The 56,087-nt window shown below is 50.6% G+C and carries 56 protein-coding genes and 1 other RNA gene; 20 read left to right on the top strand and 37 right to left on the bottom strand.

Features of this window, described 5'->3' with window-relative positions; translation table 11 throughout:
• The 7 genes from A3849_RS23740 to A3849_RS23710 form a co-directional block, all read right to left on the bottom strand.
• Positions 1-1,244: prolipoprotein diacylglyceryl transferase (locus tag A3849_RS23740; RefSeq protein WP_483874380.1), on the bottom strand; the 1,244-nt coding region annotated here is incomplete at its 3' end.
• A 242-nt stretch (positions 1,245-1,486) separates the two neighbouring features.
• Positions 1,487-2,287 carry a Cof-type HAD-IIB family hydrolase gene (locus tag A3849_RS23735; RefSeq protein ID WP_074113604.1) on the bottom strand — a complete coding sequence of 267 codons (801 nt, stop codon included), beginning with the start codon at positions 2,285-2,287 and terminating at the stop codon, positions 1,487-1,489.
• Positions 2,288-2,394: 107 nt separating this feature from the next.
• Positions 2,395-3,159: a pseudouridine synthase gene (locus A3849_RS23730; protein WP_074113603.1), complete on the bottom strand. Its 765-nt coding sequence runs from the start codon at positions 3,157-3,159 to the stop codon at positions 2,395-2,397.
• 3 nt (positions 3,160-3,162) lie between these two features.
• Positions 3,163-4,710, bottom strand: coding sequence for an RsmB/NOP family class I SAM-dependent RNA methyltransferase (locus A3849_RS23725; protein WP_074113602.1), 1,548 nt, complete (start codon positions 4,708-4,710; stop codon positions 3,163-3,165).
• Positions 4,711-4,781: 71 nt separating this feature from the next.
• On the bottom strand, positions 4,782-5,234 hold the full coding sequence (locus A3849_RS23720; protein ID WP_074113601.1) for a DUF309 domain-containing protein: 453 nt from the start codon (positions 5,232-5,234) through the stop codon (positions 4,782-4,784).
• Complete coding sequence (gene yjbM / locus A3849_RS23715; RefSeq protein WP_074113600.1) at positions 5,224-6,036, bottom strand: GTP diphosphokinase; 813 nt, start codon at positions 6,034-6,036, stop codon at positions 5,224-5,226. Before yjbM ends, A3849_RS23720 begins: the two co-directional genes overlap by 11 nt.
• A 28-nt stretch (positions 6,037-6,064) precedes the next feature.
• A complete protein-coding gene (locus tag A3849_RS23710) occupies positions 6,065-7,159 on the bottom strand; it encodes a quinone-dependent dihydroorotate dehydrogenase (RefSeq protein WP_074113611.1) in 1,095 nt (364 codons plus the stop codon).
• A 211-nt stretch (positions 7,160-7,370) separates the two neighbouring features.
• On the opposite strand from A3849_RS23710, the gene A3849_RS33080 reads away from it, so the two are divergent.
• Positions 7,371-7,508, top strand: a complete 138-nt coding sequence (locus tag A3849_RS33080) for a hypothetical protein (protein ID WP_167374753.1) — start codon at positions 7,371-7,373, stop codon at positions 7,506-7,508.
• On the opposite strand, the gene A3849_RS23705 is transcribed toward A3849_RS33080, so the two are convergent.
• The 3 genes from A3849_RS23705 to A3849_RS23695 form a co-directional block, all read right to left on the bottom strand.
• A complete protein-coding gene (locus A3849_RS23705) occupies positions 7,505-8,941 on the bottom strand; it encodes a L,D-transpeptidase (protein ID WP_074113599.1) in 1,437 nt (478 codons plus the stop codon). The two genes, A3849_RS33080 and A3849_RS23705, sit on opposite strands and share 4 nt — an antisense overlap.
• 194 nt (positions 8,942-9,135) lie before the next feature.
• Positions 9,136-9,378 (bottom strand): ferredoxin, encoded by a 243-nt coding sequence (locus tag A3849_RS23700; RefSeq protein ID WP_074086114.1) that lies wholly within the window; start codon positions 9,376-9,378, stop codon positions 9,136-9,138.
• A 159-nt stretch (positions 9,379-9,537) separates the two neighbouring features.
• Entirely contained in the window at positions 9,538-10,830 is a 1,293-nt protein-coding gene (locus tag A3849_RS23695) for a DNA polymerase IV (RefSeq protein ID WP_074113610.1), read from the bottom strand.
• A 275-nt stretch (positions 10,831-11,105) separates the two neighbouring features.
• Between A3849_RS23695 and cimA the strand changes: the two genes are divergently transcribed.
• On the top strand, positions 11,106-12,725 hold the full coding sequence (cimA, locus tag A3849_RS23690; protein ID WP_074113598.1) for a citramalate synthase: 1,620 nt from the start codon (positions 11,106-11,108) through the stop codon (positions 12,723-12,725).
• A gap of 102 nt (positions 12,726-12,827) precedes the next feature.
• Here cimA and A3849_RS23685 read toward each other — a convergent pair whose 3' ends face one another.
• Entirely contained in the window at positions 12,828-13,388 is a 561-nt protein-coding gene (locus tag A3849_RS23685; protein WP_074113597.1) for a TlpA family protein disulfide reductase, read from the bottom strand.
• 148 nt (positions 13,389-13,536) lie between these two features.
• Here A3849_RS23685 and A3849_RS23680 point away from each other — a divergent pair, with 148 nt between their 5' ends.
• The gene (locus A3849_RS23680; RefSeq protein WP_074113596.1) at positions 13,537-14,007 is read left to right on the top strand and encodes a M67 family metallopeptidase; all 471 of its coding nucleotides are present in this window, start codon (positions 13,537-13,539) and stop codon (positions 14,005-14,007) included.
• On the opposite strand, the gene A3849_RS23675 is transcribed toward A3849_RS23680, so the two are convergent.
• The 3 genes from A3849_RS23675 to A3849_RS23665 are packed head-to-tail and all read right to left on the bottom strand — an operon-like array spanning position 13,994 to position 17,253.
• Positions 13,994-14,743: an exonuclease domain-containing protein gene (locus A3849_RS23675; protein ID WP_074113595.1), complete on the bottom strand. Its 750-nt coding sequence runs from the start codon at positions 14,741-14,743 to the stop codon at positions 13,994-13,996. The genes A3849_RS23680 and A3849_RS23675 overlap by 14 nt on opposite strands.
• Positions 14,740-15,813 (bottom strand): DUF294 nucleotidyltransferase-like domain-containing protein, encoded by a 1,074-nt coding sequence (locus A3849_RS23670; RefSeq protein WP_074113609.1) that lies wholly within the window; start codon positions 15,811-15,813, stop codon positions 14,740-14,742. The genes A3849_RS23675 and A3849_RS23670 overlap by 4 nt, the downstream gene beginning before the upstream one ends.
• Before the next feature lie 45 nt (positions 15,814-15,858).
• Positions 15,859-17,253 (bottom strand): ammonium transporter, encoded by a 1,395-nt coding sequence (locus A3849_RS23665; protein WP_074113594.1) that lies wholly within the window; start codon positions 17,251-17,253, stop codon positions 15,859-15,861.
• 574 nt (positions 17,254-17,827) lie between these two features.
• Between A3849_RS23665 and A3849_RS23660 the strand changes: the two genes are divergently transcribed.
• Together A3849_RS23660 and A3849_RS23655 are read left to right on the top strand one after the other, a co-directional pair.
• Positions 17,828-18,259, top strand: coding sequence for a MerR family transcriptional regulator (locus A3849_RS23660; protein WP_074113593.1), 432 nt, complete (start codon positions 17,828-17,830; stop codon positions 18,257-18,259).
• Between the two features lie 37 nt (positions 18,260-18,296).
• Entirely contained in the window at positions 18,297-18,974 is a 678-nt protein-coding gene (locus A3849_RS23655) for a zinc metallopeptidase (RefSeq protein ID WP_074086107.1), read from the top strand.
• A gap of 37 nt (positions 18,975-19,011) precedes the next feature.
• On the opposite strand, the gene gltC is transcribed toward A3849_RS23655, so the two are convergent.
• Entirely contained in the window at positions 19,012-19,926 is a 915-nt protein-coding gene (gene gltC, locus A3849_RS23650) for a glutamate biosynthesis transcriptional regulator GltC (protein ID WP_074113592.1), read from the bottom strand.
• Positions 19,927-19,940: 14 nt separating this feature from the next.
• Positions 19,941-20,567, bottom strand: coding sequence for a rhomboid family intramembrane serine protease (locus A3849_RS23645; RefSeq protein ID WP_074113591.1), 627 nt, complete (start codon positions 20,565-20,567; stop codon positions 19,941-19,943).
• Positions 20,568-20,683: 116 nt separating this feature from the next.
• On the opposite strand from A3849_RS23645, the gene tpx reads away from it, so the two are divergent.
• A complete protein-coding gene (gene tpx, locus A3849_RS23640; RefSeq protein WP_074113590.1) occupies positions 20,684-21,202 on the top strand; it encodes a thiol peroxidase in 519 nt (172 codons plus the stop codon).
• Between the two features lie 164 nt (positions 21,203-21,366).
• Here tpx and A3849_RS23635 read toward each other — a convergent pair whose 3' ends face one another.
• From A3849_RS23635 to A3849_RS23625, 3 genes are all read right to left on the bottom strand, one after another.
• Positions 21,367-21,756 carry a DUF1499 domain-containing protein gene (locus tag A3849_RS23635; protein WP_074113589.1) on the bottom strand — a complete coding sequence of 130 codons (390 nt, stop codon included), beginning with the start codon at positions 21,754-21,756 and terminating at the stop codon, positions 21,367-21,369.
• A 164-nt stretch (positions 21,757-21,920) separates the two neighbouring features.
• Positions 21,921-22,112: non-coding RNA, 6S RNA (gene ssrS, locus A3849_RS23630), on the bottom strand.
• Positions 22,113-22,205: 93 nt separating this feature from the next.
• Positions 22,206-23,042 carry a YesL family protein gene (locus A3849_RS23625; protein WP_074113588.1) on the bottom strand — a complete coding sequence of 279 codons (837 nt, stop codon included), beginning with the start codon at positions 23,040-23,042 and terminating at the stop codon, positions 22,206-22,208.
• Between the two features lie 179 nt (positions 23,043-23,221).
• On the opposite strand from A3849_RS23625, the gene A3849_RS33680 reads away from it, so the two are divergent.
• The gene (locus A3849_RS33680; RefSeq protein ID WP_074086101.1) at positions 23,222-23,317 is read left to right on the top strand and encodes a dihydroorotate dehydrogenase; all 96 of its coding nucleotides are present in this window, start codon (positions 23,222-23,224) and stop codon (positions 23,315-23,317) included.
• Between the two features lie 83 nt (positions 23,318-23,400).
• Here A3849_RS33680 and cshA read toward each other — a convergent pair whose 3' ends face one another.
• A complete protein-coding gene (gene cshA, locus A3849_RS23620) occupies positions 23,401-25,056 on the bottom strand; it encodes a degradosome RNA helicase CshA (protein ID WP_074113587.1) in 1,656 nt (551 codons plus the stop codon).
• A 317-nt stretch (positions 25,057-25,373) separates the two neighbouring features.
• On the opposite strand from cshA, the gene A3849_RS23615 reads away from it, so the two are divergent.
• From A3849_RS23615 to A3849_RS23600, 4 genes are all read left to right on the top strand, one after another.
• A complete protein-coding gene (locus tag A3849_RS23615) occupies positions 25,374-26,201 on the top strand; it encodes a YitT family protein (protein ID WP_074113586.1) in 828 nt (275 codons plus the stop codon).
• Positions 26,202-26,373: 172 nt separating this feature from the next.
• Positions 26,374-26,562, top strand: coding sequence for a hypothetical protein (locus A3849_RS23610; RefSeq protein ID WP_178382026.1), 189 nt, complete (start codon positions 26,374-26,376; stop codon positions 26,560-26,562).
• 282 nt (positions 26,563-26,844) lie between these two features.
• Complete coding sequence (locus tag A3849_RS23605) at positions 26,845-28,095, top strand: putative glycoside hydrolase (protein WP_074113585.1); 1,251 nt, start codon at positions 26,845-26,847, stop codon at positions 28,093-28,095.
• Positions 28,096-28,220: 125 nt separating this feature from the next.
• A complete protein-coding gene (locus A3849_RS23600) occupies positions 28,221-29,591 on the top strand; it encodes an MATE family efflux transporter (protein ID WP_074113584.1) in 1,371 nt (456 codons plus the stop codon).
• 45 nt (positions 29,592-29,636) lie between these two features.
• Here A3849_RS23600 and A3849_RS23595 read toward each other — a convergent pair whose 3' ends face one another.
• The 4 genes from A3849_RS23595 to A3849_RS23580 all read right to left on the bottom strand — a co-directional run bounded on the left by A3849_RS23595 (position 29,637) and on the right by A3849_RS23580 (position 34,607).
• Positions 29,637-29,897, bottom strand: a complete 261-nt coding sequence (locus A3849_RS23595; RefSeq protein ID WP_074113583.1) for a metal-sensitive transcriptional regulator — start codon at positions 29,895-29,897, stop codon at positions 29,637-29,639.
• A gap of 15 nt (positions 29,898-29,912) precedes the next feature.
• Positions 29,913-32,369: a CoA-disulfide reductase gene (locus tag A3849_RS23590; RefSeq protein WP_074113582.1), complete on the bottom strand. Its 2,457-nt coding sequence runs from the start codon at positions 32,367-32,369 to the stop codon at positions 29,913-29,915.
• 119 nt (positions 32,370-32,488) lie between these two features.
• Complete coding sequence (gene pfkA / locus A3849_RS23585; RefSeq protein ID WP_074086093.1) at positions 32,489-33,460, bottom strand: 6-phosphofructokinase; 972 nt, start codon at positions 33,458-33,460, stop codon at positions 32,489-32,491.
• A 64-nt stretch (positions 33,461-33,524) separates the two neighbouring features.
• Positions 33,525-34,607 carry a tetraprenyl-beta-curcumene synthase family protein gene (locus tag A3849_RS23580; protein ID WP_074113608.1) on the bottom strand — a complete coding sequence of 361 codons (1,083 nt, stop codon included), beginning with the start codon at positions 34,605-34,607 and terminating at the stop codon, positions 33,525-33,527.
• Between the two features lie 225 nt (positions 34,608-34,832).
• Between A3849_RS23580 and A3849_RS23575 the strand changes: the two genes are divergently transcribed.
• Entirely contained in the window at positions 34,833-36,068 is a 1,236-nt protein-coding gene (locus tag A3849_RS23575; RefSeq protein WP_074113581.1) for an MFS transporter, read from the top strand.
• Between the two features lie 175 nt (positions 36,069-36,243).
• Here the strand turns inward: A3849_RS23575 and A3849_RS23570 are convergent, their stop codons facing one another.
• Complete coding sequence (locus A3849_RS23570; RefSeq protein ID WP_019911834.1) at positions 36,244-36,441, bottom strand: cold shock domain-containing protein; 198 nt, start codon at positions 36,439-36,441, stop codon at positions 36,244-36,246.
• A 172-nt stretch (positions 36,442-36,613) separates the two neighbouring features.
• On the opposite strand from A3849_RS23570, the gene A3849_RS23565 reads away from it, so the two are divergent.
• The 6 genes from A3849_RS23565 (at position 36,614) to A3849_RS23545 (ending at position 41,463) form a co-directional block, all read left to right on the top strand.
• Positions 36,614-36,847, top strand: a complete 234-nt coding sequence (locus A3849_RS23565) for a hypothetical protein (RefSeq protein WP_074086091.1) — start codon at positions 36,614-36,616, stop codon at positions 36,845-36,847.
• A 6-nt stretch (positions 36,848-36,853) separates the two neighbouring features.
• Positions 36,854-37,024 (top strand): hypothetical protein, encoded by a 171-nt coding sequence (locus A3849_RS33075; protein WP_167374752.1) that lies wholly within the window; start codon positions 36,854-36,856, stop codon positions 37,022-37,024.
• Positions 37,025-37,230: 206 nt separating this feature from the next.
• A complete protein-coding gene (gene pepF, locus A3849_RS23560) occupies positions 37,231-39,021 on the top strand; it encodes an oligoendopeptidase F (RefSeq protein ID WP_074113607.1) in 1,791 nt (596 codons plus the stop codon).
• Positions 39,022-39,107: 86 nt separating this feature from the next.
• Complete coding sequence (locus A3849_RS23555) at positions 39,108-39,428, top strand: LapA family protein (protein WP_074113580.1); 321 nt, start codon at positions 39,108-39,110, stop codon at positions 39,426-39,428.
• A gap of 177 nt (positions 39,429-39,605) precedes the next feature.
• Positions 39,606-40,649: a M42 family metallopeptidase gene (locus A3849_RS23550; RefSeq protein WP_256700892.1), complete on the top strand. Its 1,044-nt coding sequence runs from the start codon at positions 39,606-39,608 to the stop codon at positions 40,647-40,649.
• Positions 40,633-41,463, top strand: a complete 831-nt coding sequence (locus tag A3849_RS23545) for a hypothetical protein (RefSeq protein WP_083613640.1) — start codon at positions 40,633-40,635, stop codon at positions 41,461-41,463. The genes A3849_RS23550 and A3849_RS23545 overlap by 17 nt, the downstream gene beginning before the upstream one ends.
• Positions 41,464-41,657: 194 nt before the next feature.
• On the opposite strand, the gene A3849_RS23540 is transcribed toward A3849_RS23545, so the two are convergent.
• From A3849_RS23540 to hemE, 10 genes are all read right to left on the bottom strand, one after another.
• Positions 41,658-42,143 carry a tetratricopeptide repeat protein gene (locus A3849_RS23540; protein ID WP_074113578.1) on the bottom strand — a complete coding sequence of 162 codons (486 nt, stop codon included), beginning with the start codon at positions 42,141-42,143 and terminating at the stop codon, positions 41,658-41,660.
• Between the two features lie 188 nt (positions 42,144-42,331).
• A complete protein-coding gene (locus tag A3849_RS23535) occupies positions 42,332-44,257 on the bottom strand; it encodes an ABC-F family ATP-binding cassette domain-containing protein (protein ID WP_074113577.1) in 1,926 nt (641 codons plus the stop codon).
• Positions 44,258-44,302: 45 nt separating this feature from the next.
• Positions 44,303-44,908: a TetR/AcrR family transcriptional regulator gene (locus A3849_RS23530; RefSeq protein WP_074113576.1), complete on the bottom strand. Its 606-nt coding sequence runs from the start codon at positions 44,906-44,908 to the stop codon at positions 44,303-44,305.
• Between the two features lie 73 nt (positions 44,909-44,981).
• Positions 44,982-45,782 (bottom strand): DUF92 domain-containing protein, encoded by an 801-nt coding sequence (locus tag A3849_RS23525; RefSeq protein ID WP_074113605.1) that lies wholly within the window; start codon positions 45,780-45,782, stop codon positions 44,982-44,984.
• A gap of 24 nt (positions 45,783-45,806) precedes the next feature.
• Positions 45,807-46,430 carry a fumarylacetoacetate hydrolase family protein gene (locus A3849_RS23520; RefSeq protein WP_074113575.1) on the bottom strand — a complete coding sequence of 208 codons (624 nt, stop codon included), beginning with the start codon at positions 46,428-46,430 and terminating at the stop codon, positions 45,807-45,809.
• A gap of 40 nt (positions 46,431-46,470) precedes the next feature.
• Positions 46,471-47,202: a glycerophosphodiester phosphodiesterase gene (locus A3849_RS23515; RefSeq protein WP_074113574.1), complete on the bottom strand. Its 732-nt coding sequence runs from the start codon at positions 47,200-47,202 to the stop codon at positions 46,471-46,473.
• Positions 47,203-47,241: 39 nt separating this feature from the next.
• Complete coding sequence (locus A3849_RS23510; protein WP_074113573.1) at positions 47,242-48,627, bottom strand: CapA family protein; 1,386 nt, start codon at positions 48,625-48,627, stop codon at positions 47,242-47,244.
• Between the two features lie 141 nt (positions 48,628-48,768).
• Complete coding sequence (gene hemG / locus A3849_RS23505) at positions 48,769-50,259, bottom strand: protoporphyrinogen oxidase (RefSeq protein WP_074113572.1); 1,491 nt, start codon at positions 50,257-50,259, stop codon at positions 48,769-48,771.
• Positions 50,256-51,212 (bottom strand): ferrochelatase, encoded by a 957-nt coding sequence (gene hemH, locus A3849_RS23500; protein WP_074113571.1) that lies wholly within the window; start codon positions 51,210-51,212, stop codon positions 50,256-50,258. The genes hemG and hemH overlap by 4 nt, the downstream gene beginning before the upstream one ends.
• A 46-nt stretch (positions 51,213-51,258) precedes the next feature.
• Positions 51,259-52,326 (bottom strand): uroporphyrinogen decarboxylase, encoded by a 1,068-nt coding sequence (gene hemE / locus A3849_RS23495; RefSeq protein WP_074113570.1) that lies wholly within the window; start codon positions 52,324-52,326, stop codon positions 51,259-51,261.
• A 223-nt stretch (positions 52,327-52,549) separates the two neighbouring features.
• Between hemE and A3849_RS23490 the strand changes: the two genes are divergently transcribed.
• Entirely contained in the window at positions 52,550-53,767 is a 1,218-nt protein-coding gene (locus tag A3849_RS23490; RefSeq protein ID WP_074113569.1) for an MFS transporter, read from the top strand.
• 19 nt (positions 53,768-53,786) lie between these two features.
• Here the strand turns inward: A3849_RS23490 and A3849_RS23485 are convergent, their stop codons facing one another.
• Positions 53,787-54,416: an O-methyltransferase gene (locus A3849_RS23485; RefSeq protein WP_074113568.1), complete on the bottom strand. Its 630-nt coding sequence runs from the start codon at positions 54,414-54,416 to the stop codon at positions 53,787-53,789.
• A 193-nt stretch (positions 54,417-54,609) separates the two neighbouring features.
• Here A3849_RS23485 and A3849_RS23480 point away from each other — a divergent pair, with 193 nt between their 5' ends.
• Positions 54,610-55,749, top strand: coding sequence for a THUMP domain-containing class I SAM-dependent RNA methyltransferase (locus tag A3849_RS23480; protein WP_074113567.1), 1,140 nt, complete (start codon positions 54,610-54,612; stop codon positions 55,747-55,749).
• Positions 55,750-55,882: 133 nt separating this feature from the next.
• Here A3849_RS23480 and A3849_RS23475 read toward each other — a convergent pair.
• The coding region (locus A3849_RS23475) for a transposase (RefSeq protein ID WP_178382651.1) at positions 55,883-56,087 on the bottom strand (205 nt) is incomplete at its 5' end.

Raw genomic sequence — 56,087 nt, 5'->3', positions numbered from 1 at the left:
CTGATGCCCGGAGGCTGCGCCGCAGCGGACCGGATTTCACCCAACATGGCTTCGGGATTACCTTCCGAGCCGGAAGATCCGATGTTCATTCGCTCCAGGTTCCCCGTTGTCGCAGTCCCGCCGGTGCGCTCGCTTCTGTACCCCTCCGGTGCGGAGTGTTTCAGTGGCGCTGGCTTTTTCCGGGCTTGAAAGACTTTGCCTTTCAGCCCTGTCGGGGCTGGAATGGCCGGCAACCCCTGCCGGGTCTTCTGCTTCTGCTTCGCGAAAGCCCCAGCAGAAACATCCACCGCCTGGGCGTAGGCGTCCCCCATCTCTGTCGGCTGAACCCGGGTCAGCTGATCGAGGATCTGTCCGGGATCCTCTCCGTGGATGTTCACCTTCTTGGCCTTGGCCGGCTCTTCCTTTCCGTCTCCGGCCAAAGCGCCCAACGCATCTCCGAGCGAAGGCTCCTTCGCGGCTACATTGGGTGCGGGTCCCCCCGAAGCTACCTTACCCGGCTTCGATTCCTTTTCCGCCTTGGCCTCTTTGCCTTCCTTAGCTTCTTTAGGATCCTTTGCATCCTTACCTTCCACCGGCTGTTCTTTTCCCATCTGCCTATTTAAACCCGTTGCCTCTTCTTCAGCTGACTGAGGAGCTTCTACCTTCTCTTTACCGGCCAGTTGCCCTACATCTGCTTTCCCCTTGCTACCTTCTTTGCTGGAAGGAGAAGTTCCTGCCAAGGATTTCACCCACGTTTTGAGTGTAGTGGCAGTCTTTGCTCGAATGCCGGACTTTTCATTCTGCTCGGCCTTCGGCTCAGTCTGAGCACTGACTGGTTGTGCCGTTAGTGCAGGTTCTTGCACCTGGGGCTGCTGCTTACTTGCAGACGGCTCCGTAGTGGCTGAAGGTGCCAATGGATCCGTTTCCGAAGAAGCAGGCTCCTGCTCAGCCCGGGAATTCCCCGCAATTCCCTGCCCTTGCTCACCCTGCTTCGCACCTACTGCCTCGCTTGTCTGACTACCTTCCTTAATATCCTTTAAACTGGATAACAACTGAACCACGGCCCGGTTGCCCAGGGTACGCTGAAGCGCCAGCTTGTCTTCCCGGCTTAAGGATGCCGGATTCTGCCGGATACGCCGGATGATCTCCACCGGGTCCGGCAGCTTCGTTGCTGCTGGCTTCACAAAAGCCAATGGATTGCTATATGGTTGATGGCTACCCGATGTTTTCTCTTTGTCCTTGCTTACGGTTGCATGGGTCTGCAAACGGATTCCCCCCTCTGTAAAAATTCGGTCCTATAGATTAAGTAAAATCCATAGCGTTTTTTACAGCCGGGTTAAGAAATTAATCTATTCCGCCTCCCATCAACACAATACGCAACAGTACCGATGTTTAAAGCCAGGCAGGATAACAGTTACTTTTTCTAAACAACAAAAAGAGCATAAAACAGAGCCGTCAAGCACTCCACTCTATACCCTTCTGAGTCCTATCCTATGATTGATTACTATTACGACAAACAGTACTTCACAAGTGCATCGCGTACGCCATTATTATTATTGGTTCCCGTAATCGCGTCCGCTGCCGCCTTAACCTCAAGCGGTGAATTGTCCATAGCAATGCCGAGACCGGCGTATGTAAGCATGGAAATATCATTATAATAATTCCCGATGGACAAAACATCCTCTTGAGCAATGCCCAGCTGTACAGCCAGATTCATCAGCGCGTTGCCCTTGGAAGCTTCCGGATGCATTAAATCTACGAAAAACTCCCCGCTGCGCACAATGTTATACTGCTGCGTCCAGGTGCTCCATTCCCGCTGGGCTTCGTCCAGAATATCCGATTTGGTGAAGACCGTAAACTTGACAACCGGCTCGCGAAAATCCTCCCAGGCTGGAAGCGTCGCTGGTGCCACCCGAAAATGCTCGTACATATGATTAGCTTCCGTGGTCAGGTTAGCTACATTGTCTACATACATGTCAAAGGCAGTATTCACATCATAATGAATATCATGGGCACGGCAGTACTCAATATACGGGTCCAGTCCGCGGGCATCCAGTCCATAGATATGAAGTACCTCTCGATCCTCTACACGCACCGTAGCCGCTCCATTATGTCCCAGAACATACCCGGCCAGTCCCATCTCTTCCATTAAAGGAATCGAATTCTGCGGGCTGCGCCCTGTACACAGGACAATCAGCCCGCCCTTCCTTGTCACTTCAGCGATAGCCTCCTTATTTTCAGAGCTCAACTGGTGATCGTCATTCAGGAGCGTGCCGTCCACATCCAGCGCAATCAGCTTGTATTTCATACCCCACCATCCTTGTTCGTCTTTATCTGTATCTAACCATTGTATATTACATCCGTTAACAGGGACTGTTAACTTAATCAACCGTGGATGACCCTCCACGGTTTTCCTTATGTTTCCGTTTCCCCACCGCTAAGCAGCGCCAGTTCTTCAGCAGTCAACTCCCGGCAAGCCCCGGGTGCCAGTTGCTCATCCAGCTTCAGCCCGCCCATTGAGACCCGCTTCAAGAAAATCACCTTTTTGCCTACCGCGAGAAACATCCGCTTCACCTGATGAAACTTCCCCTCTGTAATGGTCAGTGAAATTTGGGAGAGGGTTTTGCTTCCGCGTTCCCTTCCCAGAATGGTAAGCTGTGCAGGCAAAGTCAAATAGCCGTCCTCAAGCTCAACACCTGCGGCAAAAGCTGCCACATCTGCAGCATCCACCTCACCCTCTACCGTAGCCTCATAGGTTTTCGGGACATGCTTGCGGGGCGAGAGCAGCTCATGGGCCAGTTGCCCATCATTAGTCAGCAGCAGCAAGCCTACCGTATCCTTATCCAACCTTCCGACTGGAAAAGGCTCGAACTGTGCATATTCCTGCTTAAGCAGGTCCAGCACTGTGCGGTCCCGCTTGTCCTCTGTGGCTGACAATACGCCGGACGGCTTATTCATCATCAGATAGATGAATTCACGGTAAATCACAGGCTCTCCGCCCACCTCGATCTTATCGGTGTAAGGATCAACATGATAACCGCTATCTTTAATCACGGCGCCGTTCACGGTAATCATCCCTTGCTTCGCCTGTTTGCGGATATCACTGCGTGAACCTTTGCCCATATGGGACAATACTTTATCGATCCGCTGTTTTTTTGCAGAAGTTCCTGATGCACTCATTCTTTACGTCCACCTCCAGCCTGCGGGATATTCATTCTTCAGCATACCGTCCTGCCATTTCCCCCAGCCAGCGCTGTAGCCGTCGACACAGACAAGAACGTAACCTTTGGCGGGCTTGCCAGGCCGTACCGTCAAGCGTTCCTCGGGAATAGACAATGTTTCCCCTTTCAGATAGGAGACCGCTTCGCTGCTCCCGCTGGATAATGAGAGGCTCCGGATACTTTCGGAGGGATGCAGCGCAGTAGCCAGAGGATGTCCTGGAATAAATCTGCCGCTGCGGATATGACCCGCATACCAGCCGGGACGAATCGTCTTTAGGCCGTCAAGTGCAGCCTTGGGCAGCGGTGAGAGATACAAATGAGTGCCGAACAGCACCGGAAATCCGGATGGCTGCCAGCCGAGCTGGTCGTCGGCGAATACGGAATACGCAGCTCTCGCAGCCTCTTCTCCCCCACCTTCAGACTGACGTCCGGATGAAGTACCGCTGAACTTGCCTGAGGTTCGTCCCCCTTTGCCGCCCCGTCCGCTTACCTCTCGGGCAGAACCAGCTTTCGCAGCGGCCTCACCCTTGCCTCCATTGTTCCGCGAGGAGGCGGAAAGTGTTCTTTCCGCAACAGCCTGGCCAGGATCGGATGCAGTCTCCTCCGGGGAACAGGGACTTCCGTTATGGCGCAGTACAGCCATAAAATGCCCCTCGCCCTTGACCTTATGCGGCCATAGCCGGGCAGCTCCGGACAATCCCTGGAGTCCAGTTGCAAAGGAACCTGTTCCGCCTACAGTAACAAGCGAAAACTCAGGATGAGTAGCCAAAAACTCACCGATCGTTCCTTCGTTCTCCTCCGTGGCAAAGGTACAAGTGGAATACACCACGGTTCCCCCCGGCTTCAGCGCTTTTACGGCTGAATCCAGAATGTCTCTCTGCATGGCAGCATACTTCAACGGCGTTTCAGGCTCCCACTGCTTGACCATATCTTCATCCTTGCGGAACATGCCTTCACCCGAGCAAGGCGCATCGATCAGAATACGGTCAAAGAAAACAGGAAAAGCCGCAGCAATCCGTTCCGGGCTTTCATTCAGTACGATTCCGTTGCGGACACCGTACAACTCCAGGTTCTTAGCCAGTGCTTTGGTCCGCTCCGGGTGAAGATCGTTGCTGATGAGAAGCCCTTCGCCCTTCAGCTTAGCCGCAATCTGCGTAGATTTACCTCCTGGCGCGGCACATAAATCAAGCACATGGTCGCCTGGTTGTACACCGAGAAGCTCTACCGGTGCCATCGCACTTGGCTCCTGAATATAGTACAATCCCGCATGATAATACGGATGTTTGCCGGGTCTCGCCCCTTCTTCTGTATAGAACCCGGTTGGGCACCAGGGAATTGGAGCAAGTTTAAAGGGGGAGAGAGAGAGCAGCTCCTCCACCGATATTTTTAAAGTATTGGCACGAATACCGCCATAAGGAGTCTCCTTGTACGACTCCGTAAATTGCTCATACTCCGGTCCCAGCATTTCCTTCATGCGCTGCATAAAGGTGCCGGGCAGTTGCACTGCCATGATGCCTTCCTCCAATAATCAAGGAACACCCCTGCGGGTGCTCCTGTGGTAGTCTTGCTATTCAGAATTTCTTATTTCCGGTGGACAGTTATGGGTCTCTGCGGACCGCGGCGCTGTGGACGATTGGGTACAATCTCCCTACCTGCAGCGGTAGCTTCCTCTACCAGAATCGGGTCAATCAGCTCAATCGTGAGATCATAATATTCAAACGGCTGGTCCGTATAGGAGTCTAGCTTACGGGCATAATCTTTAACTTCATGGACCAGCTTGGTAAGATTGATACCCAGAGTATCCCCAGGATACTTCTGCAGCACCTCATACGACCGGTTCAGCATCATTAAGCCGCCGCGCACATTGTTGTTCCGGAAATGATACAGACCTACTGCAGTCTGCAGCAGAGCCTTGTATAGCGGATCACGTTTCCTGGCCAGCCACAGCTCTTCAAGTACCTCATGACATTCAAAATAATCCCTGTCCCGGTTGAAATAGACCAGGTAAGCAAGGTACAGCGGTTCATAAACCATCCGGCTGGCTGTCCTTCTTGGCATTCGACAACAACTCGCGCACATGATCCAGCAGGTCCTTCATCGCTTCCATATCCTGTGCCTGCCAGATCTGATTGAAGCGTTCCTGGCTTTCGATGGCTTCATTCACCAGATGGTAGAAGTACAACTGATGTATGGCTTTTAGAAGCTGGGTCGTTGTATTCGAATTTTCCTCGAAGGTTTTTTGCGCCTCCAGAATCTCTTCACGGATACTGGACATTTCACTGTCCAGTATCGACGCGGCTTCCGCAGCCGTCTTCAGGCGCAGACGCATTTCATCAGGCAGGCTTTCCCGGTATTTGTAATTCAGGGAATGCTCAATGGTTGCCCAGAAGTTCATAGCCAGTGTACGGATCTGAATCTCGGCGAGCACAATCTTTTGCCCCAGGGCTGTCTGCACCGGGTATTTAATGATCATATGAAAACTGCGGTAGCCGCTTTCCTTATAGTTCGTGATGTAATCCTTCTCGTAAAGAACCTCAAGATCCTTGCGGGCCCGGATATATTCGGCCACTCTGCGGATATCCTCCACGAACTGGCACATGATGCGAATGCCGGCAATATCCTCAATCCCCGTTTCCAGATCCTCCATTTTTACATTTAAGCGTTTGGCCTTCTCCAGTATACTTGACAGCCGCTTGACGCGCCCGGTTACGAACTCGATCGGTGTATACTCTTCTCTTTTCTTGAGCTCCGAACGCATTGTTTTGAATTTAACCTTCAATTCCTCCACAGTTTGTTCATATGGAAGTAAAAATGTTCCCCAGTCCCTGACGTCCATCGCCTTCGTCCTCCTGTCCATTCATCCTTCAGTGATGATCAGCGCCCACTGCTTCCAGGATATGAGAGAATCCGTCCCGCCGCAGCAGCTTCCGTAATCCGGCATGCACTCTGCGGTTAACCTCCGGTCCTTCATAGATGAGAGCTGTATAAATTTCGACCAGACTCGCGCCTGCCCGGATCTTGTCATATGCGTCCTGGCCGGTAAAAACCCCCCCCGAACCAATGATCGGCAGCTTACCTCCTGTCTGGCGGTAAATCCTGCTTATAATTTCAGTGGATCGGTCACGTAGCGGCTTGCCGCTGAGCCCCCCTGTCTCTCCTGCCTTGTCACTCTTAAGCCCTTCCCGGCTGAGTGTGGTGTTGGTGGCAATCACACCGTCCATTCCGGCATCAGCGATTGTATGTACCATATATTCCAGTTCGCCGTCGCTGACATCTGGCGCGATCTTGACCAGCAGGCTTTTGGAAATGCCGCTCTGTTTGTGCTGAAGCTCCATTTCCTCCTTAACCTGTGCAAGAAGATTAGACAGCTCGCTGCCATGCTGAAGACTGCGCAGGTCCGGCGTATTCGGCGAGCTGATATTGACCACAAAAAAATCACCGTACGGATATAGCGTACGGATACACTGGCGGTAATCCTCATGTGCCGATTCATTAGGCGTTGTTTTGTTGCGCCCGATATTCACCGCGACCGGAATTCTTCGTTTCCCCAGCGCCTTTAGCCGCCGTGCCATCGCATCAGCACCTTCATTGTTGAAGCCCATCCGGTTGATCAGCGCTTCGTCAGGCAGCAGCCGGAATAACCGCGGACTGTCGTTTCCGGGTTGTCCCTTCGGTGTCACCGTGCCCACTTCCATAAATCCAAAGCCAATGGAAGAAAATCCTCCCACAGCCTCAGCATTCTTATCCAATCCTGCCGCAAGTCCCACTGGAGTCGGAAAATGCTGGCCGAATAAATCCACTGCAAGATCGGCGGTCTCGGGAACGCCGTACATAAGACGCATCGCACTATTGCCACCGGGCACCAGATCTGATTTGTTCAGTCCGCTAATGACGAGATGGTGCGCTTTCTCCGGGTCCATTTTAAAGAAAATAGGTTTGCCTAAATGTCGATACAGCACCGTTCTCGCTCCTTCAAAGGGAATCCTTAAGTAGGTCAGGTGACTCCCCGATTCTGTAGGTTTCTTCTTAATTTTAGCTGTTTCTGGGGGAAAAGAAAAGTTTTTTACCGGGCGGCGCTTCCGTGCGAAATGCAGAGTATAGTAATTTTGTTGTAAACGCATTACAATGTAAGGGTAATCAATGATAAATAGAGAAAGAAGGATGGCCAATATGTCTACAAAACGCAAACCTCCAACACTGCAGCAAAAAAAAGAAGAAGTCAACCGCAAAGCCATACTATGGATCAGTGTTAGTCTGGTGCTGCTGGTTCTTCTAATTGTTGTTCTATTTATTGTTGCAGGAAATTAATTCAGCCAATGGTAGACTTTGTTGGGGTTGGTCTGATCTAGCGGTGTGCCGGACGGAAAACGTTCCTCAGGCAACAGCAGTCCGTCAGGCAGAACCCCTTTACTAATCTGGACCTTCGTCCCCATTGGTACCATTGCGAACAGTTCCTCCACATCCCCGCGTTTCATACGGATACACCCCAGAGACTCATCCTTGCCGATGCTGTCCGGCTCATTTGTGCCGTGTATGGCATAATTTGTGTTCGAAAGCTGCATACCGCGGCTGCCAAACTCCCCATTGTCATGCCCGTTCGGATTGACCACCTTATCCGTAATCGCAAATTCTCCTTCTGGTGTCCTGTTCCCCCCAAGTCCAACCTCATAATTCCGCAGAATGATACTGCCGCTGGTTACTGCCAGACGGTGATTTTGTTTATCCACGATAATTTTCAGCGGACTGCTAAAAAAGGGTTGGTGCGTCTCTTTGCTTTTACCAGTCTTGGTACCCGGACTCCCTGCTTCTTCACCCGCTCCCGTCGTTGGCACAGGTGAAGCCGTACCTGCTGAGGATTGGGGCATCTGCGAATTTAATGCCCCCCGAAGCGCACTGAATTCCTGCTTCATGAGCGGCGTCGTCCCCCCGAGATAATTCCCCGGAAAAGGTTTGGCCAGCTCCTTTAACGATTTTGGCAACGTACCCTTACTATTCTGATAAGATCGGATGGCGCTCCAAAGTGCTGCTAATTCTTCCTGTTTATCCTGCCATATCGCCGCCTGTTTCTTCAGCCCTCCTGCTTCCGGTGGTACACAGGCACAGGCAGCCGGGTCATAAGACTGGTATACAGCCTTCCCTTGCTTGCTCTTCTCAACTGTAGCCACAAGGGGCAGGTTACTCTTCCAGACCAGCCAGCGTCCCGACTTTTTCATAGCAAGAACTGCTGTTTCAGAAGCAGCCTTCCGGCTCTGTATAATCTTCACCAATGCCTGGCCCGCCGATGCCATATCTTCACCTGTTGCCGTAAAAGCCATGGACGGTTGAGCTGAAGTTTCAGTTGCGTCCTTTGACGGTTCCGCAACCGCCGGCTCTTCCAGCTTACTGGAAGCAGCAGCCGAGGCGGACTCTCCGGATTCGTCCGTGCTTGCCACAGGGGCCAGCGCAGAGGGGATCAGCACGAGGAGAAACAGCATCAGCGCAAGGAATGTCCGGCGCATCCGCAGCCTGGATTCGCGCCGCTGCCGGCCCTCTCTAAGGAGACCCTCCTCATATTCACGGAGCATATCCGCCGGTACCTTACTATGCTCAAAGGCTTCATATACTTCACCCGCCTGGTTGAAACAATAGTTGGCCTTCCCCTGCTGGCCGTTTTTATAATATTCCTTACCAAGCAAGTACCATGCCATCTTGTTTTCAGGATGCAGTTGAACATATGCTTTGAGATGCTGCGAGTTTTTCATCGGGGCCTCCGCGAATTGTGAAGTACTTCAATCAATCTTTATATTCTATATCGGCCGAAGTATTAAAAAAAGACATCTCCAGCCGCATTTATAACGGCAAAAAGATGTCCTTTTGGAATAATAAGGATCAGCAGCAGGGTAAACCTTAGCTCTGACCCTTATCTTTTGCGCAGATACGAATAACCCGGAGGGCTTTAGCCCTCTTTATTAAAAGGCACGTCTGCAATTTTGATGGAGTCCGTTGGACATCCGTCAGCAGAATCCTGCAGATCATCGAACAAATCGTCAGGAATCGCGGTTACCCCGTGGTTGCCGTCGTTTTCGTAGATCACTTCTGCCAGGCCTTCGTCATCGTAATCAAAAATATCAGGGGCCGTCGCGCCACAAGCACCACATGCGATGCAAGTATCTTTTTCGACCCAAGTGTATTTAGCCATTTTATCTCTGCCTCCCGTTGAACAATACAGACTGCTGAAGCAGCCTGTTATTTTTCTCATATTAATATAAATAGAAAACAATATCAATGAAATTTCAGCACATTTCCATTTTTACCGTTTCATAAGGAACACCAATCGGACGTTGGAACCCGGCATGGTTCACTCCTCCGCAGGGTCTACTTTATGAAGATTGTCCTTCTGCAGCGAAGTTCCCCGCTCCTTGTGGTTACGCAGACGCGCTGAATGGCTGTCGCTGAGCATCCCTGCCGTAAGCACTGCATTCTCTCCGAACTTGTTACGCAGCATGTCCATCGTTTGGTTGAGCGATTCTTTCTTCGGCTGCCGCTGATAATCGAACAAATCCAGCTGAATTGCAGAATCCTCCTTGGCGGTTAGTCCATGCAGCGTGACTCCCAGCAGCCGCACAGGCTTGTCACCTTTCCAGTGCCGGGCAAACTGGTCACAGGCTGTCTTATAAATATCCTCGGCGCTTTCTGTAGGCGTCTCCAGCTGGCGTGATCTCGTGATGGTCTTCATATCCGGCGTGCGGATCGTGAGCTGCACCCCTGACGCTACCAGTCCCTGCTTCCGCAGCCGCCTTGCCACCTGGTCGCTCAGGTTCAGCAGAATCGGCCGCGCTTCAGTTAATCCGACAACATCACTCGGAAGTGTTGTAGTGTGCCCGATGGACTTGCTTTGCTCCCGTTCCGGATTCACAACGCCATAATCAATTCCATTCCCCGCCCGCTTCAGCCATGCGCCCATCACTCCAAAATGCTCCACGAGCATCCGTTCTTCTGCTGCCGCGAGTTGACCAATGCTGTAAATTCCAAGCTTACGCAGCTTCTCCGCCGTCTTGCCCCCAATACCGAACATTTCATTACAGGGCTTATCCCACAAAACACTCGGCACATCCCGCAGCCGCAGCACAGAAATGCCGTTAGGCTTCTTCAGATCGGAAGCAATTTTGGCCAGCAGCTTGTTCGGGGCAATACCGATAGAGCATGGCAGCCCAAGCTCCTCCATAACTCGCCGCTGGATCGCTTCGGCTATATCTAGAGGCGTACCGAATTGACGTGAACCGGTAATATCGAGATAACATTCATCGATCGAGACAGCTTCCAGGAGTGGAGTATAACTATATGCGATCTGCATAAAAGCGTTGGAGTACTTGCGGTAGAGATGAAAATCCGGCTTAATTAATAGAAGCGAAGGACAAATGCGCAGTGCCTTCTGCACCTGCATACCCGTTGAAATTCCAAGTCTGCGCGCAGCATAGGAGCAGGTAACGATGATCCCCCGGCGGAGCTCTACACTGCCGGCAACGGCCGTTGCTTTTCCTTTGTATTGTTCAGGGTCTTCTGCCTCATGTACAGAGCAGTAAAAAGCATTCATATCCACATGCAGAATGACTCTGCCGCTTGCCGGATAATAGTGATCCACATTCTGCACAATATCTACCTTCTTATCTTCAGGGTTTCCATTGTCAAATTCAGCATACCTCTTCTCCCGGCGCAAGGTCAACCGGACACAGGGCTCCTGTAAAGTTCTTTGTTACATTCCCGCGTAAAAATGCTATAATATAAAAATTCATTTACCTAAAACGTATGCTATTATGGCCCACCAAACCGAATCAAATGCTCAAACTTAAGGCATCTGCTAATGAAGCGAGTGTTGTTTGAAGCCGTTTCAGAAGTACTGCTCACAAAACTTTTAGGAGGACTCTCATGTCTAAGTCCATTTCCATCTTCGATACGACGTTGCGTGACGGCACCCAAGGTGAAGGCATCAGTCTGTCGGCGGATGACAAGCTGAAAATTGCCAAGAAACTTGATGATCTGGGTGTTCATTATATTGAAGGTGGCATCCCGGGGAGCAACAACAAGGACATTGAGTTTTTCAAAAGAGTCAAGGAACTGCACTTGAATGCCAAAATCACTGCATTCGGCAGCACCCGGCGCAAGAATTCCATTACCGAACAGGATGACAACCTGCAGAGAATGATAAATGCCGGTGTTCCGGCAGCCACACTGGTCGGCAAGACCTGGGACTTCCATGTTCACACAGCCCTGCAGACCACTCTGGAAGAGAACCTCGCCATGATCGGTGAGTCTATTGCCTATCTGAAACGTAAAGGCCTGGAAGTCATCTTTGATGCAGAGCACTTTTTTGACGGTTATAAGAACAATCCCGAATATGCTTCTGCCGTCCTGACAACGGCCCGCGAAGCTGGCGCAGACTGGCTCGTAATGTGCGATACAAATGGTGGCACTCTACCGAATGAGATTCAGGAAATGGTCTCCGGCATGGCCCTTAAGCTCCCTGGGGCTTCACTTGGGATTCATACCCATAATGACTGCGAACTCGCCGTCGCAAATACACTCAGTGCCATCAGTGCAGGTGCGCGGCAGGTACAAGGAACGATCAACGGTTACGGCGAACGCTGCGGAAACGCCAACCTCTGCTCGATTATTCCTACTCTGCAGCTCAAAATGGGGTATCACTGCATCCCTGGTGATTCCTTGCCCCAGCTCACTAATACCGCCCACTTTATCAGTGAGGTTGCCAATGTGAATCTGCCCGTCAATCAGCCATATGTAGGTAATGCTGCATTTGCCCACAAAGGCGGCATCCATGTATCGGCAATCCTGCGTGATTCCCGAACTTACGAGCATATCGCCCCAGAGCTGGTAGGCAACAAGCAGCGGGTGCTTGTCTCCGAGCTTGCGGGTCAGAGCAATGTTCTGTCCAAAGCACAGGATATGGGCCTCAGCCTGGATCCAAGCAGCGAGCAAGCCCGCAAGGTGATCGACAAAATCAAAACTCTGGAGCATCAGGGCTACCAGTTCGAAGGTGCTGACGCTTCCTTGGAACTACTCCTGCGCGAAGCCACCGGAGAGGTAAACGAACTGTTCACCTTTGAATCCTTCAAGATGCTTGTGGAGAAGACAGCTGATCGCCCCGTGGTCTCCGAGGCCTTTGTCAAGCTCAGAGTCGGTGGTGAGAACCTCTATACTGCTGCTGAGGGTAACGGTCCAGTTAACGCACTGGACAACGCATTGCGTAAGGCTCTGCTGACTTACTTCCCTCAGCTCAAAGACATGCATCTCTCAGATTACAAGGTGCGTGTGCTTGACGAGAAGGATCAGACAGCGGCAAAGGTTCGTGTACTGATTGAATCCAAGGATTTCAGTAACACCTGGAGCACCGTCGGGGTATCCAGTAATGTGATTGAAGCCAGCTGGGAAGCGCTGGTAGACAGTATGCGCTATGCGCTTCTGGGGCAGATTTCACTGAAGAATGATACCGAAACAAACAATGAGCCCAGAGGACTCGTGAATCACTAGTGAGCTAAGTGTTTTTTATGGACCAGTCCAGACAAAGCCCCTCGCAGCCGGGAATATCCCGTATTGCAGAGGGGCTTTGCCACCTAACCGATACCTGCTTGTTCAGGAACCCGTTAGGGTGATGATTTTCTTTTCAAGTTCTTCTGGAGACAGAAATCCCAGGATGACCTCGGAGACGACTCCGTTTTTATCTACAAGCACATTTGTGGGGAATACCATCCCTTTATATTTGTCGAACACCTCGCCCTTCAGATCATACATAATGGGAAAAGCCAGCATATATTTCCGGACAAAACGCTCCGCATTGGGCTTGTAATCCTGGCTGGTCACATTGATCCCGTAAACATCAAGCACATTTTTGTATTTTAGCGCCAATGCATTCAGTGTCGGAGCCTCCTGCTGGCAGGGATCGCACCAGGAAGCCCAGAAATTCAGCAGTACCGCCTTATCCCGTGAGCCGCCTACAGTATAGATTTTACCGCCTTCCTGAAGGGAAAACGCCGGGGCCACCAGCCCGGCTTTCATTCCACTTTCCGGTTCAGCGCTTTGCTGAATGGCCGGGACTGCTTCCGGCTCCGATTTTGTGATTCGCTCCACCGCCAGAAAGACCAAAAAAACAATGACGGCTAACACCGTTATATTACGTTTGTTTATCGCTCTCATAGTTGTTTGTCCTTTGCATGTGAGATGGTTTTCTCCTATTGTACCCCCAATGTCCATAGTTTCAAACCAGCTATGACCTGCAAAAAAAAGAACAAAAAAAGAGGATTCCGTCGAAGACGAAACCCTATGAAGAGAGAGGGGTGAACAAGTGACAGCATACCAGGGAAATATCCAGCCGATTAAGCTGAATACCTCCATACAGCAGGCGCTGGGGAAGCACTTGCTGTCCTGTTATCCGCATGAAGCATGCGGTGTACTGCTGGGTACTGCCGCAGCGGGGGGCATGCGCATTGACAGGTATCTGCCTCTGCGCAACGTAGCGCCTGACCCGCTGCATACTTTTGTCCCTGATCCGAAAGAATGGATTAGAGCACTCTATCTTGAGCCGGCGCCCGTTGGCTTATTTCATTCCCATCCGCATACAGCACCTTGGCCATCCAGCGCAGATATTCAAGGATTGGCTTCACTTGGGCCAGAATTTCAGATCTATCTGATTGGTTCTCCTGGTCTGAAGAGCGGGGAGCCTATGTGCTTGCACGGGTTTCAAATCCTCCGGCAGCAGAAACCCTCCGGTCAGCTAATCTATAAGCTGCTGCAATCTCCTGTCATGCTCTGCTGAGATAGGAGTATAGATCCCCCAGGGTCTCTACCTGTTTCTTCTGTGAAATCTCCCGCATATAGCATACCCACAGCTTTGCCGTCATTTTAGCATCCTCCAGAGCATTATGACGCCCCTGGATTGGAATGTTATGGATAGCCAGCAGCTCATCCAACATGTAGTTGCTGCGGTGAGGTTCCAGCCAGCGGGCCAGCATCATCGTATCCAGCACTCTGTGGGTTAGCTGAACCTTCGAAGTTTTCCATAGAGCCGCATTCAAAAATGATTTATCATGATTGCTTCCATGTGCGACCAGTACCTGCTGCCCTACAAAAGACATGAAATTATGCAGTCCATCCATTAATGAGGGTGCTTTGGAAGTCATCTCTTCCGAGATCCCGGTTAGCTTCGTAATATCCTCCGGAATATTGGTTTGGCAATTCACCAGCGTATAGAAGCATTCTTCTTCCTTAATTTCTTCCCCTACGACCTTAATGGCGCCAAAAGACAGAATCTCATCACCATGCTGATGGGAGAAGCCTGTCGTTTCCAGATCAAAGATTACCGTTTCCAGTTCTGAGAGCGGGGTATGCAGGACTTCAGGGCGCCGCTTCTCACGCATAAGTGATCTGATAAAGGCCATTTGCTGCGCGGTTTGCTGTGCCGTTTCCCCGCCCCTTATGGACGCGATGGCGGATGGCATTCCGCCCTGTCTCAGGTTGTTCCAGAATCCTCCGCCTTTGTTCGGCTCCTTCATAACTGCCTCCTTTCCGCTGACCGTAGCTGGCGCTGCAGGGCCTTGTGGAGGCGCCTGACCAGCAGCAGGCTTTCCCGAAGCGCGGACATGAGCTGCTTATTCTTCAGATCATTCTCAGCAATATAATCACTGCTGGACAATAATCCGTCCTGAACTGTATAAGGGGTATTCACACGCATGCGCAGAGCGGTCAAAAAAGCCCGCCGGATATCTTCCAGATGCTCGTACTTCCCCAGCTCTGTCAGATGCTCCAGCCGCTTCAATGTTGAACTGTCCCACACACCGTGCAGCAGCGACAAATGCCTGACGATATTGACCAAAGGAATATAGACACCATACTTAACGTCAAAGCCACCAGCATAATCACCAAAACGCTCTGTAAGTACCTGCCCCAGTAAATTAAGAGTTGCCTTATGACGGACTGTATTGCGAAGCACAGCCGTAGACAGCTTCATGTTATTCACAAATCCAGCATGGAAGGCTTCACGCCACTCCTTAGACAAAGCAATACTCCCGGCCACATGGCGCATATCTGAAGCGATAATGAGATAACGGATCGGCTCCCACTCAAGCTGGTTCATCCAGCCTTCCAGCTGCTGTTTCCATTCAGGCAGAGTCTTGCGCCACAAGGATTCGGAGCACATGACTTTCCCTTCGCATTTCTCATAGCCAACTTCCTCAAGCATATTAGCTAACATCACACCAAAAGCTTCAAAATAACTTTTCTTAAGTCCATCCGGCTCACCTTCAACAATTAGCCCGTTATCCTGATCACTCCACATTGTAGCTTCCTGTCTGCCGGCACTGCCGAATACAATAAAGGAATAGGCACAGGGAGGCGGGCCGTAGCCCGCCTCCTTCATCTGCACCTCACATATGTTGACTGCTGTCCCGGCAATCCGGTCATGCATATCATTGACCCGGGACATCCATTCCTCAATCGGAATAACGTTTAACTGCTCCAGCAGTACTTTTTGACAAGCGGTACGCCTTGCCTTAAGCTCCTGCGGCGAACCGGCTGTTACGATGGACAAATAACTTTTATCTTCGTTCCAATCTGCCATCTCCATCGAAGCCACACGGTCCGCCTCCCAACAAGTAAAGTGTTTAATTATTTAAGATTTAAGGGGTTTGGATTCTGATTCTGCGATCAATTTCATTTGTTCCGGATAACCGTAAGTACCATGCTCACTGATATCCAGACCCATCAATTCTTCTTCCTCAGTAACACGAAGTCCGATAGCCATCTTCATTACATACAGGATGATGAAGGACATTACGGCTACGAATATGAACGTACCCGCTACGCCGAGAATCTGTACCCCCAACTGGTGGAATCCTCCACCGTAGAACAAACCAGCCTTACCTACAAGTGCGCCTTTAGTGATCAGATCAGGTGCAGCGAACAAACCCGTGGAAACCGCACCCCACATCCCTGCAATACCGTGTACGGAGAAGGCATAGATAGGATCATCAAGTCCTGCACGTTCCAGCCACTGTGAAGTCATAAATGTAAATGCTCCAGCGATAAAGCCAATCAGAATAGCAGCCCAAGGCTCTACATATGCGCAAGCACCAGTGATAGCAACCAGCGCAGCCAGAACCCCGTTCAGCATTGCCGGAATATCCGATTTCCCAAAGTACAACCAAGATGCGATTAGTGCAGCCAGACCGCCCGCTGCAGCTGCAATGTTAGTTGTCAAAGCCACATGTCCGAAGAAACCGCCCATAGGGGACAACGCACTGCCTGGGTTGAATCCGAACCAGCCAAACCAGAGGATGATTACACCAAGTACAGTAAATACCTGATTGTGACCTGGAATGATAACAGGTTTACCTTCTTTATTAAACTTGCCAAGGCGTGGCTTAAGCAAGATGGTTGCTACTACTGCAGCCGTTGCACCTGTAAGATGGACAACGGTCGAACCTGCATAGTCCTGCATACCCAGTTCTGACAACCAGCCGCCGCCCCATACCCAGTGGGCAACAACCGGATAAATCACGATAGAGAACAATATCCCGAAAACAATGTAGACGCTAAGTTTTGCCCGTTCTGCCATACCACCGGATACGATAGCCAAGGAGACTGCCGCAAAAGCCATTTGGAAGAGGAACTTAACATTTAGGGTTACATCGGAGAAGGCGAGAGAATCAAATGAAGCACCTTGGGTATCCCCACCGTACAGGAAACCTGTGGTTCCGAAAAAGCCATTCCCGTTACCAAATCCAAGACCAAAACCGATAGCCCAGAAACACAAGCTTGCAATTGCAAGCGTCAGTACCGTTTTGCCGGCAACGTGACCGGCGTTCTTCATCCGGACTGAACCGGCTTCAAGCATTGCAAACCCCGCTTGCATAAAGAATACCAGAATGAAGGCCAGGAAAGTAAACACTGTGTCCAATCCGATTTGCAAATCCGGCGCTGTCGGGCCGTCAGCCGCGAATGCGCTAACCGGATAGGCCATCAATGTAATCATAGCCAGAAACATCATCAACATCTTTTTCTTCATCTTAACCCCACTCCCCAATGTTATATTTTCTAACAAATCGTGAAACTCTTAATGTCATTATAATCAGAAGTCAGGTAAATTGACAAGACTATTTTTTTGAATGTTTTATTTTATTTATGGAAGCTCATGTTTATCTAACCATCGGTATCATCCTCTCCATCTTTCGGATAAGCCGCGGAATTTCCCAGCTTCGTAAAAGGAATGCCATGATAGCGGATACATGGAAAGCAATATATTTGAATCATTTATATGTATTTTTATTAATTTTTCATTGAATCATGTCTTATGGGACTATTTTTTTAGCACAACACTTCTTGGAGAAATACTTCACATGTCATGTTATTTATTGAAATAATGGAATTCAACCCTTCCTGACACATTGAAAACTCTTACTGTAAGAGTACGTTAGCCGTGCATTGAGCGCGCTTTGTCAGCATATACTTAAAGTAAGCGTGACGTTTGACTGTCTGGTTTTTATTTTGGTATCATTAAGTATGCTCTATTATATAGAAAGAAAAATATTAAAATTCAAAAGAACTTCAGTTCTTTCATCGAGGTGAGAACCCATGGGGATATGACCCTTTACCGGATCGGCGAGCTGGCCAAAGCTGCCCAAACCAGCGAACGGACGATTGATTATTACACAAAGCTGGGACTCATTGTACCGGAATCAAGAAGTGATAAAAATTACCGGCTATACAGCCATGAAACCCTGGTTGCTTTGGAACGTATTAATCAATTAAAGCAAGAGAAATATACATTGGACGAGATCAAGACCATGATGAGCAAGTGGAATGAGGCCACACCTGAAAATGACGTCTCAGACCGGTTGGTCGAGCTTGAGCTTCAAATGCAGCGCCTGGAGCGTGAGGTAAAGGCACTGGAGCCCGTCATTAGCGGTTTGAAGCCCGGTCAAGCCAGACGTGCACTCGCAGCCCTGCTTCCTCAAGGAGTCGCCTGCATGGAGGCAATCAAGCTCCTGCTCACACAGGGTCCGCCAATGTAAGAAAACCGCTTAATAAATCACTTCGGAGGAATGACATATGAATTCTTTTATGTTTCTATTGGTAATAGTCGCTTTTCTATTCTCTTTATGGGCCCAGTTCCGTGTGAAGGGCAACTTCAATAAATGGGCCAAGGTAGCCAACACAAGCGGAATGACCGGTTATGATGCAGCTCGTCGCATGCTCGATGCAAATGGCCTGGGTGATGTGCCGATCGAGCCTGTGCGCGGTTCCCTTTCCGACCACTATGACCCTATTCACCGGGTTGTCCGTTTGTCAGAGCCCGTGTATTATGAGCGCTCTATAGCCGCCATTTCCGTAGCCTGTCACGAGGTAGGGCATGCAATTCAGCATAAAGTCCATTATCCCATGCTTACGCTGCGTCACCGGATGTTCCCAGTGGTCAACTTCGCCTCGGGAATCGCACCCTTTATGCTGCTGGCGGGTTTTCTGTTTAGTTCCTTTAACCTCATTGGTCTTGGCATCATTTTCTTCTCCGCCGCTGTTGCCTTCCAGCTTGTAACGCTGCCAGTTGAATTCAATGCAAGCAACAGGGCACGTCAGGTCATGGTAGAGCAAGGCTTTATCCGTAATGAGGAAGAACGCGGTGTAGCCAAAGTACTGAATGCGGCAGCTTTGACATATGTAGCGGCTGCCTTGGTATCCTTACTCGAACTCCTTCGTTTGATCACAATGTTCCTGGGAAACCGCGACTAACCGCACGTTGACCTTATTCATAACAATACCCCGGAGGCTAAGAGCCTACCGGGGTATTGTTATTCCTGTTTTCGAAATAGGTCAGCAGAAAAGTCCGAAAAGACCGGGCCACCAGCGGCAGTTTCCCATCGGCTCTGTGAATAAGGCCTACCGTCCTCGTTATAGCCGGGTCGACGATCCGAACCTGGGCCGGCTGCATCGGATTGGTCTGATATAGCGCCATCTCCGGCAGGAGACTTACTCCCATTCCTGCAGCAACCAAACCGCGTATCGTGTCTGTTTCTCCGCCCTCAAAAGCGATTTGCGGCTTAAACCCTGCCTGCAGGCAGGCTTGCCATACAATGGGCCTCAGGGAGTATCCCTGGCTGAACAGGACAAACTTTTCTTCCCGAAGCTGTTCAAGACGGATGAACTCCTCCCCGGCTAAAGGATGATTCTGAGGAAGAATCGCGAACAACTCCTCGGTCATGACAATGTCTCCAGCGACATGTCCATCATCCTCCGGAAAAGGCGAGATAAATGCCAGGTCCACCTCTCCTGAGATCACATCCTTGATCAGAGAAGGATACGCCCCCTGCTTAAACCGGAATTTTACATGAGGATAATGCTTGCGGAATTCAGCAACAATGGTTGGTATTAGATGAGTTCCCAGACTGTGGGGAAATCCGATACGGATCTCGCCGCGTTCCGGGTCCAGAAATTCATGAACCTCAGCAACGGAGCGCTCCAGTTCCTTAAGCACGGACTCCACTCTTTTGCAAAAGAGCTGCCCCACTGGGGTCAACTGCAGGTTACGCCCCTTTTGCATGAACAAGTCAACACCCAGCTCCTCCTCCAGCTGATGAATCTGGCGGCTGACTGCAGACTGGGCGACATGCAATTCCTCCGCCGCTCTTGTTACATGTTCCTTCTGGGCCACCTTTAGAAAATATTGCAGCTGTCTGAGCTCCACTTGAGCACCTCCCGTTATCGTCGGCTTCTTTTAAAGATGCGAATTATGAGTCCATAGAGAAAAAAGCCGGCAGCCAGCCCGCTGAGATGGGCCATCCAATTCACATTCGGAGTCGCAAAGGACATAATGACCCCCATCACCAGAAGGCCGTAGAGCGTCTTGCGTGAGCTCTCGTCCATCATCTCCCTTTGGATCAGAGCAATATATAGAAACGCACCATAAATAGCATAGATTGCCCCTGAGGCTCCCACGGAGACCATCACTGTATCCACAACCGAACGGCTGCTGATCACAACGGACAGATAATTGGCGATGTATCCGCCAGCCATATAGAGCAGGGCATAACGCCACCAGCCCATCAGGCGCTCAAGCGGGGGAGCAAATACCAGAAGTGCAAAGCAGTTGAAGAATACATGAGCAAACCCGTTATGTAAAAAGGTTGCTGTCACATAACGCCACATTTCATCCTTTTCCGGCCCCGCATTTAAGGTCGCCCCAAACTTCTTAAGCGTCTCGAGGTTAGTCGAACCCCCATTGACCGTCAATACAATGAACATAAGTACATTTAGCAGAATCAGAATACAGGTTACCGGATAATAACGGATGTACCCTTTCCATTTCTCGTACCTTATGAATATCATAGCACCATCCCTTATGTAACATAATTTGTCCTCGTTGGACATCCAGCTTCTAAAAAGATTATAATTTATGATGGCAGTAAGAATCCAATCATGCAATTCAAGGAGGAAACAAGGATATGACGCAAGAAAGAACAGGTGTAGCCACATTCAAGGGCAACCCCATTACACTCGTAGGGCCTGAGCTAAAAGCCGGAGACACCGCACCTGATTTTGTGGTAAGCAAGAATCTTCTGGAAGAAGCTTCCCTCAACGATTATTCCGGCAAAATCAAGCTGATCAGCGTTGTGCCTTCCCTGGATACCGGAGTGTGCGATGCGCAGACCCGCCGCTTCAACACTGAAGCCGCTGAGCTCGGTGATGATGTGGTCATTCTAACTATCAGCATGGATCTCCCGTTCGCTCAAGCCCGCTGGTGCGGCGCAGCCGGTATTGACCGTGTTGTAACACTGTCTGACCACAAAGAGGCATCCTTCGGACAAGCCTATGGCGTGCTGATCAAGGAATTCCGTCTGGACATGCGTTCTATCTTTGTTGTAGACAAAAACAATACCTTGGCCTATGTAGAATACCTGGCTGAAATGTCCGAGCATCCGAATTATGAAGCTGCCGTAGCTGCGGTAAAAGCACTGCTGTAATTGGAAAGAGACCCACATCACATATAGCAATAGCTCATCTTATAAAAAAGCGGCAGAAGGTCATCCTTCTCCCGCTTTTGGTTTATGATCTAACATGAAGGGTTTTCCGGGCAAAGCCCGAAACCGCATACAATCCATGAACAGGATAAATTCCATGATTTACGCTAGTCCACTTTATATTTGCCCAGTTTCTTGTCCAGTGTCTGGTATAAGCGCTGAATAACACGGTAGTTGGCACCCAAATCGCCAAGCGATCCTCTGGATGCCGAATAAATATCAACGGCACAACGTACCGGAGAAGTATTCAGTACTGACACTGTGATATCAAGCGTCCGCCCAAAGCCCGTCCTTTTTTCCAGGGTGATTTCGCCAACAGACTGCACTTCATGAAGCACTTTGAATCCAGGAACCTTCTTAAGCGTTGAGGATACTTCATCCCACGCTTTGTCTCTTGAAAGATTGTAATAACGCGTCTTTAAAGCCGGGTCTTTAGCACGGTCGCTTGTTCCGTCATGACTGCGAAATAATCCGACCAAGGTTCTTTTCAACGACAAAATACTTCCCCCTCTTCAAATCCCAAGTTCATTAGTCTAAGTGTAACATTCTTAACCCCGGAACAAAAGGGCATTGCTCACTTTCGGGTTATGGCTCATATACACAAAAAGGCACCCCGTATCCGCAACAAAGCGGGAAAACAGGGCACCTTGTCAATAACAGTAGAAAACCCGCCTATGCCGTCCGGCTACAGTGTCTTCTGAACCTGCTAGAGCAGGTGGGTGACCGCAGAAGTCGTTTTTGAATTCCCCAAGTCGTATAGACAGGGCATTTCAGCTGCGCTTCATATAGATCTCCCAAGACATTATCATTGGTTCAAAACAACGAGCAACCGTAACGTACATCGCAGGAATTACTCTTATTATATTGCGTTTTGACGAAAATGTAAACCTGTATGCGCTTTATTTAACACTTGAATACAGTTTTTGTTTATTAATCCCGGTTTTTATTATTGTTTTGTTAAATCCGTTTGAGATCTTCTGTCATTCTCTGCATCTTCATCTTCTTCATCCAGATCGTCGTCTTCCGCTTCTCTCTCAGCTGCCTCAAGCGCTGCAAGCTCTTCCGCTTGCTTCTTCTTCTCCACCTGTTCCTGAAGCTTATTGTAGGTAGCATAGAAATTAAAGAAGGCCAGCATAGAAATCAGTGTAGGAATACAAATGGCATAAAGCACTGTATACCGCAAACCTATGTAGGCTAGAACCGCAGAACCAATAAGTGTCGAGAACACACGGATCGGCCGGGCGATAGTCAGCAGTATCGAATTCGTCACCACTTCTTTGAAGGTCATTTGGTAGTGAACCACAATCGAGAAAAAATTAAACATAGAGACGAACAAAATAATCATCAGCACCAGCATCAGTATACCGACAATCCTAAAGTTGGCCATCTGAGTCATGTATACGGTCACATCTACATACATAACGACGAACAGCAGGGTATAGATTGCCCCTCCTAGCATGCTCTTCAAATAATTCTCTTTATACCCCTGAAAAAAAGTGCGGAATGTACTTACATCCGTATTACCCATGACCCATTTGCGAACAACGGTAAACAGTGCTGCCGTTGCCGGAAATACGGTGAAAGGCGCCAAAATACCCAGTGCCCAGTTGAGTGTGATCTGTTCATTAGGGCCCCCTGCACCTGAACCCAGCATAATCATCTTAGTTACTGCCATGAACAGAAAAGGAATCGAACATAACGCCCACAAAATATTGCTGAAGGCGATACGCGAAATCCACTCCGTGATGCGGTATAAACCACCCATTGCTCCCTTAAACTCCAATTTCCTTCCTCCTGTCTGTCTCGCACATACTGCGTATCTTAACTATACCTTATTTGACCCGGACTTTTCCAGCGCCCAAGTTTGAGAATCTGGGTTAATGTCTATGCATCCTTGATTGAGAGTCCATATATTAGAAATGTAACCACTCAAATCACCAACTTTTGAAGGAGGTTGACCTCATGTCCGCACCCGGTTGCTACAATCCTTGGACTTCCACAGGAACCATTCTCGTACTTTTCATTCTACTTGTTATCATCACTCGTACTTTTGTCTAAAAATAGAACCTTGCCTTTAAACCAAAAAGAAGACGAGAGCCGTCAATCGGCTTCTCGTCTTCTTGTGTCATCAGGCATGCAGATTAAATATCGTAATCCTCGCGTTTAGCCGGGCGAGTGCTTGTGCTGCTCGGGCGTGTAGATGGTTTGCGGTCACTACTGCGTCCAGCGCCTGCATCACGGCTCGCACCGGAATCACGGTTGCCTTTGTAGCCGCCGCCATATCCACCGCTGCTATTGCTGCCGTAGCCGCTGCTGTAACCGCCACGGCTGCTGCTGCCGGTGGTGCCGCCACTTGCATTGTCACGGTTGCCTCGGTATCCCCCGCCTGTTCCTGAACCAGTGCGGTTACCGCCATATCCGCCGTTAGGCTTACGTCCGCTGCGGATATCATTTTTGCCGCCGCGGCGTTTAGCACGAATAGGATCTTCCGGTGTCAATTCAATCTGAGCGTCTTTGGTGTCACCAGTAAGCAGCTTCATTGCTGCAGACAACAGTTGAACTGAATCATATTGCTCCAGAAGCTGAATAGCAATACCTTTGTATTCGTTCAGCTCACCGCCGTCTTCAACCATTGCCAGCAAACGCTCAGCTGTAATGCGTTGTTTGCCTTCAATAGCCTCAGCCATTGTTGGTAGAGGTTTACGGGTAATCCGGTGACGGGTGACACGCTCAATCAAATGCAGGTGATCCATCTCGCGTGGCGTCACGAAAGACCAGGCAGTACCTTCCTTGCCCGCACGGCCAGTACGGCCGATACGGTGTACATAGCTTTCCGGATCCTGCGGAAGGTCAAAGTTAATTACATGTGTCACGCCGGAAACATCGAGACCGCGTGCCGCTACGTCGGTAGCTACAAGCACGTCAATGCTGCCATCACGGAATTTGCGCATTACAGCATCACGCTGATTCTGGGACAGGTCACCATGAAGGCCGTCTGCGGAATAACCGCGTTTTTGCAATCCTTCAGCAAGCTCGTCAACCCGGCGTTTGGTACGGCCGAATACGATCGCCAGATCAGGAGACTCCATGTCAATCAAGCGGCTCAGCGCTTCAAATTTCTGCCGTTCAGGCACTTCGATGTAAGCTTGATCAATCAAAGGTGCACTGATTTGCTTAGGAATTACGGAAACATGCTGTGGATTCTTCAGGAACTGCTGGGCAAGACGTTGAATGTTAGGGGGCATTGTTGCTGAGAACAGCATGGTTTGGCGTTCTTCTGGTACAAGCTTGAGGATCGATTGAATGTCCTCCATGAATCCCATATCCAGCATTTCATCCGCTTCATCCAAGACGATGGTTTGAACATCATCCAAACGGATAGTCTTACGGTTGATATGATCCAAAAGACGTCCCGGTGTACCGATGATGATTTGCGGTTTCTTTTTCAGACCGCGGATTTGACGGCCGATATCCTGACCGCCGTAAATAGCCAGGGAACGGAGACCTTTGAAACGGGTCAGTTTGCCAATCTCTTCGGCGACTTGAATGGCAAGCTCACGGGTCGGTGTCATTATGAGAGCTACGATTTTCTCTTCTTCCCGGGGAATCTTGGAAATGAGGGGAATACCAAAAGCAGCCGTTTTACCGGTACCTGTCTGTGCCTGACCGATCAGGTCCGATCCTGCCATTGCAATCGGAATAGCCTGCTCCTGAATGGGTGTAGATTCCTCAAATCCTAGCTCTGTGATTGCTTGTAGCACTTTTGGCTCCAAGCCGAATTCTGCGAATGTTTTCAAATTATTCATGCTCCTTCTATACAGTGGACATTCCACATGCTTGTCTGTATTCTTAAGTAGCGGTAAACACATTTATAGGCTGTCCAATCATGCCGGATTCTCTGCATGGTTTAGCTCGCATTGGGACCAAAAGATGTCCTGATCAGGCCTGGGTGAATATGCCTGAACAATTGTGTCTTGCACTCTAATCAATGCAAAAAACACTATTGTAACGTCCTACTCAAGAATATCCTATACATTATATCACAAACTCGATTAGGAATACCAGTGTATTCCTTACTTTCATTACTTACATTACGCGTCAGAGGTGAATTTGCTTGTCAAGACTAAAACAAATCGGGAATTACCTTGCAATTATCTTCGGTTCTGCGATGATTGCATGCGGCTTTAACCTGTTTTTAATTCCTCACAGACTGCTGAGCGGAGGGGTTTCGGGGCTCGCCATGCTAGTCGGATACTTTACCCCGTTCAATATCAGCTTAATGTATCTGTTGTTCAATGTACCGTTGCTCGTAGCAGGCTGGTTTCAGCTCGGGCGGAGATTTATTGTTCTAAGCATCCTGTCGGTAGGTGCTACTACCTGGCTTATGGCTTTAATCCCAACGGCCACTGTAGCTTCAGATATGTTACTCGCCTCCGTATTTGGGGGAGTGCTTGTCGGTGTCGGCGCTGGTGTATCCTTCCGGGTGGGCGGTTCTTCAGGGGGCTTTGATATTCTGGGCTCCATAATTATAAAGTACCGTGACTTTCCAATTGGTAATGTGCTCGTTGGACTCAATGGGCTTGTCATTCTGACTGCAGCCTATTTTGACAACAATTGGAATTTAGCGCTCGCATCCATGGTTTCCATTTACGTATCAGGGAAGGTTGTGGATCTGATTCATGTCAGCCACATTAAAGTGACGGTTTATATTGTAACCACGCGTACGGATGAACTGCTTCAACAGCTTCTTGGACTGCAGCGCGGAGTGACAAAGATTAAAACTGAAGGTGCTTATTCTCATGTAGAACGGGACATGCTAATGACAGTGACTACACGTTATGAGCTGGCCGAATTAAAGCGGATTATCAAAAACAGTGACCCGCAGGCTTTTGTAAACATCGTAGAAACAGTTGGGGTAATGGGTTCCTTCCGGAAAAGATAGGCTCAAAAAAAATGCGCATACTTTAAAATTATGATATATTAGACTCACGCAGGACCTTACAAATTTCATGAAGATTGTGATTTACCCTCTTTTTTCCTGGCACTTCGTTTTCCGATGAAACCTGAATTCAATTCAGCACTATTCGAAAAAGGAAAGGGTGATTGTTGTGGAAATGGAAACGGTAAAACTGTCAGCAATCGTCATGAGATGGTATCCGGATATGATACCTTTTCTGAAGCAGGATGAATTGAACTCCGTGATTGTTCTGCGTGACGGTCTGAGTATTCTGGAACCGGAAGATGCCATGGATATTATCCATTACAGCATTTACGAGCATCAGAATTCTGCGTATCTTCAATAAGTAAAATGCTTGGAACCCGTTTTAATAGTTGCCGCTTTGGATTCGGCTATGTGCCGGACCCAAGCGGCATTTACTTTTTAAAGCTAAGGGTACCGTCCTTTTAAAGGTCCGAGCAGTCATTCTTATGAATTGTATGGTTTAAAATCTGTACATCCCGTTTATAAACAACAAGAACGGTTTTTATGCGAACAAAATTACGGGGATTGTTACAAGTCTGTTCTTTTTGGACGCTGCCGTTCCTTTATACTTTAAGGGAATGTACATAAAGGGAGAGAAAAACAAATGAATATCACCTGGGCTCTACTGATGATGGCTCTGGGAAGCGTCGGCGTTCAGCATAATTCACACGAAGCAGACGTGACCGCCGCACTACAGTCCGCCATGAACCCATCCATCGCCGCACAGCACTCATCAAATCCTGACGCTTCACCGAACACCGCGGGAGGAAACGAAGCAACACCTGCCCCAGGCGCTACGCCGGACGCTAATGCTTCCCCGGGTGCTACAGACACCGCCATTCTAACCGATCCTCAGCCGGATGCCCCCAAGGTCAAAGGCATTTACGTAACAGCTTATAGTGCCGGTGGATCACGAATGGAGACTTTGCTTAATTTGCTCGACAAAACCGAGCTGAATTCTATGGTCATTGATATTAAAGACGATGCCGGATATATCACATATAAAACAGATAATGCAGAGCTTCAGCAAATGGGTCATCCTCAGCCGTTCATTGGTGACATCAACAAACTAATGGAACGTTTGAAGAAGCATGACGTCTACCCCATTGCACGGATTGTTGTATTTAAGGATTCCGTGCTCGCCAAGAAAAAACCTGAGATGTCCTTTGTTACCGCCAATGGTTCAGTGTGGACCAATAAGGGCGGAGACAGCTTCGTGAATCCATATAATCAGGATGTATGGAAATACAACGTGGATATCGCCAAAGAAGCCGCCAAACTCGGCTTCAAGGAAATCCAGTTCGATTACGTGCGTTTTCCTGAAGGCTTCGAAAAACGCGCAGATACACTCAAATACACAAAAAGCGACCGGCCACGGGTAGAGATCATTTCTGATTTTGTTAAATATGCCAAAACCGAACTTGAGCCGCTCGGTGTCCGCGTTTCAGTTGATATTTTTGGCTATGCTGCCTCTGTCCCTGCTGCGGAAGGCATCGGACAGGACTTTGTAAAGATCTCCAAGAATGTCGATGTCATCAGTCCCATGGTATATCCAAGCCATTACTCAACCGGCTGGTTTGATGTGAAAGATCCCGATAAGAACCCATACGCCACAATCAAAGGCTCCATGGTGGATACACACAAGAAGCTTGACCCCCTGGGCAGCTTCAAACCAATCATCCGTCCCTGGATCCAGGACTTCACCGCAAGTTGGCTCGGAAGCGGGCATTATGTCAAATATGGCAAACAGCAGGTTGAAGACCAGATACGTGCCCTAAAAGAAAAGAACGTCGATGAATTCCTGCTCTGGAATGCCAATAACCGCTATACTTCCGGTGTAGATTACGAAAAATAAAAAAAGCTTTCCGCCATTTTCGAATTCTAATTTTTCAAGCATCCATTATAGACCCCACTTTGTGGGGTCATTTTACTGGGATTGGTCCCGCAAATCAAATGAAAGAATGAAGAGGCTTATATGCAATGATACCCACGAATTCAATGAAGCAAAAAGCTAGACAATTCCTGTATATTTTATTCCCTATCCTTATTACACAGGTTGCGTTGTCCGCCATCACTTTTTTCGATACAAATATGTCAGGCAAATATGGCACGAACGACTTAGCCGGTGTAGCGATTGGAACCAGCCTCTGGATTCCCATCCAAACCGGACTGAGTGGCATCCTCATGGGGATTACACCCATAGTATCTCATTTGATGGGTAGTAAAAAAGAAAAAGACGTAGCTTATCAGGTCACTCAAGGCATGTGGCTGTCCCTGCTCATATCACTCTTGGTCCTGGTACTCGGTGCGTTTGCCCTATCGCCCGTCCTTGATTTCATGAACCTGGAACCACAAGTGCGTGATATTGCCTTCCGTTTCCTCAGCGCCATCTCCGTAGGAATCATTCCGCTGTTTGGTTACACCGTAATCCGCAGCTGCATTGATGCTCTCGGGCAGACAAGGGTTTCTATGTTCATCACGCTAATTGCATTACCGGTAAATGTAGGCCTCAACTATCTTCTGATTTTTGGGAAATTTGGATTCCCCCGTCTTGGCGGCGTTGGTGCAGGCGTAGCATCAGCCATAACGTATTGGGTGATTTTTGCCATCTCCCTGTTCTTTGTCTACCGGTCCGAACCGTTCCGAAGTCTGCAATTGTTCCGCAGATTCTACTCCATGTCCCTGCGGAGCTTCAAAGAACTGCTTAAAATCGGAGTCCCCATCGGCTTCTCTATTTTCTTCGAAACGGCAGTCTTCTCCGCTGTTACGCTGCTTATGAGCCGGTTCGATACCGTAACCATTGCTGCCCATCAAGCGGCAATTAATTTTGCCTCCACATTGTATATGATCCCGCTGAGCATTTGCATGAGCCTGACGATCCTCGTCGGCTTCGAGAGCGGGTCCGGCAGATTGAAGGATGCCCGGCAATACGGAATTATGGGTATCGGGACTGCTGCTGTACTCTCTCTGGTTACAGCACTCGTACTGCTGTTCGCAGGTAATCACGTCGCCGGCTTATATTCAGATGAGCCCGAGGTCATTTCACTTATTCAGCATTTCCTAATTTACGCCATTTTCTTTCAGATATCCGATGCAATCGCCACTCCTACACAAGGGGTACTTCGGGGCTACAAGGATGTGAATCCGGCTTTTATTATCTGTTTTGTTGCTTACTGGGTAATCGGGCTACCTACGGGATATCTACTCGCGACCTATACAGATTTAGGGGCTTACGGATACTGGATTGGCCTGATTACCGGTCTTGCCATCGGGGCTATCCTCCTGCTGTCCCGTCTTGTCAAAGTACAGCGCCAGTACGGACATACCAAAACCAATACTGCCCGGATATAACAAAAAAAGAACAGCGCGGAATCAGTTCCGCAGCTGTTCTTTTAGTTATCGGCTTTTGACCAGCAGTTCTACTGCCTCTTGAATGACTTGATTGGGAGAATTCCCTTGCTGCAGCTCCTCCTGGATACAATGCTCCAGGTTGGCTCCGATGACGACACCTACCGTACGGTCTACGGCTGTTCGTATGGCGGTGAGCTGTATAACAATCTCCCTGCAGTCTTGTCCTTCTTCCAGCATACTTAGCACGCCACGCACTTGCCCTTCAATGCGCTTCAGTCTATTCTTGATCCCTTTATCATATTCCATTGCTATACACTTCCTTTAGATGAACAAATTGACGCCTGAATCCTCAGCGGCCCCTAGGTAACTGGCGACGCCGCCAAATTCAACGCCTGCTATTAATTCCTCCTGCTTGATTCCCATGATATCCATACTCATTGTACAGGCCATCAGCTTTACACCTGCATGGATGGCCCCCGACATCAGCTGTTCAAGAGAGTCCACATTCTTTCGTTTCATGGTGTGCCGGATTAGTTTTGCCCCGAGACCGCCCATATTCATTTTGGAGAGGGACAATTTACGGGTACCTTGAGGCATCATCATGCCAAACATTTTGTCCAGTCCCTTTTTGTGAACCTCTGGAGCCTGCTCGCGACGCAACAGATTTAGTCCCCAAAAGGTGAAGAACATCGTAACTTGCTTGCCCATAGCAGCTGCACCGGAAGCAATAATGAACGAAGCGATCGCCTTATCCAGATCCCCGCTGAAGACAACCATAGACGTTCCTTCTTTCTCCGCTGCCGAGGTAAGAGGAGCCGCATCTGTCTCTACTGTCTTCTGAATTCCTTTACGCACAAAGGCCTGAACTTTGCCCCCAGAGACATCCAAGGATTCCAGTGTATTCTGCGTCTTGAGACACCACTGCCGGATATCCGCGGCAAAACCAAAATCTGTTGCTACAATTTCAAGCTGCTGTCCCTCTTCCATAGACTTCACGGTCTCGTATACTTTGAGTATAGGGCCAGGGCACTGCAATCCGCAAGCATCCAGCATAAGCCGCTGTTCAGTCGGAACGGAAACTTCTGGAACAGTAATCCGATTTTTCTTTTCTCCTTCTGGATCTGCACCTCTGTCTATGGCCATCACAGCGTAGGTTTTATAACCCCCGTCAACATTTTGCACATTAAATCCATGCTGCATCAGCATTCTTGCCGCGATATACCCTCTGAGACCGACTTGACAGGATACTGCAAGCTTTTGATCAGAAGGTATCTCAGCAAGGCGGTTTCTCAGCTCGGAAAGTGGGATGTTGATGGACCCGGGAATATAACCGGCAAGACGCTCCACCTCATCTCTGACGTCGATAATAAGCCCCCCGGTCCGCGAAAAGTCATCCACTTGGTGCCATTGGAGGTTCTTCACCATACCCTCCATTACGTTCGAAGCAACATATCCGGCCATATTCACGGGGTCTTTGGCAGAAGAATACGGTGGCGCGTAGGCCAGCTCGATATCCGCCAGTTCGTCTGCTCTGAGCTTTCCCCGGATCGCTGTAGCAATCACATCAATCCGTTTGTCGGCGCCTTCACTTCCCACTGCCTGAGCCCCAAATATTTCTCCTGTATGGGGGCTAAACAGCAGCTTAATTGCAATTGGGGCTGCACCAGGATAATAGCCCGCATGTGAATTGGGATGGATGTGTATGGCTTCATATGGAACTCCCAGAGATTTCAGTGTTTTCTCATTATTCCCGGTAAGGGCTGAGGTCAAGCCAAAGGTTTTGATAATTGCTGTACCCAGAGCGCCTTCATATGCAATGGACCGGCCGTTGATATGATCTGCGGCAAGACGGCCCTGGCGGTTGGCACCCCAAGCGAGTGATACCATGGTTTCAAAGCCTTGAACTTTATCTCTGACTTCAATAACATCCCCTACTGCATAGATCGCAGGATCACTTGTCTGTAGTGTGGCGTTCACTTTTACTGCTCCACGGACACCCAACTCCAATCCGCTGTTTCTGGCCAGCTCATTCTCAGGTGTAACTCCAATGGCCAGAATAACCATATCCGTAGCAAGCGTCGTACCCGATGCCAGCTGAAGCAATCTTCCCTCCTCCTTAATCGCCTCCACACCCTCATTCAACCGCAGCTCCACTCCGTTCAGCCGCATGTGTTCTTCAACCGGTCTTGCCATCTCGGGATCAAGCGGGTTCAATATCTGTGTACCCCGGTCAATTACCGTCACTTCAAGCCCGCGTTCCCGCAGATTCTCCGCCATTTCCAGCCCGATAAATCCAGCTCCGATAACCGTTGCGTGCTTCGGATGCTGATGATCGACATATGCCTTAATCCGGTCTGTGTCCGGAATATTTCTCAGCGTGAACAGATTATTCGCACTGGTAATACCTGGAATTTGGGGGACAATCGGTCTTGCACCGGGAGACAGGATCAGAATATCGTAAGGAATCTGAACAACCTCACCAGTGATCACATTACGGGAAACCACTTGCCTGCTCTCACGATCAATGGCTGTAACTTCAGTCAATGTCCGCACATCGATATTAAATCTTTGTTGTATTCCCTTGGGAGTCTGCAGGAACAACTTCTCCCGGGAGTCTATGGTTTCTCCAATGTAATAAGGAAGTCCGCAATTGGCAAAAGAGACATGTTCTCCCCGCTCCACCAGGATAATCTCGTCTTGTTCATTTAATCTCCGCAGACGGGCAGCCGCTGAAGCCCCGCCAGCTACACCGCCAACAATTACTATTTTCTTGCTCATTCTATTTGCCTCCTCATTTATATACCCTATAGGGTATATAATATACGGGTGGGGGTATATAGTCAAGTGTAAAAAAGACCGCCTTCTCTAGGCGGCCTTGATGAAAAATATAAATAAGACTATTGGGAAAGACGGGAAGCCAGCTCGTAAAGCTCAGTATCAAAGTCTTTTTTGGTATTAACAACCAGATCGATGTCTGTAAGCGTAAGCTCACCCTTGATAATGCCGCAAGCTTTGTCAGACTGACCTTCGATCAGGGAACGTACAGCAAAGTCCCCTAAACGGCTGGCCAGATTACGGTCTCCTGGAGTCGGAGTACCTCCACGCTGAATATGTCCAAGAACTGTAACGCGCGCGTCCAGGGAGGCGTGACGGTCTTTCAGCGCCTGAGCTACATCTTCGCCCTTACCTACACCTTCAGCGACAATTACGATACTGTGACGTTTACCTCTGGCAAAGTTGTCGCGCATACGGTCGGCTACTTCGTTCAGATCATAAGGCATTTCCGGTACCAGAATCGTTTCGGCTCCGGAAGCAAGACCGGCATGTAGTGCAATATCCCCACAGTGGCGGCCCATTACTTCTACGATCGATGAACGCTCATGCGAGGACATCGTATCACGGAGTTTATTGATGGCATCAACTACAACACCTACCGCAGTATCAAAGCCAATGGTATAGTCGGTGAACGAAATATCATTATCAATGGTACCTGGCAAAGCCATAGTATTAATACCAAGCTTGCTCAGTTTGTTAGCTCCCTTATAAGAGCCGTCACCACCGATAACAACTAATCCGTCAATTCCCATCTCGTTCAGGATATCTGCACCCTTTTGCTGACCTTCGGGGGTCACAAACTCAAGGCAGCGGGCCGATTGGAGAATGGTGCCTCCGCGCTGGATAATATCACCGACACTGCGCAGATCCATAGGGAAAATGTCACGGTTCAGCAGGCCCTGATATCCACGCTGTATTCCGAACACTTCAATGCCGTAGTAGATTGCGCTACGTACTACTGCGCGTACAGCGGCATTCATGCCCTGCGAATCTCCTCCACTGGTTAATACTGCGATTTTTTTTACGTTTGCCATCCTGTTAGTTCCTCCTTAAAATTGTGCGGAGCCCTTTCTTGATCAGAATAACGCCCCGCAGCCTCTAATACATATGTCTGCGTATCCAGCGGCTGTTCACGAAGAAGAATAATCTTGTCAGAGGACTTCTTCTCATCAGTCGTCTGGATACTGAGCGAACCTCCCGCTGTTCGCTGACTTTCGGATCGGATAAATAAAGTGCCAGCAAGCCCTCGATGACCATGCGATGCATTGAGGTCTCGGGGAGATTCCGGACATCCCTGCGGGCCCACTCCACAATGGAAGCGATCCGATTCAGCATGATATCACTATTGTCATAATAATTGCAGAAATTGAGATCCCCGCCAGCCCGGTCTTCGTCCTGATCGATCAGGTAATCCAGCATAATATGCAAACCGCATAAATGCGGAAAGTATGCCGCCCGAATCGAAGCCGCTGCCGATGTACTCAGCTTGGGGTCGCATGAAGCCAAAAACAGCATAAATACGCCGAGGGTAGAGCCTGTTGCCGCCGCAAACTCATTCCACTGCAAATGCGGGGCCCGCTTGCCTTCCACCTCCCACCATTCCTTGAGGGCAGCCTCTCTGAGGTCGGGACGGATGTGCTTATAGACCTGCAAATCCGTATACAGCACTGCCAAACCATGCACTTCTTCAGCTGCCGCAGCATAGCCGGGTAAGAGTGCAGTCATCTCCTGGCATTTACGGACAAGCCTGTGCAGATATCCTCCGTCATTCTGTTCACTGCGAAGCGCATAGTAATTCCCAAGCTCAGCCTTAGGGTTAATGGCATCCAGCATGGATTGATGCAGCAGCCTGAAATCGGCAGGATCAAGAGATGTGCTGCGGTCACACAGGTTGTCCAAATAATCACTGATCGTTTGATAAGCAACAATAAGCGGAATCAGTATATGTCTCATCGACAAATTGCCGGCGGCATATATTCCGCCACCCTGGCAGTGAAACTCTTTGGTCTCAATGCTGGCAAGCGCTTGCTTCCGTAGCTCGGGGTCGGGAATCCCTTCCGCTTCCTGGCGCCAGAAATGGAGACATTCCCGCACTTCCGGCAGCACGTACTTGTAGACCCTGCTCATCAGCCCGATTGGGCCGCGTGGGCTAAGGTAACGGCCTTGCTCAAATTCATTCAATGACAGTGCCTCCACATTGTTGTCTCCTTATCCAAATCATCATTATTATAATATGCAGAGCGTATTTGTACAAACAACAAAATCACTTTCGCAAAACGCTGAAAGATTCAGAAATCTCCTGATTTCTGCGGACATCCGGCGTTTGCATTGTGCTATACTAGAACGCGTTCAACACTATAGTATGGATTACGAAGCCGTATCTCATATTCGGAGGAGTGCAATTTCATGTTATCAGGACGGACCGGAGGCCAGTACAGCGATCAAAACTGGCTGCGATCCTTTATGTTCACACTCTACGGCACAAGTGTGCTGGTAGTCTCTTATTTCCCTTTATTCTATACTCACCTTGGTTTCAGCAGCCCACAGATCGGAATTCTGTATTCTATCGGACCGCTGATCTCCATTCTGTCCAACTTGTTCTGGAGCATGATGAGTGACAGGCTGGGCACCATCAAAAAAATCATGGCCATTCTTCTGGCCGGCCAACTGGTTACCGCACTGCTGCTGGCAAGAACTACGGATTTTGGGGCCGTGATGTTTATTTTGTCCCTTTTCTATTTCTTCTATTACCCGTTATTCCCGCTTGCGGATACGATGGCAATCAAAATTGCCCAGCGCCACGGGCGCAACTTCATTACGATCCGGGTATTCGGATCACTTGGCTACTCCTTCTTCGCACTGACCATCGGATATGTGCTGAGAGCTCTGGGCTCATCGTACAGCATAGCGGTATGCATAGTAATCGTAGTCATTGCGCTACTCATTACCTTTGGACTCAAGGATGTCAAACGGACCGAAGAAAATAACAAGAACAATATTGCCGGTTCCGCAGAGGAGCCGCTTAAGCGCGGAGGACTGAAACAGATTTTGCTGCAAAAGGAAGTGCTATGGTTCTTCAGCAGTGTCTTCGTGCTTGCGATCGGTTACCGGATGAATGAAGCCTTCTTAACACTCAGCCTCAAAGCCATGAATGCCGGAGATGAAATTATCGGCTGGTCGCTGCTGGCTTCGGCTTTGAGTGAAATTCCGGTCTTTTTCGTCCTGAGCAAATACGGTGACAAATTCAAAGAGTTGCCGCTGCTCGCTTTTGCCAGTCTGATGTTTGCTGCACGGTTCCTGTTCATGTCCTTGGCAAATGAACCCGGTACTGTAATTGCTATACAGGCCATGCACAGCATTTCATTCGGCATATACTACGTGACGGCTGTCCGGTACATTACTCGCATTATCCCCGATCATCTCCGTGCAACCGGCATGGCAATCTTCACTGTTGTATGGTCGAGTGCGGCAGGTCTGCTCAGCGGAACATTTGGCGGGTTCATCTATGAGGATGCCGGACGGACGGTATTCTATGTGGTGGCGATGAGCTTCTCACTGCTCGCCTTCGTCGGTTTTTTATCCAAGCACCTGGTGGACACCGGCTTCAGTATCGCCCGTTATTCCCGCCGCAAAGGCAATTAGTTCTATCAAAGGGCTGCATTTCTTGCTACTGGCAGCCCTTAATGGTTCTAAAAAGGAAAATAAAAAAACACAGTTCCCGAAAGAACTGTGTGCTTTGTAGTTGCTGGTTATCACTCTTGCAAGTGTTGCCATTCCAAAAATATATGTTGTGACTGACAGACTGTCCAGCCGTTTATTATAGTTTAACTACGTTAGCTGCTTGAGGACCGCGATTACCATCAGTGATATCAAATTCTACCGCTTGGCCTTCATCCAAAGTCTTGAATCCGTCGCCTTGAATTGCTGAGAAGTGAACGAATACATCTTCGCCGCCTTCTACTTGAAGAAAACCATAGCCTTTTTCTGCGTTAAACCATTTTACTGTACCTTTCAAATGAACAACCTCCTAAAAATACCGCCATATATGACGAATGCTTACATTATACCCCAACTATACCTCCAAATCAATCCATCATTTCCCTTCTCCAGTGATAATATTTGCTTTTCACTTCCCCCGTGCGTTATCATTGAGCCAAAAGCCAAAAATCGCCAGGGTGGTAATGATAATGATCAAAAAACATGAAATATACAAAACAGACAAATGGAATATGATGACGGTAGAAGTTCAGGGGCGCTATATTGTTCTCCGTGAAATTTCTGACCAATGGGGAGAAGAAACACACACCTTTATGAGCCGTCCGGCTATGATGCAATGGGTCAACAACCGTTTCAACAAAGAGTCGTACAAAGATAATGAAGAAGAGTACAAAAATATCATCGCTGCCTTCAAACAGGTCTAGCCGGGAATGGATAACGAGAATTTAGTTATTTTCATTATTGTTGTTCTCTGTCTTGGAGCAGTGCTGATCATGGGCAAGGAAAAAGTGCCGCCGCGCCTGAAGCGCGGCATGGCCCTGACTGCGGTCATTCTGATCGCTATGGCTTTTATCTTCATTATTTATAGCTTGGTGGCATAGATTCTGAGGCTGGATCATTCATAATCAGGATTTGGGAGGGCATACTAAGTCAACCTTAAAGTGTTAAGGAGGCTTCCGTTATGTCCTTTGCTGTTAAGTCCCTCCCGCTTCTGCTTGCCTTAAGCCTGCTGCCGGGCGATCCCGCTGCTTCTGCGGCGCCGCAGAAGCATATGCCTATTACATCCCATCATCCGAGGAGGATCTCTATGGAACAATTATTGAAGAGAAGTGAAGTGCCCGCCGAAAACCGCTGGAAGCTTGAGGATATGTTCGCCTCACAGGAGCAATGGGATGCTGAATATAAGGAAGTCAAGGAGCTTATTAACGGCGCCGCTGATTTCCAGGGGAAGCTCGACTCTCCCGAAGCACTCAAAAAATGCTTTGAGCTCGATGATAAGCTGTCCCTGCTGACCGAACGCCTCTATGTCTATGCGCACATGCGCCAGGACGAGGATACGGCTGCCCCAACCTATCAGGCCCTCTCCCAGAAAGCGAAGAAGCTTGGAGTAGAAGCCGGGGAAGCTCTTTCTTTTGTCACACCGGAAATCCTTGCCCTGCCAAATGAGAAGCTCGACCAGTTCATTGCCGACCCTTCCCTGTCGGACTACACCTTCACGTTGACGGAAATGAAACGCGAGAAAGCGCATGTTCTGTCCAAAGAGGAGGAAGCTCTCCTGGCCCAGGTGGGTACGCTTGCGCAAGCACCGCAAACCGTGTTCAGTATGCTGAACAATGCGGACCTTAAGTTTCCGAAGATCAAGAATGAGGAAGGCAAGGAAGTAGAGTTAACGCATGGCAGCTATATTCAGTTCCTCGAGAGCCCCGACCGTGAGGTCCGCAAAAATGCTTTCAAAGCGGTGTATGAGACATACGGTAAGCAAAAAAACACAATTGCTGCTACGCTAAGTGCAAACGTCAACAAAAATGTTTTTTACTCGCGTGTCCGTAAATACCCTTCTGTTCTGGAAATGTCGCTCTATGGCGATAACATTCCCAAAGAGGTCTACACGAACCTGATCGATACCATTCATGAGAGCCTGCCGCTGATGCACCGCTACATGAAGCTTCGCCAGAAGCTGATGGGTGTTGACGAGCTACATATGTATGACCTGTTCGCACCCCTCGTGGACGAATACAAGCTGGATATCACCTTTGAAGAAGCTAAGAAGATTACCAAAGAGGGCCTGAAACCACTCGGTGAGGACTATCTAGGTGTGCTGCAGGAAGGCTATGACAAGGGCTGGATTGATGTCTACGAAAATGAGAACAAACGTACCGGCGCTTACAGCTGGGGAGCCTACGGTGCCCATCCTTATGTGCTGCTGAACCATAACGACAACCTGAACAGCATGTTCACTCTGGCTCATGAAATGGGCCACGCCCTGCATTCGTACTATTCGGACAACACGCTGAAATACCGGGATGCACAGTATACAATTTTCCTCGCAGAAGTAGCTTCTACTACCAACGAAGCACTGCTGATGGATTATCTGCTGAAGAAGTCAACCGATCCGAAGGAAAAAATGTACCTGCTCACCTATTATGCCGACCAGTTCCGCACTACAGTGTTCCGGCAGACCATGTTTGCCGAATTCGAGAAAATCATCCACCAGCGCGCCGAAGAAGGCGATTCCCTGACACCTCAGGATCTGTCGGAAATCTACTATGACCTTAATGTCAAGTACTATGGCAAGGATATGGTGGTGGATAAGGATATCGAAATGGAATGGGCACGGATCCCTCATTTCTACAACAGCTTCTATGTCTACAAATATGCTACCGGCTTCTCGGCAGCTACCAGCTTCGCCAAGCAGATTCTGGAAGAAGGCAAACCGGCGGTAGATAAATATCTCGGCTTCCTGAAGAGCGGCGGCAGCGATTATTCGATCAACATTCTCTCCAAGGCAGGCGTTGACATGTCCTCTCCTGCACCGATCCGCGAAGCGATGAGTGTCTTCGAAAGCGTGATTGAACAAATGGAACAGTTGACCAAATAAGGCATAAAGCTTAGTATTACTGTAATCCCTTGCCCTCTGCGGGCAGGGGATTTATCTTGTCATCTATGCTTAGAGGAGGAAGTTACATGAGATTGCAATGGTCACTTATCTTAGGCTTGATTTTTGCCTTGCTCACCGCCGTGTTCGCAGTCATCAATGTGGATCCGGTTCAGGTTAATTTCTATTTTGATGTTGTCAGCATTCCGCTGATCCTGGTCATTCTTGGCTGTGCGCTGATCGGCGGGGTGATTGTCGGCTCTTATGGCATTTTTCGCCAATACAAGCTGCAGAAGCAGATCAAAGGCCTTACAGCAGAGCTAAACAAGCTCCGTGATGCAGGGAATTCCCTGGATGCGGTGCCTTTGAATCAGGACAACCTGTCCTCAAACAGCACATCCCAGCTATAAGATAGCCTTACGAAAATCAAATATTTGTGTTGCACTGAAGCTACTTGGAATAAGTACAACTGAATTGGTTGAAACCCTGGCTACAGTATAAGAATGCAAATCCACAGTTTCATAGAAAAGCTATAAATGACCATACCCCAAAATTATATCGCTTATAAAGAACAGGAGGGCTTTACCTTGCTTACCATCCAACCTAATGAAGAGTACATTCTAATCATTCTCAAAAAATTACTCGATACTCCCAGCCCCAGCGGCTTCACGACTGCGGCCATGAACCTTGTGGCTGAGGAAGCGGCAGCACTGGGTGTACCTTTGAGCTGGAACGAAAAAGGCGGAGTGATTCTGACCGTTCCCGGACTTGATCCTGCTCGCACCATCGGCATCAGCGCCCATGTGGACACGCTTGGCGCGATGGTACGCTCAATCAAACCGAACGGCACGCTGCGTCTTACTTCTGTCGGGGGCTTTACCATGAACAGCATCGAAAATGAATATTGCGTCATTCACACCCGCACCGGATTAACCTATACCGGCACAATTCTGAGCAGCCATCCTTCCGTCCATGTCTACGCAGATGCACGTGACTTCAAGCGCTCAGAGGAGAATATGGAGATCCGGATCGACGAGCTGGTCTCCACCAAAGATGATGTCCTGAAGCTCGGCATTGCTGTCGGTGACTTCATCTCCTTCGATGCGCGGGCGGTTATCACACCCAGCGGCTATATCAAATCACGCCATCTGGATGACAAAGCCAGTGTAGCTGCCCTGCTCGGGCTGCTGGAGAGCATCAAACGGGAAGGCTGGAAACCGCTGCATAACCTCTCTCTGCTGATCTCCAATTACGAAGAGGTGGGTCACGGTGCTGCCTGGATTCCTGGAGAGATCAGCGAGATGATCGCGGTCGATATGGGTGCCATGGGTGATGATCTAAGCTGCAAAGAGACCGATGTTTCCATCTGCGCCAAGGATTCCTCCGGACCGTATGATTATGCCATGACCGGCCGGCTGATCGAACTGGCGAACGGTCTGGCCATTCCGTTCGCAGTCGATATCTACCCGCAGTACGGCTCCGATGCTTCCGCCGCCCTGCGAGGCGGGAACAATATCCGGGCTGCGCTGATCGGCCCGGGCGTACATGCCTCCCACTCCATGGAGCGCACCCACAAGCAGGCTGTACTGAACACAGCCAAGCTGCTAGCGGCATATGTGGGCGCGAACTAAGGTCGTACTCGCTGGCCTGCGGTGGGCTTCACAGCGCAGGCCATGGCTCACAGCCGCCGTTCTCCTGACGGCGGCTGTTGCTGCTGCGGCGGCTATCGTGATGCTGACGAAGCCGCAACCGAGGGAGGCCTTTCATGGCCTCCCTCACACATACAGCTACCTGCAGGCGGACAGCTCCGGCAAGGTGCAGCTGCATATGATGTCAGCGGCACCTGCTGACATCGTGCTGCGCAGCGCAGGTATGCCGCTGCGCCCGATTGCCGCCTACGGGATTAACGGCGGCTTCTTCTACGGCAGCGACCTGCTGTCGGTGGCGATCCTGAATGACCGCCCGGTGAACGGAGTTCAAGGGGCGTATGGTTCGGGCTGGTTCAACGCCAAGTATCCGCGTGGAACGCTGGTATGGGACGGGGCGAGCGGGACGATGTCGGTTCAGGTCGTCTCCTCCGGAGATGACCTGTCCGTCACGGACCGCGGGCATTACTGGGCGCAGGGCGGGATCAGCATGAACCTGCAGCATGAAGAGCTGTGGCAGGCAACGGCAGCCGCAGAGCATCTGCCCTATGCTGAGGAGCAGCGGATGCGCTCGGGGCTGGTCTACAATGGGGACGGTAAGCTGTGGCTGATCGTCACGCCATCACGCTGTACGGCAGAGGCATTCCGTACAGCCATTCTGGAGACCGTCCCCGGCGAACAGCGGGAAGGGATCTTCCTCGACGGCGACGGTTCCTCGCAGATGAACGCCGAAGAGGCTGTGCTGACCGGCGACTCGCGCCCGGTCGTGCAAATGATTGCCCTGGCAGGCGGCAGCTAGCCTGCCAGGCAGGATCCGCCGGATGAAATGACGGATTAACATGATCAATAGCCAACAGGAAGTCTTCTGTTGGCTCATATAGGCGGACGCATACACAGCCAAGTATCCACCGGCTGGTGATGGCGCCCGCTTTTTTAAAATAAGCAGGCAGGTTTCCAAATCACGGAAACCTGCCTGCTTGGATTTCTGAATGCTTATTCCCATACCTGGTCTATTCTATCCGAATAGTACAGGATTGCACGGCGGTAGCTGCTGATTCCTTCGTTGACAGAAGTCTCCGCAAGTAATGTAAGCAGCAGCTTCATCGCTTCACTGTGACCTCCCAGATTGTGCAGCGTCATGGCCAGAAAAACCGCAAATTCCTTCTGCTGCGGAAACTCGTGCAGCCCCTGCTCAAGCACTTCCCTGGACCGGGTATATTCCCCCAGTGTTCGATAGGTGCTGCCAAGTCCCAGAAGTGCACCCATGCGCTGCTCGGTGGGCAGGCCCAGTGACAGACTGCGCTCGTAATAAGGGACAGCCTCCCGTTCGAGGCCCAGCACATCATGCGTCCAGGCCAGCTGATAATGCAGCTCAGCATCCTCTTTACCCCCGCTCAGCAGGGCAAGGAGTAATTCTCTTGCCTCTTCAGCCTTCCCGGCGTTGCGAAGGGCCACCGCGGTTTCAATCGAATATGTCAATCTCTTCTGCCTCCTCTTTGCGCTGTAAAGCCGCACCTATAGGAAAACACAGCACTCAGGGCAGGCGCTCTGAATGCTGTGCTAGTGTCACAATTTGGTGAGTCATCAAGCATAAAAGCAGGGTAGCCGTCTCTGGTATGACGCAAAAAATGCCGCTTGATATCCACGGTTTACAGGTTACCCGCGTCCTACGCTTTACCAGCAATCTTCTCTGCCAGCTCATTCAGATACGTCCAGCGCTCCATCAGACGCTCCAGCTCCGCCTCTGCCTGCCGCTGCTTCTCCACCAGCTCCTGAAGCTTACCAGAATCTGCAAAGGCTGCTTCCATCTGTACGCTGATGTCCGTCAGAAGCTGCTCTGCCTGCTCAATGGCCTCGTCAATCCCCTCATATTCACGCTGTTCCTTGAAGGTGAATTTCAGCTTTTCTCTGGAAGGAGATGCAGTTGGTATTGCCGGTCCTTGTTCCGGTGTGGAGCTACGCTTGCCTGAACTCTCTTCTGCTGCACCAGCCGGAATATTCTTCGCCATCCATTCCTCGTATTCACTGTAGTCCCCTACATGCAGACGAATGCTTCCCTGTTCAAAAGCAATCAGCTTATCCACCGTTCGGTCCAGAAAAAACCGATCATGGGATACGGTAAACACTACGCCCGGGAACTCATCCAAATAATCCTCCAGCACGGCAAGTGTGCCGATGTCCAGATCGTTGGTTGGCTCGTCCAGCAGCAGTACATTGGGCGCTCCCATCAGGACGCGCAGCAGATACAGACGTCTCTTCTCTCCTCCGGAGAGCTTGGAAATGGGCGTCCACTGCATAGCCGGCGGGAACAGGAACCGTTCCAGCATCTGTCCGGCTGTAATTACACTCCCGTCCGCTGTACGGATGATCTCTGCTTCTTCCTTCACATACTCGATGGCCCGCATGGTGTCATCCATATCCTGATGCTCCTGGGTGAAGTACCCCAGCTTGACGGTTGCCCCCAGCTGCACTTCTCCGTTGTCCGGCTGAAGCTTGCCGGCAATCAGATTCAGCAGGGTTGATTTGCCGCTGCCGTTCGGACCCACAATGCCCACCCGGTCCTGCGGCACCGCGATATAGGTCAGATCCTTAATCAGTGTCCGTCCATCCATTGATTTGGTAAGATCCTTGATCTCAATGATTTTGCGGCCCAGACGGGTCGAAGCCACAGAAATGTCCAGTGTGCCCGTTGAAGCCGCGCCTTGGCTATCCTTCAGTTTCTCATAACGGTCGATTCGGGCTTTCTGCTTGGTCGAACGGGCCTTAGCACCCCGGCGGATCCAGGCCAGCTCGGTGCGCAGCAGATTCTTGCGCTTCTGCTCCATGGATGCCTCACGCTCCTCGCGTTCAGCCTTCAGCTCCAGGAACCGCGAATAATTCGCTTCATAACGGTACAGCTGTCCGCCGTCCAGCTCCAGCATGACACTCGCTACCCGCTCAAGGAAGTAGCGGTCATGGGTTACCATCAGCAGTGCGCCGCGCCGCTTCTGGAGATATTGCTCCAGCCAGGCTACCGAATCTGTATCGATATGGTTCGTAGGCTCATCCAGGATCAGCAGCTCAGAAGGTGTAATCAGAGCTGCTGCAAGAGCAACCCGCTTGCGCTGTCCACCGGACAGCGTCTCCATGCGCGCATCAAACTGCGTGATGCCGAGCTTGGTCAGCACGGTTTTGGCTTCACTCTCCAGCTGCCACGCCCCTGCAGCATCTATAGCCTGTCCAATCTGTACGAGGCGGCTCTCCAGGACAGAGTCGCCCGGGCTTTTATCCAGAAGAGACAACGTCTCCATATACTCCCGCATGGTAGCGAGCTCTGGCTCATCCCCGGCAAAAACCTGCTGCAACACGGTATTGTCCGGCTCATACGGAGGATTCTGTGCCAGGTACTGCACCCGCACCGAATTTCCGATTGAAATTTGCCCGTCATCAGCCGTATCCAGACCCGCGATGATCTTCAAAAATGTAGATTTCCCTGTACCATTCACACCGATGACGCCAATCTTATCCCTGTCATCCATTCCAAACGACGCATCCCGGAACAGTGTTTTTTCCCCATAGCTCTTGGAAAGATGTTCCACGGTCATAATATTCATGCTCTGTCCTCGCTTGCCTTATATTTTAAACCGGATCTGTAATCCTTATTGTCCTGCCGGTAAATCTCCAAGTGACGCATTCATGTTCGCGACGGCGCCGCCGATAAAGAGACTGGCTGCAAACTTCGTCCGTTTGTGCGCGTCCTCTTCCGAGAAAGAGGGGTCAAACAGAATATCCATCTTCAGCCGGTCCAGCATGCCGATGAACGATTTCGCCATCAGCTCCGGCTCGGATGCCCCGCCTTCCAGCAGCACCTTCACTACAGCCTGCATATACTCATCCATAAATAGCGCCATGTAGGCTACCAGCTCAGGATTGTTATTTGGCGCCCGAAAAAAAAGCTTCGTGTGCTGCTTGCGTTCGTAATAGTAAAATAAATGATGCTCTGCAATAACGGACAGCTTCCCGGTCAGACTGCTGCTGGCCCGCAGCTTGCCTTCCAGCTGTTGAAGAAAACCTTCACAATCCCGCCGGGTGACCGCCATGAACAAATCCTCTTTATTTTTGAAATATAAATACACCGTGCCCTTGGCAATCCCTGCACGTTCTGCCACTTCCGACATCTTCGTTTCGTAGAAGCCGCCTGAACCGAAGAGCTCATAAGCGGCATCCAGTATGGCTGTATGTTTGTGAATGGACGCGCTGCTCACCGGTTCACCTCCTTAATATTGCGAATATTGGTATATATATAATATGAAAAGCACAAATATCTGCCGCCTCGCGTCATAGCGCGCCGACCAGCAAGGCGGCAAGACCGCCCAGAATGGAGCTGACGGCATTGACCGCATCGTTGTCCATCCAGCGCCAGCCGCGGGCGTACACTGTAGGCTGACCGCAATGCCGCGAGGCTTCCACCTCGCGGCCGCATACGGTGCAGCGGTTCATGCGCTGCACCGTTGCCCCCAGGAACGAGTCGGCGAAAGCGCCGACGAGCCCCCCTAGAAGTCCTGCAAGCGTAAGCAGCAGGACGGAGTGCTCAGGCATGCCGGAGGCTGCCCTCAGCAGCCAGGAGGCAGCGCCGATCAGGGCGCCGCCTGCAGCTGCAGCCAGGGTTCCCGGCAGCGAAACCCCACCCGAGGTGCCGGGCGGCAGAATACGCCCCGTCAGCACAGAGCGGGGCGGCTTCTTGGCGAGGGTGCCGATCTCCGTCGCCCAAGTATCCGACGTCACGGTCGACATGACGCCAATGAACAGATATCCCCAGAGCTCCAAGGGAAATACGGCGTTCAAGAGCACTAGCAGCATGCCAAGCCCGCCATTGGCGAATACCTGACCGGCGTCCCGGCGTCCTGTTTTGTCATAGGTGGCTTCCAGTTCTGCCTTATTCACATGGTGAAGCTTCGAGAGCAGGCTGGAAGAGATAAAAAACAGCAGCAAAATCCCAAACCAAAAGGCATTCCCTGCCCCAAAGTAGATCGTTCCCATCGCAACCGCCGCCAGCATCCCGGAAAAGCTGAGCGATTGCTTATAATAAGCCGCCCCAGCCACCAGCAAGGCGCCGCAGAAGCCGATCACCCATTGCAGCACTTCAAGTCCCGTTAGCATATGCTAACCGATGAGACAGGTGCCCAATAAGCGGTCGCCCCAAAACAATTCGAACGAATCGCCTGAAGCCACAGGGCCGACACCTGCCGGAGTACCGGTAAATATAATATCATCTTTGCCCAAACCATAACGGGCGGCAATGAACTCTACAATTTTTTGCAGTGAAAAAATCATGTTCTTGACGTTCCCGCGCTGCACCTCCACGCCATTCTTGCGAACGGTGTAATCCGTCGCTTCCAGCTCATCCGTTTCCGGAAACGCAATATAGGGGGTCAACGGAGCCGCATTCTTGAAGCCTTTGGCGGGCGTCCAGGGCAGCCCCTTCTTTTGCAGATCGTTGTGCACATCGCGCAGGGTAAAATCCAGCCCCAGGGCCATAACATCCACCAGCTCCTGCACGCTCATCCCAGGTACATAGTCCCTAGCAATCCGCAGAACAATCTCACCCTCGTAATGAATCAGTCCGGCATCCTTCGGAAGCTGAATAATGGCCTTGTCGAGGGGAACCGCTGCATGAGAAGGCTTCAGAAAGATCAGTGGCTCCACCGGCACCTTGTTGCCCAGCTCCTCCGCATGTTGCTTGTAGTTTCTTCCAACACAGTAGATATTGTTAACATCAGCGCACATTCATTCTTCAGCTCTCTTTCCCATCAATTGTAAGCTTAAGCTATACTTCCAGAAAGGTATCGCCCCAAATGTCGGGACGATTCGTACAGATCATGATATCGGAATGCATCGCAGCCAGACGGCGCATCTCTTTTGCCTTATTCACCGTCCAGGCCATCACCCGTACCCCGCGCTCGGCAAGCAGCTTCGCCAGACCCGGATTCAGCCGGTCAAAGCTGATGGACAGAAAGGAGCAATCCAGCTCCTTCAGCTTCCTCGCCGGGTCGCCGGACCTCGCATCATAGATCAATCCTGTGCGGAAACGCGGGTCCAGTTCTTTGATCCGCTTCAGCGCGCCGGCATCGAACGAGGTCAGAACCACCTCATCACGCATGCCGTGTGTGTTGACAAGATCAATCACCGCCTTTTCCAACCCGGGATACATTTCACCGCTAGTCTTCAGCTCAATGTTCAATCGCAACCTGCCGGAGGCAAGCTGCAGCACCTCTTCCAGAGAGGGAACGCGTTCTCCGCGAAATGCACGGCCTTTCCAGCTCCCTGCATCCAAACGCCGGACATGTTCGTAATCCATATTTTTGACTTTGCCGTGGCCGTTGGTGGTGCGGTCTAGCGAGAAGTCATGAATGATTACGGGGACACCATCTCTGGTAAGCTGAACATCAATCTCCATCCATCGTACAAAAGGGAGTGCAATGGCCATCCTTATGGCAGCAAGGGTGTTCTCCGGAGCTTTACCGGAAAATCCGCGATGAGCCACACACATATTATTCATCGTTAGCACCTCCGGCAGAAGTATAGTCTATACCTGCACCTACTTGACAACCTCAACTACGCTTCCGTCATTGCCGATCCTCACAAGACCGGAGGACAGGGATTCCACTTTATGCAGCAGCAGCTGTCCATCCACTTCATTCATGGGCACCGGCTGTGCCAGCTCCGCATTCATCGGTCTGAGCTTCATTGAACACTGACCTTGTGCGCTACACTCCGCCTGAAACACAGCGGTATCCCAGGTGGCCCGGGTTTGGGAACGGGTGAAAATAAAGTTACCGGCGCTGTAGGCGATCCATTTGCCCTTATAAGGCTCAATCCCCTGCAGCACATGCGGATGCCCGCCCATGACCAGATCCGCTCCCGCATCAATGAAGCTGTGCCCGAGTGCCTGCTGGACGGAATCATATTGCTCAATCCGCTCTTTGCCCCAGTGTACCATTACAATGACCAGGTCTGCTTGGGTCCTGGCGGCAGCGATAGCCTTCAGCGCTTCCGCGCTGTCATATACCGAAGCCACTCCGGGTTTGCCAGTCTCTGCCTTCCATTCCATCACAGGCATTACTCGTGTGAATCCAAGCAGGGCGATACGAATGCCATTTCGCTCAAAATATTTGGCGCTGTATGCCTCAGCTGCATCCGCTCCGCCTCCCACATACGGAATGCCGCGTTTGCTCAAATGTTCAAGAGTGTCCAGCAGGCCTTCCTCACCTTGGTCAAGCGTATGATTATTCGCCAGATTCACCGCATCCACACCAGCAGCCTTCAAGGAATCCAATGCCTTGGGATCGCCCTTGAATACAAACTGCTTGTTAGCGGCACCAACCCCTCCGGTGGTGATTGGCGTTTCCAGATTTAGAACAGTCAGATCATCCTTCTTGAACATGCCATCCAGAGCGGTGTAAGAGTAGTCATAGCCTTTTTGCTGCAGGATCTCACCCGCTTTGCCTGAGAAAATGACATCTCCCGCAAAATTCAGCTTCACGGTCTTTCCGGCATTCTCTGGAAGGCCTGAAATTGGGCTGCTGCCGGAATTCTGAGTAGAGCCCTTATCATCGGGTTGGTCTGTCCCCTCCGGTACTGTGCTTGCTTCAGGAGCAAGGGAAGGAACGGGGGCGGCAGGTGACGGAGTTGTCACCACAGCCGGTTCAGATGAAGGCTCCGGTTCTGGTGAAGATTCCGGGGTCGGCCGAGAGGATACCGTAGCCCCGGGTACAGCTTCCCCCTGCTCCGGTGATGGGGAACTAACTATTGCTGCAGCCGGCGGGGGATTGTCGCTTGAATCTCGATCGCCCATAAAAGCATAAGTCAGCAGTGCAGCGATCATTAGAAGCAGGCTTGCGTTAATCCATACCCAAACCGTTCTGCGCCGGCGCTTGCTGCTTTGCTTGTTGTTTTTTCGGGTACGTGAACGCGGCGGATACATGAGTGCAAGTAATCTCCTTTGCCCTAAAATTGTTTCTATTATAGCATAAGTCCTGCCCCCTCCTCCAAAATAGAGAGGCTCACCCAAAGTAGACAAGTAAAAACGGTGGAGCGCGCCTTATGGTGCACTTCACCGTTACGATTAACTCATTACAGCAGCCTGCTCCGGCTGACTATCGAAGCTTCCGGCAGCATTCTGCGCCGTCAGCTTGGCCTGCTTGATGCAATCCGGCATACCTATGCCATCATAGCCTGCGCCAAAAGCATACACTCCCGGCAGCTTCTGTCCGAGCTCGCTGCGCAGTCCGGCAATCTTGGACGGATGCCCTACGGGATATTGCGGCATGGAATGTTTCAGCCTTGTAATTTCAGTAAACAACGGCTTGGCGGAAATACCCATGATCTCCCGCAGGTCTTTGCGCACCAGCTCAGCCAGTCCCTCATCCGGTAAGTCTACATTCTGCTCATCGCCAGACCGGCCGACATAACATCGCAGAAGGACGCGGTCATCCGGGCTGGTGTGCAGCCATTTCGTGGAAGTCCAGGTGCAGGCTGTTATATTACGTCCTTCCTTACGCGGAACCAGAAAGCCGGAACCGTCATATTCAGTCACAATATCCTGCTTCGCAAAAGCCATGACTACATTCGCCACCGATACATAATTAACATTGTCCAGCGCTGACACATCCACATGAGGACGAAGCAGATCCGCAGCAGCATAATTCTGCACGGTGACGTAGATATCATCCGCCGTCAGCCGCTCCCCGTTATCCAATACTACTTCATAACGGGGTGCAGGCACGGTTTCCGAAGTCTGTGAAGCCCAAACTGAGGACTCTGTTCCGCTTAAGACCTTTATATCTGTAACTCCAGTTCCCGTCCGCTGCTCGACATCATGCAGATCATGAATCAAGGCATGGACAAGACTCTGGAGACCTTTGCGGAAGGTGAGAAAAGCGCTTTTTTTGGTGCCGGTATGCGTTTCAGCCGGTTTCCGTCCCGTCGTCATTCCGCGAATGAGGCTTCCGTACTGTCTCTCTACTTCACCGAATTGCGGAAACGTAGCCTGCAGGCTAATCTTACGCATATCTCCGGCATAAATGCCGGCAAGCAGCGGCTCTGTCATATTCTCCAGAACTTCCGTCCCGAGCCTCCGTTCGATCAAAGCACCTAGCGATTCATCCTCAGAGCTGCGCCGCGGCGGAATGATAAAATCCATCATCGCCCTCATTTTGCCGCCAAAAGTGACGAGACCGCTCTTTAGAAACGGCTTGAGCTCTGTGGGAATACCCAACACAAGACCGGCTGGCATGGGATGCAGCTTGCCACGCTGCAATATGTACGTCTTCTTGGCATTCGGGTTCGTGGTTACCAGCTCATGATCGATTCCCAGTTCTTTCGCCAGATCGCTCATCGCCGTCTTGCGGGCCAGGAAGGAGTCTGGCCCCTTCTCAATCACAAAGCCCTCGCGGTGCAGCGTTTCTATCTTGCCGCCAAGGCTCCCTTCCTTCTCGACCAGAACGATATCCGGTTGTATCCCGGCTTCCCGGTAATATTTGCGGACATAAAAAGCGGCGCTGAGGCCACTGAGGCCTCCGCCGATAATCACTACTTTACGAGTAGCGCCAGTCATGATCGGCCCACCTTCAGCTCTCTGGTCTTGGTGCGCACTACACCGCTCAGCACAGACATATACGCAGGGTCACTGTTGAGTGAATCAATACGCATCAGCCGCATATCCAGCTCAGAAGCCAAAGCCTGCGCTTCAATATCCAGGTCATACAGCACCTCCAAATGGTCGGAGACAAATCCGACCGGAGCAACCAGCACGTATTTCACCTGCGCCTCACTTAGCTCTTGCATCGTCACCAGAATGTCCGGTCCAAGCCATGGCTCGGCTGTCCGGCCAGCACTTTGCCAGGTGAACTGCCAGGAGCTGACTCCCGCCAGCTTGGCGACAGCCTCAGAGGTGGCCAGCAGCTGGTCACGGTAGGGATCTCCCATCGACAGAATGCGCTCGGGCAGACTATGGGCGCTGAACAAGACCCGCACCTCTTCACGCACCGCACCAGCCTCCTCAAACAGGTCCAGCTTGGCCGACACTCTGCGGCTAAGAACATCGATCAGCTCCGGATGAAGGTGATAACTCTCCACGAAAGCCATCTCGATTCCACAGGTCTCCGCCTTTTCCTTAGCACGTTTGATATAAGTGCCTACGCTCATGACGGAATAATGCGGTGCAAGCACAATACCCACAGCATGGGTAATGCCGTCCCGGACCATCGCTTCTACACCGTCCTCAATAAAAGGATGTGCATGCTTGAGCCCTTGATAGCAGATATATTCTACTTCTTCACCGGTATGACCGCTGTTCAGCGCGGCTTGCAGCGCTTCCACTTGACGGTCCGTGTTCTCCCGAAGCGGAAAAACCCCGCCGACTATTGCTTCATAGCGGTCTTTCAATTCCTTCAATTGCTCCGGAGAAGGCGCATTGCCCCGGCGGATATGAGTATAATAGGCCTCTACCCCTTCCAGACTTTCAGGAGTGCCGTAAGACATAACGAGTACACCAATTTTAGTAGTCATGGATTCCATCCCTTTCTGCGGATAATGGGCACAGCTGGTGATCTGATTATAATGAAAGACGAGGGATTGGAGTTTTCTTCAGCGCCTCGCGGGAATAGTCGTGGATATATTCCGTCAGTTCCTTTAGCGTGTCCAAAGATGCCTCGGGAAATAATCCATGACCCAAATTAAAAATGTAACCCGGCTCAAGTATGCCTTCATCTATAATCACCTTGGCCCGTTCCTTGAGCAGATCCATCGGAGCCGTCAGCAGATAAGGGTCCAAATTGCCTTGAACTGCAAATCCGCCGCCGGTGCGCTGTCTGCCTTCCGTAATGCTGACGCGCCAGTCGAGTCCGATTACATCCGCCTGAAGATTCTTCAGGCTTGACAGCAGCTCTCCTGAGCTGACACCAGGGAAATAAATCTTCGGCACATCAAGATCCGAAAGTCCGGCAAAAATACGGGAAATGGTTGGCAGTACGTAGTGCTCGAAATCACGTGGAGCGAGTGCACCTACCCAGCTGTCGAATAACTGAAAGGCTTTGCCTCCGCTGGCTACATGGGCACGCAAATAAGCGATCACCATATCGCCAAGCTTGTCCATCAGCTTGAACCATACTTGTGGCTGGCTGTACATTAATTCCTTAGTGCGGTGGTAGCTCTTCGAAGGCCTGCCTTCGATCAGATAGCTGGCAATGGTGAAGGGTGCTCCCGCGAAGGTAATCAGCGGCACTTCCAGTTCTTTGTCCAGAATGGCAATGGTCTTCAGGATGTGGCTAAGGTCGCCTTCCACATCAATAGGCTTCAGGCGGTCCACATCGGCAGCACTGCGGATAGGGTTCTCAATAACGGGGCCAATGTTCTTCACGATATCGAACTTTACCCCCAGCGATGCTACCGGATTCATAATATCGGAGTACAGAATGGCCGCATCCACGCCCAGCTTGCGTACAGGCATCATAGTGACCTCTGCTGCCAGCTCCGGCTGCCCGCAAATTTCGAGCAGCGAGTATTTTTCTTTGATTTTACGGTATTCGGGATCATACCGGCCAGCTTGCCGCATGTACCATACGGGAATTTGCTCCGTGTCTTGCTTCCTGCAGGCGCGGATAAAAGTGTCATTGTAGGTCATGATAAGATCTCCATTAGTTGATAGAATGTGGGTAACACTTATCCTTTATTATGCTCTTTTTAAAAGTTCGGAACAACCGCCGAACCCGTGAGGTAATGACAATCCCATGACATTACTATGACAAGTGTTGCATCAACTGTCTCTGAAACTATGATATACTGATTAAATGTCTTTTTTTGAGAACTCGTGATCTTTGAATCCCTTGAAAGGAAGTGAAAGCACTTTGAAGAATTGGGAGACCTGGAAAGTCAACCTCATAGTGCTTTGGTTTGGTCAATTTCTGGTTAATGCCGGTATGACCATGATTACCCCATTTCTGTCCCTGTATCTCGCTAAAGACCTGGGAGTTCATGGGGATGCGCTAGGGATGTGGGCCGGACTTATTTTTGCAGCTAACTTTATGACCTCATTCCTGTTCCAGCCACTCTGGGGCAAACTGGCCGACAAATACGGGCGCAAAATCATGCTGCTGCGCTCCAGCTTCGGTATGGCGATAGTCATTGTGCTAATGGGCTTTGCCCAGACACCTATGCAACTGCTGCTGCTCCGCCTGCTCAACGGGACGATCTCCGGATTCAATCCGGCTTCGATTGCACTTGTTTCGGGCAATACCCCGAAAGCCCGCATGGGCTTTGCCATGGGGCTGATGCAGTCCGGCTCGGTCGCCGGGACCATTCTCGGTCCGCTGATCGGCGGGGCTCTGGCCGACTGGATCGGGTACCGCCCGATCTTTTATATCGTAGGCGCCTTATTATTTGCCGCCTCATTGCTGGCATTATTTCTCGTGAAAGAGAAATTCGACCGTGCCGAAGCTGCTCAAGTCCCGCAGATTTCAGTCTTTGCAGGCTTTAAGGAACTCGCAAAGGTCCCACAGCTGCCTGCATTGTTCGGTGTAACATTTCTCCTGCAGTTTGCCATGATCGCCCCGATGACCCTGCTTCCGCTCTATGTAGAGAAGCTGCACGGTACCTCCGTGGACATTGCTTTCTGGGCTGGAGTCGTCAGCGCGGTTACAGGTGTGTCCAACATGCTGGCATCACCTGTACTCGGCAAGCTGAGCGATAAGGTTGGCGCTCACCGGATTCTTACCTACGCCCTCATCGGCGCTGCATTGTTTATCATTCCGCAGGCTTTTGTAACAACTGTCTGGCAGCTGGTTGTCGTCCGCTTCCTCATGGGTGTCTTCATGGGCGGACTGCTGCCGAGCGTCAACGCTCTCATCCGCTCCTATACGCCTGACGGCAAGGAGAGCCGGGCCTTCGGTTTCAACAGCAGTATGCTGGCACTTGGGAACATGCTTGGAGCCGTTATCGGCGGCTTTCTGTCCGGCTATATCGGCATTGAGGGATTGTTCCTCATCTCCGGCGGCTTCCTGCTGGTCAATACGGTATGGGTACGGCTGAAGCTGTACAAAGGCACGGCGCCGCGATTATTCCGCTGATAAGATCAGCGGCTGCACATTATTTGACAATCGCCAGCGCCAGGCCATCGTAGGCGGGGAGAAGTGTACTTGTCAGCCGTTCATCACTGGCAATCCTCTCATTGAAGCGGCGCATAGCCTGTACGGCGGGTCCATTCTTCTCTGTATTCAAAGTGCGTCCGCGCAGAAAAATATTATCTCCGGCAATCACTGCACCCGGTGAAGCGAGCTTGATGGCATATTCCAGATAATTCGGATAGTTCTCCTTATCGGCATCAATAAAGAAGAAATCAAAGGTCCGACCCTCCGCTTCAAGCAGCTTCAGACTGTCCAGCGCAGGGCCGAGCTTGTATTCTACGGCTTCACCGAATCCGGCCTCTTCCAGGTGCCGTCCGGCAAGCTCTGCATATTCGGCTTTCAGTTCAAGCGAGGTCAGCCGCCCCCCATTTTGGAGTCCGCGGCAGAGGCAGATACCGCTATACCCGCCGAGTGCCCCAATCTCCAAAATACGGGTAGAGCGGGACATCGCAACCAGCATAGTCAGCATTCGTCCATATCCGGGCGCGATGGACACCTCGGGCATGTCACTCTCCTTAATAGCCTGCTTCACCTTAAGCAGGAGCGTGTCCTCTGTATATAGTTGTTCACTATATTCTTCTTGATTGGGCATATGTATTCTCCTTTGTGGTTAGTACTGCTCTTAGAACATCAAGCGGGCAGAATACGGCAGGACGGGCATTGTGCTGCGTCCATCCTTCCCCTATACTTGATAGGCAAGCCGTATGAGGACTACCGGAAGCACCGCTTCCCTTATTGTAAAGGTTATGTGTATTCATCCACAAGTTAAACGGAGTTGAGCGAATTTGGGCAAATTACAATTGATCGCTACCGCCCCCATGGGGCTGGAAGCAGTCGTAGCACGTGAATTAAACGAACTGGGTTATGAGACTACGGTCGAGAATGGCCGGGTATTGTTCAGTGGAGATTACATCGATATCTGCCGCTGTAATCTTTGGCTCAGGACTTCTGACCGTGTTTTAGTGAAAATGGGCCAGTTCCCGGCCAAAACCTTTGACGAGCTGTTTGAAGGCGTCAAATCCATAGAGTGGCAGGACTGGATTCCCGAAAACGGAGAATTCCCTGTGGAAGGAAGGTCGCATAAATCCCAGCTTACCAGCGTACCTGCCTGTCAGGGCATTGTCAAGAAAGCTATTGTCGAAAAGCTGAAGCTATCCTATCGTACCGAATGGTTCCCCGAAAACGGTCCACGGTATGTGGTAGAAGTGATACTTCTAAATGATACCGCTCTGATTACGCTGGATACCACCGGTCCTGCGCTGCACAAACGCGGATACCGACGCCAGGCAACGGAAGCACCGCTGAAGGAAACTATGGCTGCCGCGCTGATCCAGATCAGCCGCTGGAACGGCCACCGCCCGCTGTATGATCCATGTTGCGGCTCCGGCACGCTCCTGATTGAAGCGGCGATGATTGCCTGGAACATTGCCCCAGGCCTGCGGCGCTCATTCCCATCCGAACATTGGCCGGAAATCCCGCAGCGTCTCTGGGAAGAATCACGCGAGGAGGCCTTTGACGCTGTGCGCGATGACTATCCGCTGCAGCTGACCGGCACGGATATCGATCCCGCAGCGATTGAAATCGCCGAAGCCAACGCCAAGAGTGCCGGACTTGCCGGCGAGATCACATTTCAGGCTATCGCTGCCGCCAAGGCCAGACCGCAAGGCGAATACGGCTGCATCATCACCAATCCCCCTTATGGGGAACGGATCAGTAATGACAAGGAAGTAGAGAAGCTCACTCGTCAATTCGGTGAAATGATGCTGTATCTTCCGACATGGTCCTTTTTCGCCATCAGCCCCTACAAGGAATTCGAACAGTTCTATGGACGCAAGGCGGACAAACGGCGCAAGCTGTACAACGGTCGTATCGAGTGCCAGTATTATCAATACCTGGGCCCCCTCCCGCCGCGCAATCCGCAATAAACCAGCATACAGGCAGGCAACACCACTCTGCAAAAAAATAAGGGGCTGTCCCAAAAGTAGTTTTCTACGAGTAGAGACAAACCCTTCTCATTTTCAAAACCGTAAAAAGGTCAAAAGAGCAACATTTCTCCCGTCACTGGAGAAATGTTGCTCTTTGTTTTTGGTCATTTGCAGCTTGCTTCAAGAGATTGTGGGCAAGGCAAAGCCAACCGACCTCAAGCGTCACTTTTTCCATGCCGCGAAGCAGAAAGCGCCGGAAGCCCCGGTTATTTTTCAGTTGTCCAAATACACTTTCCGGTTCCGTCATTCGGCGTACGGCCAGGCCGTAACCTTCCTCA

It is taken from the genome of Paenibacillus sp. P46E (assembly GCF_001909095.1).
GTDB classification, from domain to species: Bacteria; Bacillota; Bacilli; order Paenibacillales; family Paenibacillaceae; genus Paenibacillus_AQ; species Paenibacillus_AQ helianthi.
This window is presented reverse-complemented; position numbering and strand designations above follow the sequence as displayed.

What these genes read in the sequence shown, in the direction of transcription:
- A3849_RS23735 (WP_074113604.1), bottom strand. Translation starts at nt 2,287, where the DNA reads ATGAAATACAAGCTGATTGCGCTGGATGTGGACGGCACGCTCCTGAAT.
- A3849_RS23730 (WP_074113603.1), bottom strand. Translation starts at nt 3,159, where the DNA reads ATGAGTGCATCAGGAACTTCTGCAAAAAAACAGCGGATCGATAAAGTA.
- A3849_RS23725 (WP_074113602.1), bottom strand. Translation starts at nt 4,710, where the DNA reads ATGGCAGTGCAACTGCCCGGCACCTTTATGCAGCGCATGAAGGAAATG.
- A3849_RS23720 (WP_074113601.1), bottom strand. Translation starts at nt 5,234, where the DNA reads ATGGTTTATGAACCGCTGTACCTTGCTTACCTGGTCTATTTCAACCGG.
- yjbM (WP_074113600.1), bottom strand. Translation starts at nt 6,036, where the DNA reads ATGGACGTCAGGGACTGGGGAACATTTTTACTTCCATATGAACAAACT.
- A3849_RS33080 (WP_167374753.1), top strand. Translation starts at nt 7,371, where the DNA reads ATGTCTACAAAACGCAAACCTCCAACACTGCAGCAAAAAAAAGAAGAA.
- A3849_RS23705 (WP_074113599.1), bottom strand. Translation starts at nt 8,941, where the DNA reads ATGAAAAACTCGCAGCATCTCAAAGCATATGTTCAACTGCATCCTGAA.
- A3849_RS23700 (WP_074086114.1), bottom strand. Translation starts at nt 9,378, where the DNA reads ATGGCTAAATACACTTGGGTCGAAAAAGATACTTGCATCGCATGTGGT.
- cimA (WP_074113598.1), top strand. Translation starts at nt 11,106, where the DNA reads ATGTCTAAGTCCATTTCCATCTTCGATACGACGTTGCGTGACGGCACC.
- A3849_RS23685 (WP_074113597.1), bottom strand. Translation starts at nt 13,388, where the DNA reads ATGAGAGCGATAAACAAACGTAATATAACGGTGTTAGCCGTCATTGTT.
- A3849_RS23675 (WP_074113595.1), bottom strand. Translation starts at nt 14,743, where the DNA reads ATGAAGGAGCCGAACAAAGGCGGAGGATTCTGGAACAACCTGAGACAG.
- A3849_RS23670 (WP_074113609.1), bottom strand. Translation starts at nt 15,813, where the DNA reads ATGGAGATGGCAGATTGGAACGAAGATAAAAGTTATTTGTCCATCGTA.
- A3849_RS23665 (WP_074113594.1), bottom strand. Translation starts at nt 17,253, where the DNA reads ATGAAGAAAAAGATGTTGATGATGTTTCTGGCTATGATTACATTGATG.
- A3849_RS23660 (WP_074113593.1), top strand. Translation starts at nt 17,828, where the DNA reads ATGACCCTTTACCGGATCGGCGAGCTGGCCAAAGCTGCCCAAACCAGC.
- A3849_RS23655 (WP_074086107.1), top strand. Translation starts at nt 18,297, where the DNA reads ATGAATTCTTTTATGTTTCTATTGGTAATAGTCGCTTTTCTATTCTCT.
- A3849_RS23645 (WP_074113591.1), bottom strand. Translation starts at nt 20,567, where the DNA reads ATGATATTCATAAGGTACGAGAAATGGAAAGGGTACATCCGTTATTAT.
- tpx (WP_074113590.1), top strand. Translation starts at nt 20,684, where the DNA reads ATGACGCAAGAAAGAACAGGTGTAGCCACATTCAAGGGCAACCCCATT.
- A3849_RS33680 (WP_074086101.1), top strand. Translation starts at nt 23,222, where the DNA reads ATGTCCGCACCCGGTTGCTACAATCCTTGGACTTCCACAGGAACCATT.
- A3849_RS23610 (WP_178382026.1), top strand. Translation starts at nt 26,374, where the DNA reads ATGGAAACGGTAAAACTGTCAGCAATCGTCATGAGATGGTATCCGGAT.
- A3849_RS23605 (WP_074113585.1), top strand. Translation starts at nt 26,845, where the DNA reads ATGAATATCACCTGGGCTCTACTGATGATGGCTCTGGGAAGCGTCGGC.
- A3849_RS23600 (WP_074113584.1), top strand. Translation starts at nt 28,221, where the DNA reads ATGATACCCACGAATTCAATGAAGCAAAAAGCTAGACAATTCCTGTAT.
- A3849_RS23595 (WP_074113583.1), bottom strand. Translation starts at nt 29,897, where the DNA reads ATGGAATATGATAAAGGGATCAAGAATAGACTGAAGCGCATTGAAGGG.
- A3849_RS23590 (WP_074113582.1), bottom strand. Translation starts at nt 32,369, where the DNA reads ATGAGCAAGAAAATAGTAATTGTTGGCGGTGTAGCTGGCGGGGCTTCA.
- pfkA (WP_074086093.1), bottom strand. Translation starts at nt 33,460, where the DNA reads ATGGCAAACGTAAAAAAAATCGCAGTATTAACCAGTGGAGGAGATTCG.
- A3849_RS23575 (WP_074113581.1), top strand. Translation starts at nt 34,833, where the DNA reads ATGTTATCAGGACGGACCGGAGGCCAGTACAGCGATCAAAACTGGCTG.
- A3849_RS23565 (WP_074086091.1), top strand. Translation starts at nt 36,614, where the DNA reads ATGATCAAAAAACATGAAATATACAAAACAGACAAATGGAATATGATG.
- A3849_RS33075 (WP_167374752.1), top strand. Translation starts at nt 36,854, where the DNA reads ATGGATAACGAGAATTTAGTTATTTTCATTATTGTTGTTCTCTGTCTT.
- pepF (WP_074113607.1), top strand. Translation starts at nt 37,231, where the DNA reads ATGGAACAATTATTGAAGAGAAGTGAAGTGCCCGCCGAAAACCGCTGG.
- A3849_RS23555 (WP_074113580.1), top strand. Translation starts at nt 39,108, where the DNA reads ATGAGATTGCAATGGTCACTTATCTTAGGCTTGATTTTTGCCTTGCTC.
- A3849_RS23545 (WP_083613640.1), top strand. Translation starts at nt 40,633, where the DNA reads ATGTGGGCGCGAACTAAGGTCGTACTCGCTGGCCTGCGGTGGGCTTCA.
- A3849_RS23535 (WP_074113577.1), bottom strand. Translation starts at nt 44,257, where the DNA reads ATGAATATTATGACCGTGGAACATCTTTCCAAGAGCTATGGGGAAAAA.
- A3849_RS23520 (WP_074113575.1), bottom strand. Translation starts at nt 46,430, where the DNA reads ATGTGCGCTGATGTTAACAATATCTACTGTGTTGGAAGAAACTACAAG.
- A3849_RS23515 (WP_074113574.1), bottom strand. Translation starts at nt 47,202, where the DNA reads ATGAATAATATGTGTGTGGCTCATCGCGGATTTTCCGGTAAAGCTCCG.
- A3849_RS23510 (WP_074113573.1), bottom strand. Translation starts at nt 48,627, where the DNA reads ATGTATCCGCCGCGTTCACGTACCCGAAAAAACAACAAGCAAAGCAGC.
- hemG (WP_074113572.1), bottom strand. Translation starts at nt 50,259, where the DNA reads ATGACTGGCGCTACTCGTAAAGTAGTGATTATCGGCGGAGGCCTCAGT.
- hemH (WP_074113571.1), bottom strand. Translation starts at nt 51,212, where the DNA reads ATGACTACTAAAATTGGTGTACTCGTTATGTCTTACGGCACTCCTGAA.
- hemE (WP_074113570.1), bottom strand. Translation starts at nt 52,326, where the DNA reads ATGACCTACAATGACACTTTTATCCGCGCCTGCAGGAAGCAAGACACG.
- A3849_RS23485 (WP_074113568.1), bottom strand. Translation starts at nt 54,416, where the DNA reads ATGCCCAATCAAGAAGAATATAGTGAACAACTATATACAGAGGACACG.